This is a genomic window from Paenibacillus sp. MMS20-IR301, assembly GCF_032302195.1.
Lineage (GTDB): Bacteria > Bacillota > Bacilli > Paenibacillales > Paenibacillaceae > Paenibacillus_AQ.
On record NZ_CP135275.1, the window covers coordinates 4,439,754 to 4,497,424 of the forward strand.

The window sequence follows — 57,671 nt, forward strand, 5'->3', positions numbered from 1 at the left end:
TTCATATTGGCATGCAGCAGCTTGTTCAGTGACTGCAGCAGCCTGGCTATTCCCTCCGATTGCTGCAGGACAGCCAGCATACGGATGGAATTAATTGTGTTATACAGGAAGTGGGGAGCAATTCTCGCCCGCAGCGCATACAGCTCCGCCTCCCGTTTCTGCCGTTCCTTCTCTTCGATGGATTGAACCAGGGCATCGAGCCGCCGCACCATCGTGACATAGCTGAGATGCAGCTGCCCGATTTCGCCCTGGACCGGCGGGGCAGCCGGGGTAATGAACAGCCCGCGCTCCACGTCACGCATGGACGAGATCAGGCTGCGGATCGGCTTCGACAATCCCCGGGCCAGCAGCAGCGACAGGATCGAAGCCGCACCTGTGAAAATAAGCACCAGCACGATGGTAAAATCGCGGATTACATTGGCATCGCCCAGCAGCTCTTCCCGGTCAATCATCAGATAGCTGGTCCAGCCAAGATATTCACTGTGCGCATAGACACCGGTCGCTGCACGGTTCCCGCCGCCAAGATCAGGCAGATTGATCAGCCCCCGGCTTGCCCCGCTGCGTGCCGACTGCTCCGCCGCTGCACTAAGGAAACGCTGGCTGTCTCCAGCCTGTGTCGAGTAGATCAGCTCCCCTTTCTCGTCGGCCACTATCACATGCATGCCCTCCAGCTGGAAGGAGCGGACGATTTTATCCATGAAATCAGGACGGATATCGACAGCAACAACCCCCGCAGGTGTGAAATCATCATTCAGCAGCACTCTGGAGGCTGTTATCGTTTTAAACGGAGGACTGTTGAACTGCCGCTCCAGCCGCAACCCGGAGATGAACACCCCGCCGCTGCGGTTGAGGGTCTCTTTATACCATTCTTCATCTGACGGGCTGACGGCCTCATTAATCGAGGAGCGGTCACTGACCCGGTAGCCGTAAATATTACCTTTGGTGCTGTAGAATACAAGGCTTTGAATAGTGGAAAAAATCGAGGGGTAGGTCACAAGCAGCTTGGCGAACTGTTGCTGGGTTTCAATCTCGCGGTATCCCCATTGGTCACGGGGCACATAGGGCTGATTCAATATTTGAAAAATCTCCGGTGTGAAATACGGAAATGTGCTGAACCGGTCCACATCCTCCACCTGACGCTGGATGGCCGCATTCAATTGCCCAGCAATCACACCGAGATCCGCGTTCACACGCGACTCCAGCGTACTGACCGATTTGAAATAAGCCATTGTGCCAATCACAATCGAGGGGATAATCCCCAGCATAAAGAAGGCGAGCATCAGCTTGCTCTGGTATGATAAATTGTTCCACCGGCGCTTCAATCAGCCTCTCCCCCTGCTCCCTAAATTTCATTCAGTATAATGGATTCGGCAAGCTGCTGCATGAAAAAAACGGCAGTGAATATTTTACATCCCGCAATAAAAAGTTAATGAAAACAGCGATTCCCTTGATTTGACGGCCTTTATATCTAACATGTATATATCACAAAAGAATTATTGCAAATTTTAATTTGTAAACTTTCCTCACACAAGTATAATGTTAATCATGAGGAAATGAACAGGTACAAAATTTAACGTATTGAATTGGAACGGGGGAATCAGATTGAGCATGGCGACAGAAATTATAATGCTGTCAGAGTTAACCGCGGAAATGATACAGGAGTTAAGCACGCTGCTGATTGAGGTAGTGGCGGATGGGGCATCGATCGGCTTTCTGCCGCCGCTGGCACGGGATGAAGCCGCAGCCTATTGGGAAGGCGTTCCCGGCCCGGACGTCAGGCTCTGGGTAGCGCTGGAAGACGGCGTTGTTACAGGCACGGTGCAGCTCCATCCAGTAATGAAACCCAATGCCCCGCACCGGGCGGAGGTTGCCAAGCTGATGGTCCATCCGGCTCACCGCCGCAAAGGGCTCGCTGCACAGCTGCTTGAGACAGCAGAGCAGGCTGCTGCCGCTGAAGGCCGGACGCTGCTGGTGCTCGACACCCGCGAGGGCGATCCGTCGAATCTGCTCTATCAGTCACGGGGTTATATCCGGGTGGGCCGGATTCCGGACTATGTCATCTCCGCTGACGGAGACAAGTCTGCGACAGTGATTTATTATAAGCAGCAATGATGGTGCTAGGCTTACTGTAACGATGCAATGATGGCAACGGGCTCACATAATACGGCGCTGAAGCTGAAATAAGTGGAAAAATGCTATCTAATTCAGCAAGAATCCTTATATATAAGGAATTAGTTGGAAAAACTACATCTAATTTCGTCCATACGGGCCCATTTCAGGAGAAGCGGCGGAATTAAGTAACATAAATCCATTTAAATTCCTTTCAGCGGCAAATAAACGGATATTAAGTGTCATAAATCCATCTATTTCACTGCTATCTCTTCCGGGCAGCACAAACAGAGCATTCCCCGGCTAAAGGGGAATGCTCTGTTTTGCTTCACCGCCGGCACCGAAGGCAGTTATATATACGGCCTGCTTGTACGCCGCCGGTACGGCTGCCGGCATCTGCCATCTGCGGGCCGCGTTACACGCCGACTTTACCGCGGATCGGCTCCAGCGCCCCGGAATGACCATACACCGGAACGGCACGCTCCACCGGAGCACACCAGTTCACGCCGTTGATAATAACCTGCTGGATTTCCTTGTTGTAGTAAGTAGGATAGGATTCATGGCCGGGCTGGAAGTAGAAAATCTTCCCGCTGCCCCGGCGGTACGTCGAGCCGCTCGGGAATACATTCCCGCCCTCGAACCAGCCGACGAAGATCAGGCTCTCCGGTGCCGGCACATCAAAATGCGCCCCGTACATCTCTTCCTGCTCCAAATCAATATATTCACCGATGCCTGCGGCAATCGGATGGCTTGGCTCCATAACCCAGAGGCGTTCCTTCTCCTCGGCTTCACGCCATTTCAGATCGCAGCTAGTGCCCATGAGCTTGATGAAGATTTTGGACATATGGCCTGAGTGCAGGACCACCAGCCCCATCCCCTGCAGCACACGCTTATGAATGCGGTTCACGACCTCGTCGCTGACTTCGTGATGGGCAATATGCCCCCACCATACCAGTACATCGGTGTTATTCAGTACCTCTTCCGTCAGCCCGTGCTCCGGCTCATCCAGTGTCGCTGTTCCTGTAGCAAGTCCGGCTTCGCTCAGGAAGGAGGCCAGCTGTGCATGTATGCCATTCGGATAGACCTGGCGGATTCTTTCTTCCTGCCGCTCATGGCGGTATTCATTCCATACGGTTACTCTCGTCACTATGGGCACACTCCTGTTTCGAATATAGGTAGGGCTGTCATGCTTACGGAACGCTCTATCATAGGCTGCTCTACTTACCGCCAGTCCATTCTTCAGCTCCGCTCTCAGCCTTCTCTATCATACAAATCTGCCCCCGGGCTTTCTTCCTGCATTCTTGCTGAATTATTCCCGGATATTGTCTTATGATATTTAAGCGGCGAAATGCCCGTCGCTTCCTTGAACACATGGTGAAAAGTCTTCACGCTGCCGAACCCGGCCGCCTCCGCCACTGCCGACATGGGCAAATCCTCGTTCAGCAAAATCCATTTCGCTTTGTTTAACCGGTATTCGGTGAGAAATTGGTTGAAGGTCATACCGGTATTCTTCTTGAACAGCTTGGTAAAATAATACGGGCTGAAGCCCATATAGCCGGCGACCTCGCCAAGCGTAACCGCTTCCTGATAATGCTGCTCCACATAGCTGAAGATGCGCTCCAGCCGCTCCAGTGTCTCCCGGGACTGGGTCGTTGTCTCCTCCGAGAATTTGGGCAGTCTCCGTAGTCTGCTCTTCGGCACTTCCCGCATAATGACGGTCAGCAGCTCATACATTCTCGCCCTGATTATATACGCATAGCCCTCCCGGCGCTGCGTATCCTCCTCATAGATGCTCTCAATCAGCGGCTTCACCCGGGCGGCGGTTGCCTCGGGCCAGCCGGGGCTGGAGAATTCCATCTCCGAGAACAGGTCGCGCAGCGAATAGTCATTGCCGCCCAAGGCGGCAACCTCCTGAAACAGGTTGAGGTCAAATTGGATAACAACCCGTTCACTGTCAGGTGAAGCGAGGAAATAATGTACATCTCCCCCGTTGATAAACTGCATCTCTCCCTGCTCCAGACGGATCGGTACATCATTGATTCCCAGATTTAGCTTTCCTCTGGTCACATAAATAATTTCAATCTCTTTATGCCAGTGCGGATAAGTCAGATCATCCCCGCCGCAGACCAGGCTGCGAAACGGAAAATGCTTATCCACATCCGGTATCTCCAGATATATATTCATCAGCGCGGCTCCTTGTCCGGAAATGTGATCGGCGAACAACCTTTAACTCCATTCTGAAATTCTGGAGAGACATATCAGCCTAGACCAAAGACCAGTATAATTCCCGACTTCAGGTGCGTGTATAAATTGGTTTCCCCCTCTATACTGAAGAAGGAAAAAATTGGAGATGAGTTAACCTGATGCTCCTGCCTAAAGGAATAATAACATTTGTGATTGCAGTTACAGGCCTATGTGTCAGTTTGCCTTTGATGATCCTATGGGTCGGGCTGCCTCTGCTGGCCCTGACCTTAGCCTGCTGCCGGAGTATGATGTCCAGTGAATGGCAGTTTGCCCAAGCCTGGTCCCACGGTAGTAACGGAGGATCGCAGCAAATGACAGATCCATTTCCCGCTTTTCGCTGGGAAGGGCTACGGACACTCGGACTCCAGCTTCGCCAGGAACAGTCGTACCGGGGAATTCTGTACAGCCTGCTGCAGCTGCCAGCCGGAATTCTGGCTTTTACACTTGCCGTCGTGTTCCCGTCTGTAGCCATTGCCGGGCTGCTGTCACCTGCCGTCCAGAAGATCAGCACCGAGGTTTTCTTGTATGATCCGAACATGCTTGATCCCGAATTTTTCTTCTTTCTGGCTAACACATCGTCGGATCAGCGTTCCTGGATTGTATGCGCCTTCGGATTTGTTCTGCTGCTGTTTCTGCCGCTGATCCTTAATGGATTTGGCCGTCAATACTCTGCATGGATCAGGTTGATTTCAGGATCAGGCCGGATTGAACAAACACAACCTGAATTAGTACATAGCCATTAGGCATTTCTCCCGGATAATAAACAACAACAGTACACGTTTGCTTGTATCGTAGCCGCAGCCTTTTTCTTTGTCAATCGCTGGTCCATTTGTAATAGTCGCGATTTTTCAGGGTATATTGGCCAGTCTGTTATTTTTGGTATTTACCCGTTGACAAAAGAGCGTGCGGCTATTATATTTTTGGTAAGCGGTTACGTAAACGTTTAAGTAAAACTGAAACAGTAAAGCTAAGGGAAGTGTTGTTAGCATGAATCCCACGATCAAGGATGTCGCTCTGAAAGCGAATGTATCGATTGCCACAGTATCCCGCGTGCTCAATAATCTAACCGGTTACTCGGATCAGACGCGGCTTAAGGTCAATCGGGCCATTCAGGAGCTTGGCTATCAGCCCAATGCCATAGCACGCGGATTGATTAACAAACGCACCCAGACGATCGGAGTCATGTTCCCGGATGTATCCAGCGCTTTCTCCTACGATCTGCTCCAGGGAATTGACAAGTTCGCCCACGACCACAATTACAGCGTAATGGTCTGCAATACGGACCAGAATGGTATACGGACGCTGAAATACCTGCAGCTGCTGCGTGAGAAACAGGTGGACGGAATCATTTTTTCCAGCGGAGTGCTTAAGAAGGAGTATTATGATGTGCTGGACAGCATGAACATCCCCGTAGTGCTCGTCTCCACCCAAACCGACTTCGCCAATGTGCCGTATGTGAAGGTTGACGATTATCAGGCTGTGTATGATTCAGTGTCTTACCTGATCAGCAAAGGCCACAGCAAGATTGCCATGATCAGCGGAACAGAAGGCGACCCCATTGCCGGAACTCCCAGGGTTGAAGGCTATCTCAAGGCACTGGAAGACCATGGCCTGCCCTTTGAAAGCCGTTATCTGGTATATGGTGACTTTTCGTTTCAGGACGGCTGTACCGGAATGGAGACTTTACTGGAGCAGGCGCCGGAGGTTACAGCAGTCTTCGCTGCCAGTGACGAGGCCGCCATTGGTGCCTTGTCCACGGTTACCCGGCTCGGCATGAACGTTCCCGGAGATTTCTCCATCATGGGCTATGATGATATCCGGATGGCGCAAATGGTCTCACCGCCGCTAACCACGGTACGCCAGCCGCTATTCGACATCGGAAGGATCGCTTCAGAGAAGCTGATTACGATGATTGAAACGGGAGAAGTCGTCCAGAGCGCAATCATTGCTCACTCAATAGTGGAAAGACAAACGGTAAGAAACCTTACCTGAGTCTTTTTATCAATATAACGTAAACGTTTAATGGCCCCTGTCATACGCACATAGATGCCCCTGATTACCTCGTTCCGCCCATTTCCGGCGGAATTAGGGGCACAAGTGCCCCTAATGGTCAAAGCTTAATCTTCATGACGACCTTCCGCACAGCTTCAGGTCCGCCGCCTGCCTCAATCCCGGTCATATGGCCGTCCTGCGGATAGCAGACGACCAGTGTTCCCGGTCCTGCGGTTATTGCAGATTTCAGTTCACCCGTGAAGAAGATGGCATCCTTCTCGGCACTGTACGCATCCCGCACTTTAAGCTCCCCGGTAGTGGTGTATCCGATCCGCTCGGTGCCTTCCAGGATGTAATGCAGGTCCAGATAGATCCGGTGCGCTTCCCAGAAACATTCCCCTGCCGGCTTAGTAGTATATTCGTTAATGATATAGAACATTTCCCCGTTAATCTCATGATGCCCGGCGGCTTGTCCGGTGAAATCGGTATCGCGCAGAAACTGCAGCCCCTTCTGAATCTTGTCTCCGTATGCGGCTTCATTCTCCAGTAAATGTTCCAGTGTATCTACAATCATGCCCGGAATCCTCCTGCCTTCTCTGATATTGTGTTCCTTGCTGCAGCTACAGAAATATTATATGAGCTTCTGGCCCTGGGTCTATGTATTTGTTCACGCACTTCCTGCATATCTATTAATAGCAGAGGCTCACAAAACTTGTAGCGTATGCTTTCTAAGCGAGTTTTGTCCGATGCGGATTCACTGAAGCAATATGCTGCAAAAACTTTTAGGAGGCGGTTCTGTGCTTATGTTCCTGGTGTACATGTTTGCTGTACTCGGCATGGTGCTTTTGCTGTCCGCTGCCGTGCTTCAGTTCAAATTATCGCATCCCCCGGCGTCCGGCCAGCATAAGATTACCCATGCTCTGTCAGCCTTCAATCTGAAATTCCCCCAGCGGTTCGTCACTCCCGACGAGGCTCATCTGATCGCACTGGATGATGATGGACAAACTATGGCGATCGGGCTGCTGCATCCGGGGAAACCGGAGCCGGTAACTGCTACCCTGTACAAGTTCGAGGCCATTCTGGGCGCAGAGATTGTCGAGAACGCGTTAACCCTCAGCAAAGTCAGCAAAACCAGCCGGATTACTACCAGCGCACCGAGAATACGCGGAGGAGCAGCGGGTGACAGCCAGAGCGCCGCGGAGGCTGATTCCGCAGCCGGCAGCGCCGAAGAAATCCGGGAGCTGACGCTGAAGATCTATCTCAGCAGCACAGATACGCCGGTGCTGTCCATCCCCTTCCTGCCCGGGCTCCACCCGGCCCGGAAAGACGATCTGGTATACTCCGCTGCCTTCCTGGAAGCACAGCAGGTACATGAGCGGATCCGCGATATCGTCTCGGCTTGAATCCGTGCTTAGCGGGCAGCCGCTGTGAAGCTCTCCAGTGTCCGGCCTTGCCGCAGCTTGCTGATGATGGTCAGCAGGAAGCTCTCGGCAAGGCTGCCTTTTAGAATCGCCGCCGCAGCTTCATCCAGTGTGAACCAGGCTGCATGATCCAGCTCATCGCTCATTTGGCTGAGATCCTCCGTATCTGCCACACTGATGAAATTGAGCATCAGCGTATTGGAAGGCGCGAAGTACTGGCTGCGCATATATTCATAAGCGATAATCTCAAGCCCTGCTTCCTCCCGTACTTCGCGGACAAGCGCAGCTTCGGCATTCTCCCCTTTATTCACATACCCGGCCAGCAAAATATAATCCTTGCGGTTATACTGCTGGATGAGCAGGATTTTGTCCAAATCCCTGTTCAGCACCGCTGTACTCATCGCCGTACTGAACACCGGGAACCGGAAAGCGGCGCAGGACTCACAGTAAGGCACCTCCCCCTCCCCGTTACATTCCTTAAGCACCAGCCGGCTTCCGCACTCGAGACAAAACTTCATATCTACCGCTTCCTTCTGTAATTAATATAGACTGAGATTAATTTTAAGCGATTACTCCGGAACGTACCAGCAAAGTAAATAAATCCGCTCGGCAAGCCGCTCAAGATTTCTGTCAGCTGAATGTTAAATTTTCAAGAATCAGCGCTCTTCTTATTCAGACGCACAGGGTTTCTAGCCGCAATGTGGAATACACTAGAAGGGGCTTGTCCTGCACGGGCACCCCCACATCAATGAGACGGAGGGAATTACAGTACATGAACATCATTAATTTCGCGCATCGCGGCGCATCCGCAGTCGCCCCGGAGAATACAATGGCGGCATTCCGCAAAGGCCTGGAGCTCGGCGCAACCGGCATCGAAACCGATGTACAGATGACGAGTGACGGAGGACTTGTGCTGATCCATGATGAAGAACTCAGCCGCACCACTACAGGCAGCGGATATGTGAAGGATAAGACACTGCGTGAAGTACTCGAAGTTGACGCTGGCTCCTGGTTCAGCCCGGAGTTCACGGGAGAACGGATTCCAACGCTGGAAGAGCTGCTGGATTTGGTTCAGGGCCGCGGGACTGTGCTTAATATCGAGCTGAAGAACGGTACATTCTTCTATCCCGGCATGGAGGAGAAAGTAATTGCAGCCGTACGGGAGCAGAATCTGAGTGAACAGGTTGTCCTCTCCAGCTTCAACCATTACTCGCTGGCTTACTGCAAATCGCTGGCACCGGAGATCCGCACGGGTATTCTTTACGGAGAAGGCCTGTACCGCCCTTGGGATTATGCCGCTACGCTGCAGGCGGATGCGCTGCATGCCCACCATCAAGCCGTGCTGCCTGAGTTCGTCACGGATGCGGCGCAGAATGGGATTGTGTATCATCCGTGGACAGTCAATGATCCTGAGCGGATGACTTATCTGATTGAGGCCGGAGTAGCCGGCATTATTACCGATTACCCGGATGTACTGGCCGGACTGCTGGCTGCACGGGGAGTGTGATGGTGTGAAAAAGATCTGGCTGCTCGGCTTCGGCTTTTTCAGCATCAGCATTACGTGGAGTCTTTACAACGCGTTTGTTCCTTTTTTTCTGGAAAAGTATGTGCACAGTGTAGCCCTGATCAGTTTCATGATGACCATCGATAACTATTTCGCCCTGTTCCTCCAGCCGTGGATCGGCAACCGCAGTGACCGGACGTCCACCCGCTACGGGCGGCGGATGCCCTATCTGCTGGCCGGCATGCCGCTGGCTGCCATCCTGACGATGCTGATTCCTTACCATAGCGGCCTGTTCACCCTGCTGCTGTTCATGATGCTGATGAACCTGGCCATGAGTTTGTACCGCTCGCCGACAGTTGCGCTGATGCCGGATATTACACCGGATGCCCAGCGCACCAAAGCGAACGGGCTGATTAACTTCATGGGCGGAGCCGGCTCCATCCTGGCCTTCGGCGTCGGCTCCATCCTCTATAATACCAGCCCGGCACTGCCGTTTATTGCCGCCGGTGTAATTACGCTGCTCTGCCTGCTTATCGTCTCCCGGTTCATCAAGGAAAGCCGTGACGGCGTCAACCAGCCGGCGGCTGCGGCAGAGGGCAGTATTCTTCCGCTTGGCAAGCCGGCCAGAATATCGGTAAAACGGCAGCTCGACCGGACAACGGTCTGGCTGCTTGCGGCCATCTTCTTCTGGTTCGTAGCGTATCAAGGGGTAGAAACGCTGTTCACACTGTATGGCAAACATCATCTGGGGCTGAGCGAACAAGCCGCGTCCTTCTCGCTGACCTTCTTTTCCCTGGCTTTTGTAATCTTCGCAATCCCAAGCGGCTGGCTGGGCAGCCGGTTCGGGAAGAAGACGATGATTATCACCGGGGTCTGCGGTCTGATGGCTGTCTTCGCTCTGGTCGGCTTCGCGGATAATCTGTTGGTGCTGCGCGGCCTTCTGCTGCTGGGAGGGATGTTCTGGGCCTGCATCAACATCAATTCCTATCCCTACGTAGTAGCTACAGGAAATGAAGAGAGCATCGGCACACGCACCGGAATGTATTATCTGGTCTCTTCACTGGCAGCGATTACCTCTCCGCCGCTGCTGGGGCTGATGATTGACTTGACGGACTACTCCATTCTGTTCTACGCCGCTGCAGCCAGCATGGCCTGTGCCCTGTTCTGTCTGCTCCGGATGAAAGCTGTGCCCCGGAACCCGGGGGTATAAATACAAAAATTCACCTTCAAAGCGAGGGAATTACCCGGATGATGACTCAGCAGCTTTGCGGAGACCCCGTCAATCAAAAGCGCAGGCATAACTCATGCCTGCGCTTTCTTTGTATTCGGCCTCCGCATACTGCCGGACAGCCGCCCTGCCTTCAGCTGCGGGCCGGTTTACTGGGCCCTCGTGCTGCCAACCAGCTTCACAGGGGGCGGAGCACTTTCCTGCTTATACAATGCATAACGTCCGCTTCCCAGCTGCTTCGCGTTGTACATAGCGGAATCGGCTTCCTTGAGCAGCCGCTTGCGGTCAATCCGCCCTTGGCTTGTGGTGATGCCGACACTTGCCGAGACAAATAATTCGTGAGCCTCCAGCTTATAGGTGCGGGTTATATTCTCCAGAACCTTAAGCGCCAGCTGCTCGGCATCCTTGCGGCCGCAGCGTTTGGCGATCACAACGAATTCATCCCCGCCCACCCGGAAAATATGCCGTTTGCCTTTGCGGGAGAACTGCTGCAGAGTGCCGCCAACCGCCTCCAGCAGCAAATCTCCTGCATGATGGCCCAGCGTATCGTTGATTGATTTGAACCGGTTCAAATCGAGGTACAGGACTGCAAGCTGCTCGCTTGACTTGCAGTGGTCCCAGAAGTGATCCATTCCGTTCTTGTTCAGCAAGCCCGTTAATGTATCACGGTAGGCCAGCTCCTTGAGCTGCTCGCGTTCTGTGAGCAGCTGCCGTACCCGCAGGAACAGGTAGAGTATTCCGGCGAGTGACAGCGCGTAAAGCGCCAGCGTGATGAACAGGCCGCCGTTATCCGGGGCAAATCCGGATAGCGACAGCTTGCCCAGAATATGCATTCCGCCGATTCCGGCGCTGAAGATCAGAATAACAAGGCTTGAGATAACCGCCCGGGTTCTTTGATGTTGTTTGGAGTAATTACGGGTCAGCCGCAATATGCTGTACACCGTTAAGATTCCGATTCCAAAAATGAATATAGCCAGCATATAATTTCGGGCTTCTTCCATAGTTCATCCGCCGTCCTTTTGCTCATCTTATAATCGATCATCACTAGTAAGTCTATTATATAAGACCAATCTGAACAGTTCATGAACAGCTATGGCAGGATTGCCGTTCCTGATTCCGGTCTTATTATAAGTTACTAACTTTATTATCGGCAGAAGCGGCATGATTTGAGATGGAATGTTCTGGGACAGGTGGGAATGGCTTCCCGCAGCTGCTATTCTGAGATGAATCCGCCCGCTCCATCAGCCTATTTCCGGCACAATCAAGGTATTTCCCCTCTTTCCCCCTCAACCAAAAATTTCAGCATAACTAAAAAGTGCCCCGGTTGCCGTCATGCGGCTACCGGGGCACCTTGACAGAAGTAAACGTTATTCCTGCAAATGCTCGGCCGCATTATACAATTCACAGGTCCATCCGCCATGCTCCTTGAGGATACAGGTAACAGAGGTATTCTTCAGCATTATGCTGACATCAAGCGCCGGGATCAGGCCCATAAGTGTACTGCGCAGAATTGCACCATGGCTGACCACAAGCACATTGCTGCCGGGATGGCGGCCAGCCAGCTCCTCGATGGCCTTGACACCCCGCTCCTGCGCCAGCTCCCGGCTCTCCAGCTGCATATCCATCGTCTTCCATCCGCTGCCGAAACGCGCAATCCGTTCGTCCTCTGTAGTCCCTTCTATTAAACCGCCGTTCATTTCCCGTATGCCCGGAATCAGCCCGGCCAGCGTCAGGCCCAGCCTTGCTGCAATGACCTCTGCCGTCTGTCTGGCCCGCAGCATATCACTTGAATAGATATAATCCCACGTTTCTTTACTAAGGCGCTCCGCAAGCACGGCTGCCTGCCGGAGCCCCTCTTCATCCAGCGGATTATCCGTGTGGCCCTGTACCCGGCCTTCCTTGTTCCAGAGTGTGCTGCCATGCCGGATCAAGCCTATCCTTGTTCTCATCGCTACCCGCCTTTGTCAAATTCATATGTGGTTCTATTATAAACTAACCTCATCTAGGACGCATGCCCCATTGACGGTCAGCAATGCCCATTATTATGATAGTACTTCAAGTGCTTCCACATCTTACTAAGGAGATTCTCTGACTATGAAAAAAATTCCCGCCCTCTTCACCGCTTTCTGCCTGCTCTTCGCCCTGCTCCCATCACTCCATGCCGGTGCTGCAGCAGCACCACCCAAGCTTGCCGTCTATGTGGACAAGGAGAATCATTCCTTCATTCCGCTCCGGTTTCTGAACGGTTTCGCCGGTATCCAGGCTGTTATAACGGCAGCCGGGGGTCCGATCGAGGTTACCCGTGACGGCTCTTCTGTTACATTCACTCCAGGCAAGGCCGGAGCATCTGTCAACGGCCAGCCTGTCAGTTCGGGCGAACCGCCCCTGAGCGAGAATGGCATGACTTATCTTCCGCTGTCCCTGATCAGCCAGACGCTCGGCATTCAGCTCCAGTGGAACAAAGATGGCGGCTCTCTTACGCTCACAAGCGGCGGGGAAACAGCTACCTTACCCGTACAGAACGGCACCTTGATTAAGAGTACAGCGCCAGCTGTTGTCAGCGGGAGTCATACCTATAAGGTTGGCGGACGCTCCTTCAGCGTACAGACAGTTACCGTATCCCTGCTTCACCCTTCAGTGAAGCTGGACGCCGTCCTGGCCGGTAATACCGTCGGCAAGACAGAGGCACTCGCCAGCATTGCGAAGCGCAGCAACGCGAAGGCTGCAATTAACGGCACCTTCTTCGATGCTTATACCAAAGGCAGCTATTACGCTCCTTACGGCTACATAATCAGCGGCGGTAAGATGCTGAAGAACAGCCCCGGGGACAAGCGGACTGTATTTGCCTTTGACAGCAATTCTTTGGCTGAACTGATTCCGGGAAGCGACTTCAAGGCACGCTTCGATGCAGGTACTGTTCAGGGGGCGATTCAGGCCGGCCCGCGGCTGCTGGTGAATGGCAAGGTCTCCCTGAATGTGGCGGCTGAAGGCTTCAGGGATCCCAAAATCCTGACCGGCGGCGGCTCCCGCAGCGCACTGGGCCTGACCCGCGATCATAAGCTGATCCTGCTGACCTCCGGCGGGGCGACCATTCCCCAGCTGGCGGAAATTATGAAGCAGGCCGGGGCCTACCAGGCTATGAATCTGGATGGCGGCGCTTCAAGCGGCCTGTATTATAACGGCAAGTATCTGACCACACCAGGCCGCCTGATCAGCAATGCGTTGGTGGTCCAGACCCAATAAAACCACCCGGCTGCTCTGAAGCCGCCTGAAGGCATTTCTCCCGTCCGTCCGGATGGGGAAATGCCTTTTTGTGATATGCCCATCCTGTTCACAGCTCAGGCAGAATAAGGAATCCTTACACGGGGGATAATACCGGAAAGTAATCCAGAATTCAGCAGAAAGGGGCCTCTAGCATGCCTCAGCATCAGCAGAAAGGGCAGAAGAAGACCCGGGACCCTGTAGAGACATCCGTCCCTGCACCGCTGCCCCTGCAGCTATCCCTGGAGAATAATCTGCAGGAGATAAAGCGGCGGACCGGGAACAGCTCGGACATCGTAATCCGTACCTTCACCAATGAACCGCTAAACCCGCTCTCTCTGGCGTTTATATATGTTGACGGTCTTGTAAATGCGGATTCCGTCAACCAGACCGTACTGCAGCCTCTGATGGAGAGTGTCCCCCTGAAGAGCCAGGAACTCCCCCCTGCAGCTGCCTATGCCCTGATCAAGGACCAGATGCTGCCGGTTGGTGGCGTCAGCGAAGGAAAGACGCTCGAAGCCCTGCTGCCGCTGCTCTTCGAAGGCTACACGCTGATTCTGTTCGACGGCATTCAGACCGCGCTGGCTGCAGATACCTCCGGCTGGGAGAAGCGCAGCATCAATGAACCCACCTCACAGGGAGTCATCCGCGGACCCAAAGAAGGCTTCACGGAAAGCCTGCGCACAGGCACCTCCATGCTGCGCCGCCGGCTGAAGACGACGGATCTGCGGATTGAGGAGTACAAGATCGGCCAGCGGACGCAGACCGGGATTGCGCTTGTCTATCTGGCAGGGATCGCCAGCGAGCAGGTGCTGGCCGAAATCCGCCGCCGGCTGGACGCTATTAATACAGACAGTATTCTGGAGAGTAATTATATTGAAGAATTCATCCAGGACGGCGGGCTGACCCCGTTCCCTACGATCCAGAATACGGAGCGCCCCGATGCGATGGCCGGCGGTATTCTGGAGGGCCAGGTCGGAATTATTATTGACGGCACCCCTTTCGCCCTGCTGGCGCCGTCTACCTTCTTTAACTTTTTCCAGTCCAGTGAGGATTACTATCAGCGGTATGATATCTCCTCCTTTCTGCGGCTGATCCGTTACGGCGCTTTCTTCGTATCTATGCTGCTGCCTGCGCTCTATATTGCCGTGACGACCTTCCACCAGGAAATGCTGCCGACTACGCTGCTGATCAGCCTGGCTGCCCAGCGCGAAGGGGTGCCGCTGCCGGCACTTGCAGAGGCGCTGCTCATGGAGCTTACCTTCGATGTGCTGCGCGAGGCCGGGGTGCGCATGCCGCGCACCATCGGTCCGGCAATTTCCATTGTCGGAGCACTGGTGCTGGGGCAGGCCGCTGTACAGGCAGGCCTGGTCTCGGCTGCGATGGTTATTGTCGTTTCTTTTACCGCGATCTCGAACTTCGTGATTCCGTCACTGGCTATCGCCAACTCGATCCGGCTGATCCGCTTCGTCATGATGTTCATCGCTTCCACACTCGGCTTGTTCGGTATCATGTCCTTCCTGATGGTGCTGCTGATTCATGTAGCGGGCCTTCGCTCGTTCGGAGTGCCTTACCTGTCTCCCGTAGCGCCGATGATTCCGCGTTATCTGAAGGATGTCTTCATCCGCGTTCCCCTATGGACTATGAATATGCGGCCCAAGACCGATCTCGGCAAAGAAACACGCAGACAAGGAGCGAACCAGAAGCCACAGCCGGTTGAAACAGCATCCCAGCAGCAGGCAGACCAGCCACAGCCGCGGAAGGAGGATCCCCTTTGAACGGAAAAATCGGCACCACCCAGGCATCCCTGCTGATTGTCAATACGATTCTGCCTACGGCTACCATCGTCCTGCCCGTCATCATCACCAATTACTCGGAGCAGGATGCACCGCTGGCGATCTTTATGTCAACAGCAGCCGGGCTGCTTGTCGCCGCGATTGTCGGAACTGTAATCCGGAACAGTAACGGTGCTCCTTTTCTGGACTGGGTCCGGGAGAAGACCTCTCCGGTAGTAGCCGTTATTCTCGGCCTGTTCATGCTGCAGTTCTATCTGGATACAACGGCAACGATTCTGCGAGAATTCGTTAACTTCATCAAAGATAATGTGTTAATTGACACACCGGTAACTGTATTGGTGGTGCTGATTCTGCTGATTACGATCTACATGGTCAGGCAAGGCCTGGAGTCTATTGCCAGAGTGAACACCCTGGTCATTCTGCTGTATTTCGTCTTTCTTCCACTGTATCTGTTCGGCTTGTTCAGTGATCTCAATGTGCATTATTTACTGCCGATGTTCGATCACACCCTGGCTGAAATCACCCTGGCCAGCCTGACACCGGCCACCTGGATGAGCGAGGTGGCCGTGCTGCTGTTCCTCGCCCCTTATCTGCAGTATCCGCAGCGGGCACGGATTATCGGCTGGGCCGGTCTTATTTTCGTTTCGGTACTGATGATGTTCTCCCTGATCATAGCCTTAATGGTTTTTGGCCCGGATTTCATCAAGCTGAGCGCTTATCCGGGCTTCTCTACCGTCAGCATTATCCGCATTGGACGATTTATAGAAAAGCTGGACAGCCTCTTCATTGCTTACTGGGTACTGTCGATTTATCTCAAAGTCTCCATCTTCCTGTTCGTCACAGTCGAGTGCTTCAAGCAGACCTTCCGGGTCAGCAGCAGCCGGCCCTTCATCGGGGCGCTGGGTCTGCTGATTGCACTGGAATGCCTCTTCTCCTGGCAGAGCTCGGTCAAGCTCAATCTGTACAACAAGGAAGGCCGTTATCTGGTATTCCTTCTGTTCAATGTGCTTGTTCCGCTGGGAGCGGTTCTGCTGAACCGGGTCCGGAAAGCCAAGCGGAAAGGAGCGGGAACATGAATACAAGAATACATCTGCGGCAAGTGTTCTGCCTTGCACTTTGCCTTCCGCTGCTGTCCGCGCTGCTCTCCGGCTGCTGGGATGACCGTGAGCTGAATGAGCTCGGAATCACCTCCGGTTCAGCGTATGACTGGGAGAATAACCAATGGAAGGCTACCTATCAGGTCATAAACCCTTCATCCGGGGCAAGCGGAATGGGCGGCAGCGGGGGCGGCAGTACCAGTTCTCCGCCATTCCTCACTTTTACGGTAAAAGGGAATACCATTATGGAAGCAATAGAACGGACCAATCTGACCAGTACCCGCGAAATGTTCTTCTCCCACTCCCGGATTACCGTTATCGGAGAAAGCTTAGCTAAGCATGGCATTAACCAGCTGCTTGATATGTTCCTGCGCAAGCAGGACGCCCGGGAGACGGTCTATGTATTTATCGCAAAGGGTGATGCCGGAGATATTCTGGATCAGCTGATGCAAATGACCAAGAATCAAGGCGCCGGGATTCAGCTGATGATCGAGCAGGAGTCTAGGCTGCTCTCCTACTATCCCGGAACACGCCTGTTTGAGCTGGCTATGGCTCTGTCCTCTGAATCCGGTGCAGCTACCCTGCCGGAGATTCTGCTGACCGGACCTGAGATTATGGATGAGACCAGCGAGACCGGCATTACCGATCTCCCTTCCCGGCTGGCTCTGGGCAGGCTGGGCGTAATCAAGGGAGAGAAGTTTGCCGGCTGGCTGAACCAGAGGCAGGCGTTCGGGTTATCTTTTCTGACAGACAACATCAAGACGGCTACAATCGCCTTCGCTTCCCGGCCGCAGACCAGCGATAAGCTGGATGCTTCATTTGTTCTCCAGAACTCAACCACGACCGTACGCCCGGTCTGGACCAAGGATCATTACATTATGGATGTGGATATCAAGGGCAGCGGGATTCTGTCAGAGCTCGGCAGTGTCATGGATCTCAATGACCGCGCTGCCATTACCGAAATGGAGGACTCACTTGAGCAGCAGGTGCTGGAGCTGGTAAATGCCTCATGGTCAGAGGTCAAAAAGCTGGGGGCTGACGTTACGGGCTTTGCCGTGAGAATTCACCGCAGTGACCGCAAGCGCTGGAAGCAGATAGAGAAGGAGAAGAGCTGGGAGAGTGTCTTCCAGGAGATAGAAATCCGGCCGCATGTCTCGTTCCAGATTGAGCGGACCGGCCTCAGCAACAAATCATTCAAGTCCGTCCAGCAGGAGTAAAGGAGCTTGCCCATGAAGATCGCTGTCACTCTTGCGCTCTACGTTCTTGCTTACTTATGGGGCTGGACGAAGCTGCGCGGCCAAGGCCGCCAGCTGCACCGGCTGTGGTACGGGTGTATTCTGGCCTACTGCGCATATATCAACATTTGCGGGATTACAAGAACGCCGCATATTTCCCTTAGCATCTTGTACACGGCATATTTCCAGCCTGCAGGCAGAGCTATCATCAATTGGTTAGGAGGCTGATTACAGATCATGCCCAACAAAGAACAGGTGTCGTCTCTGCAAATCGCATTCATGATAATGCTGTTTGAAATCGGCAGCACCCCGCTGTTCCTGCTCGGCGGCAAAGCGAAGCAGGATTCCTGGCTGGCGATGTGTACAGGCTCAGCTGCGGGCTTCCTCCTGCTCCTTCTTCTGATGTGGATTCAGCACCGCTGCCCGGACAAGGACCTGATGGGGATGCTGATCTTCCATTTCGGCAAAATCGCCGGCACCTCCATAGGAGGAGTCTATGTTATTTATTTCGCTTATCAGTCTATGCGCAATGTCCGGGACCTCGGCGAGCTTACAGCCATGACGCTGCTTCCCAAAACCCCGATGTTCGTCACGATGCTGGTCTTCATTCTGCTGGCCCTTTATGCGATCTGGAAGGGAGCCGAGGTCGTCTTCCGCCTGCCGGAGGTATTACTGCCGGTGATGCTCTTCTTCTATTTCGTGCTTGTTCTGCTGCTTGGAATTATGGGCTCGATTGATTTCCGGCACCTTGCGCCGGTGATGGGGGACGGGCTGATGCCTGTTATCAAGGCAGCGCTGCCGGATATCGTCTCTTTTCCCTTCGGCCAGATGATTGTTTTTCTGATGCTGTGGTCCTTATGGGAGAAGCCCGGTGTGCCTGTAAAATATACAGTGAACGCCTATCTGCTGATCAGCCTGTTCCTGATCTTCATGAATGCCCTTAATGTGGCGGTGCTCGGCCCGACGATTGCCGGCATCAGCCAGCTGCCTTTTCTCAAAACTGTCCGGACGCTGTCGAACCTTAAATTCGTGGAACGGCTCGATATTCTGGTGACGGTCCAGCTCTTTCTGGGGCTGCTGGTCAAAATGATGCTCTTCTTCTTCTGTTCGGTAAAAGCAGTAAGTGAGCTGACCGGCAAACCGGCCAGATGGTGGGTCTTTCCGGTAGGCGCAGTCATCTTCAGCGCTTCGTTTCTGGAGCGGGATTATACACAGCATATTGCCGTCGGCCTGGGGCCGAGCCTTAAGCTTGATCCGCTGTTCCAGGTCGCAATTCCGCTGCTGCTGACGCTCTCCATTCTGATACGCAGCCGGTTCAAACGCCCTTCCTCCTGATCTGGAATCAAATGTTTCTTAAGGGAAACTTTTTTGTTGCAGGGACAAATTGATTTACGTATACTAATATTGTGGTAAGGAGCAATATTCTGAGCCCAGTGCACATTTGACCCGAAAGAAGGAGATCCTATGGCCGGAGGCATTATTCCATTATCCGAAGCTGTGAACGGCAGCACGCTGCGCATCTGCAGCATTGAAGTTCAGGGTGTACTGCGGAGAAGATTACTCGATCTCGGATTTGTAGCCGGAAATGCGGTGGAAGTGCTGCGGCGCAGTCCGCTTGGAGATCCGGCAGCATTTCGGGTAAGCAATACAACAATCGCCCTGCGCCGGGAAGAGAGTTCATTAATCTATGGAGAATTAATCGGAGGCGATGAAGGATGAGCCAATATACTGTCGCCTTCGCAGGCAACCCCAACACTGGAAAAAGCACGCTGTTCAACCTGCTCACCGGCATGCGCCAGCATACCGGCAACTGGGCAGGCAAAACTGTAGTCACCGCTGAAGGCAAATTCACCCACAAGGATCACACTTACCTGGCCGTCGATCTGCCCGGTACCTACTCACTCTATTCCAATTCTGCCGATGAAGAGGCTGCGCGGGATTATATTATTTTTGAGCAGCCGGATGTTACGCTTGTAGTTCTGGATGCCACTTCACTGGAACGTAATCTCAATCTTGCCCTGCAGGTGCTGGAGATTACCGGGCGGGCTGTAGTCTGCATTAATCTGATTGATGAAGCCCGGCGGCTTGGAATTGATATTAATCTAAAGAAGATATCTAAGCGTCTCGGTGTACCGGTTACAGCGATCTCCGCCCGTAATCACATCGGCATTACAGAACTGCTGGATCAGGTGGAGCGTGTGGCTACCCGCGGATTCACGGCAGCACCGCTGAAGATTACTTATAACGAATCGATTGAGCAAGGTATAGCAGAGCTGCTCCCTGCGGTTGAGCAGACCGTCGGATCAATGTATCCCGCACGCTGGATCGCCCTGCGCCTGCTGGACGGTGATCACAGCCTGCTCAGCTCCATTAAAGCCCATATGGCCCGCAAGGATATTCCCGTAAATAAGGAGGTTGCCCATCATGGAATCACCGCATGCCATTAAGGGCCATGATGCTATGGATTCTCTGCTTACAGCCGCGAAGAATCTGGCCGACAAAGGCTCCATCCGCGATGAGATTGTCAGCGGAATTTATGGTGTATCCGCGAGCATCTGCAGCGATGCCGTTACTTATCAAGATAAGAAAAAGCTGGACAGCACTTTTAAGCTGGATAATATCGTTACCTCTAAGCTTTGGGGTTTTCCCATCATGCTCGCCGGTCTTGGCCTCGTCTTCTGGATAACGATTGCCGGAGCCAATTACCCTTCAAGCTGGCTGGCCTCGCTGTTCGGCTGGATTGAAGGCTATCTGACCGCCGGCTTCGAAGCCGTTCACGCTCCGGCCTGGCTGCATGGCGTGCTGGTGCTTGGCCTGTACCGCGGAACCTCATGGGTCATTAGTGTCATGCTGCCGCCGATGATGATTTTCTTCCCGGTGTTCGCGCTGCTGGAGAATTTCGGATATCTGCCCCGGGTGGCTTTTAATATGGACCGCTTGTTCAAGAAATCCGGCGGACACGGCAAACAAGCCCTGACGATGTCGATGGGCTTCGGCTGCAACGCTGCAGCCATTCTCTCTACCCGCATTATCGAATCGCCCCGCGAACGGATGCTGGCGATTCTGACCAATAACTTCGTTCCTTGCAACGGCCGCTGGCCGACTCTTATTCTGCTCTCATCCATGTTTATGGTCGGTGCTGCCACTACCGGAATGCTCCGCACCTTCTCCACCGCCCTGGTGCTGATGGGCATCGTGCTTGTCGGTATTACGGTTACACTGACTGTATCCTGGGTGATGTCGAAGACAGCGCTGCGCGGTGTGCCCACCCACTATACACTGGAGCTTCCGCCTTACCGCCGTCCGCAAATCTGGAAGACTATCGTCCGGTCCTCCAAAGAGAAGTCCCTGAATGTGCTGACGCGTGCCATCATCGTCGCTGCACCAGCCGGCATCCTTACCTGGATTCTCGGCAATGTCATGGTCGGCGGAGAGAGTGTACTGAATCATATGGCCGCCTTCTTCGATCCCTTCGCCCAGCTGCTCGGCATGGACGGCTTCATTATTATGGCCTTCATCCTCGGGCTGCCGGCCAATGAAATCGTGCTGCCGATTCTGCTCATGGGCTATATGTCCTCAGGGGCCATGGTGGATATTGAAGGCCTCGGGAGCATCAAGGACATCTTCCTGAGCCACGGCTGGACCTGGCTGACTGCGCTGAATATGATGCTGTTCTCCCTGCTTCACTATCCTTGCGGCACCACACTGGTGAATATCTACAAGGAGACCAAAAGCATGAAGTGGGCAGTGCTCTCGGCCGTCATTCCGCTCGGCATCGCCATCGCCGTCACCTTCGCAGTGGCCTCGGCCGCCCGGCTGTTCGGCTGGGTGTGACGGGAATATTTCACCCGGCTGCCCGGCCGGGTGATGGCTATGCCACGAGATAGGCAAAGTTTATAATCGTGAGTTCAGTTTCATTGCAGCATAAGAGCAAGGTCCCACTCCGGATTCTGCTCGCCAAGCAAAGAAGCCAGCACTAGAGCAACACCTGAGGCCCCGGTTAGAAATCCGGCTTCATCTACTCTAGTAAGAGTACCTTCACGCAAGCTATCATCATAGTACCCGAATAGTGATTCGGGTTCATATAAATACAATAATTCTTCAAGATGCTTGTCACGGAGAGTGAGCAGGCTATTGTCGCCAGTCTCTGAATACATTCTTTGAAGCAGATGTATCAAACCGCTGGATCCGTGACATAAGATTCCCAAGTTGGATTTCACACTTACTGGTTCGCGATTTGCAATCGTAGAGTAGGCCCGCTTACCTGTCTCTAACCATTTATCATTATTAAGCGCTTTGCCGGCCAGCCATAAGGACCTGGCAATACCCGGGGCACCATAACACCATGAATCCCGGTTATCAATTCCGACGGACGGCAAATCCTCCTTGACCCATTCTTCAAAGGAAACACGGCCCGGAAACACTATTCCGTTCTCATCCTGAATAGCACACTTACACAGAAACTCTGCTAACTTATAGATGTCAGCTGTGACAGCATCATTCATTATGCCCTTTGAATACGAAATACTGAGAAAAGCCAGAGGACCGCTTACCCCATGGGATAGTCCTAAATTAAAATTCCCATTCGGATAACGGCTTGACTCTTCTGCAAGAAACTGGTTCTCAGATGATACATGCCAAGCAGGAACGGTATATCCGTTAATATGTTTTTCCCCACAGTATAAATGAAATAACTCAACAATACTTTCCAGGGCACTTCTCATTAGAGGGCGTTCACTGAATAATAAGGCGACACGGCCTATACCGGACAGCCCCTGAATCACATCATAATCACCCATTCTTACCACCCCGGCTTTCCAGTGGACCCGTATCTCCGACAAAACATAGGGAATTCTTTCCTCAAACAAATCAGCAAGATTATTAATCATGCCAGAGTACCGTGTACGTCCCCGTGACAAAGCCTGCACAGCCAGCAGCACACCAGCTAATCCATTAAACAGAGACAGATTATATACCCCTTCCGCCTCAATTGTCTGCCGGACCAGCCCGAGATATTGATGACCCACAAGATCCCAGCCTCCATCCGGATACAGCTGATCAAGCTGCCCCATCAATAAGCATATGCCTGGAAAGCCACTTGCCAAGCTGAGGTCTCTCCAGCGTTCGTAGCTTATTCCATCCAGTTCTTCTGCAGGAACTTGTTGCATGAGTGCCCGTACCTTCTCCGGCTCTTTATACCGCTCGGCAATTTCCAGAAGAACCTGCAACGCTCGTTCGCGCAGAGGCCCCGTAATCGGCCGCCATATTGTTTTATCGAGTTCCTTATCCATTATGGACCCCAACCCCTTCCAAGGCTTCTTCGGCAGTTTTGAACGAGTCCGCCTGAACACGATACATTTCTTCGTAAACTCCGCCTAGTGCCATCAGTTCAGCATGCGTCCCTTCTTCAATAATGCAGCCATTATCCATAACTAGAATCAGATCTGCTAATTGTGCAGAACCAAACCTGTGAGTTACAAAGATGCCGATACGTTCTTTCATCAGATCACGGAACAGCAAGAACAAATCCCGCTCCGATAACGGATCCAGGGAAGAGCTGGGCTCATCCAGAATATAAACATCAGCACTACGTACGACTGCACGGGCAATTGCTACACGTTGCCATTGTCCTCCGGATAGCTGGAAACCGTCATCAAACCATCTCCCTAACTGTGTATCCAAGCCCTCAGGCAGTTGCTCTATAATCTGATCTATCGCTGCATATTTTGCTGCACGCATGATTTCTGCATCATTCTCCAATAAATCAAGCGAACCAAATCCAATATTATGTCTTGCCGTCATCTCATATTGAACAAAATCCTGGAAAACCACACTTATTTGTTCTTGAAATCTCTTAATGTTTAACTCGGAGATATCCTGTCCGTTGACCTTTATAGAACCGCTATACCCTCCATATAATTGCATGAGCAGTTTTATCAAGGTTGATTTCCCGGATCCGTTTTTCCCTACCAGTGCAACTGTCTTTCCTCTTTGCAAGGTCAGCGATACATTCTTCACTGCATCATACAATTTGCCGGGGTAGCGAAAAGTAACGTCATCAAAGATGATTTCTTGAATATTCAATTCGTTTAAGGACGAGTCCGTTTGTTGTAGTTGCAGCTCGGCAGGATCAGAAGTATCTCTTGCCAGAAAAAGAAATAACTGCTCCAGATAAAGGTTGTTCTGAGCAAATTGAACTCCGCCCTGTACAATCATCTTCATCTGGCTTTGCGCAAGAATAACCGCTTGAATATAACCAAATAAGCTGCCTATAAGAATCTGTCTGGAATATGCCTCCTGTAAGGCAACACCAATTAAGCACATAAGGACCACAAGCTCCAAGAAGTCATAAACAAGCGTAACCCAGGTTCGTTTTTTTAACATACGCCGGTCGGTATTAAAGAAGCCCTGCATCAAGACACGGTATTTTTCTAGCAAAAAGGAACCAAGCCGATAAATTTTAATTTCTTTAAACGTACTTTCGTTAGTTAGCAGATATGTAATATACCAAGATTGCCGTATTAGCGGCGTACGCCCCATATCAATCTGAAATTGCTCACGATTTATTTTCACTATAGAATATATTGAAATAAATGAAGTAACTATGAGGACAAGAAGAATCCACCATTTCCAGACCATCAGCAGCACCGCTGAAGAGGTAACTGTAATAAGACTTGAAGCCAGGCTCATGATCAGGGATAACATCTGATAAGGACGGGTTCCGGCTTCTTGTTGAGCGCGCTTAAGTTGATCAGAAACAGCCGGATTTTCATAATCCTGAAGTCCAAGAGTAGTTGACTTGTCACAAATCATTATATTTAGAGATTGAGATACAAAATGCTGAAAGTTGCCTTCAACATATTGCTGAACAGAATCTATAATGTTCTTCATTGCAAATACGAAAAAAAATATTAAAAACTGCCACAGCATCCATGTCTTATCAGATTGCCAAGCTAAAGAAACACTATTCAGCAGGTTTTGCGTTGACAGCAAGACAATTACCGGCATAAAGCCTTGTACCATATATAGAGTCATACTCATTATGGTGTACCGTTTACTGACCCTAAACATAAGTTTAATTAATTCAATTCCCTGAGTTACGGAATGAACCACTTCATAAGTATTCCCCCCGTTTCCCCTTTCGTGCTGTGTCATCCTTTTTTCCTCCGGTATTGAACCAGACTATTTACGGCATGCCGGGTCATAATCATTATCTTTCTTTCCTGATTACGATCAATTCCTAACAGCCGGTTTAAATGCATATGAATGATGCTTAACAGCACATCCTCTTTGGAGTTGAACAATGTGCCCCCGGTTTCCTGTTTCATGAATTCAGCAGCATAATCTCTTAGAGCAGCTGTCCGCAATTCCAAAATGTTATACACGGTTGCTCCATCAGGACAGTCGGGCAAGGATACTGAGGAGTCTGCGCCTAGCAGCTGCATAAGCAGCGTCCGTGCCTGACGGAACTCGTTCAGATACTCCTTCACATCAAAGTGACGATTAAACAAAGCCAGTATTTCTGCATGGCTATAGCCGAATTGCCGCAGGATCTCGACGACACTTATTACCGCAACAACCTCCTGGCTGAGTTCAATCTGATTAAAGCGCATTAACCGGATAAGCTCTGCAGAAACCTCACTATCTGCTGAGAAGACTACTTCTGCCAGTGGCATTAACTGCGGTCCGCCGTAACGCTCCAATTCAGGCTCATAAGTATCCACTACAACTTTAGATATCATTCCATCCTGGAGTAAAGCAGCTGTCCACTCGTAGAAAAGCGGCATGAATTTCCCCGTTTTTTCTGTAGATCCGGTAAAAAACCTGGCCCTGATATGTTGTTCCGGATCTGAATACCTTATAAAATAGGCATGCTCCACAGCGCCTATTTCATTACAGCCTTGAGAAAATGCCTGCCAGTGTCTGGCAAGAAATTCATCCTGCCGGCTATCAATACCGTAAAGCTTGGCATAAAACCATGTATCTCCAGGCAGGAAAATCCGCTGCGATTTCTCTGTAATTGGCAACAGGACATTCTCTCTTGAACCAGTAGTCATTAGAGCTGATTCTTTATTCGCGTCATGATCTGAATACCGCTTTACAAGAGGGAAGACAAATTCTGCAATTAACCGGCCGTCTTCACGATGAACCGGGTGTCCGTTAAATTCACCAAAGTGTTCAATAAACGTTACTTCATGGTTAGTAATCAAGTCCTTGCAGACCTCTTCAATATGTAAGGGGTTATGTAGATCAAGCATTATTCTATTGTCAAAATGAATCATATAGGCATAACGGGGAACTTTCCATTCTGCAAGAAAATCTTCTACCAGCGGCTTACAATCGGCTTTGTTGCCTAGATCAATTATTTCTTGTGGTAATCTCAGGTTCCACGTTGCGTGAGATAAAATAATATTCTTGTATCGGATACGCGGAGTAAATGGAGAAACGTCCAGTATTCCCCAGTCCAGCCTTCTCCATCTCCTGTATCCCTGCTGATTCACTTCCCGCAGGAAGCGATATACATTGGGCGACTCATTTATATTAAGCATGTGGTTAGCTGTCGCCATTATTTCTTGGTTATACTTAAGAGATTTCACATAAAAATATCCGTCCCTTACACCCACGACCAAATCATTAGGTTTAACCTGCTTTTCCTCAGGAATAATCTGATTGGTTCCCATTGCCATCTCGTAGTTTCTGAAATTCTCAGTAAGTACAACGTTAGTCACCCGGCCGGCACTCGGGAGATAAGAAATCTCCGTAATTAATTTATCCGGAACAATCTGTTCCTCCTTTTGATTGATTACTTTGAATAAATCCTTAAATGGATCTCCAAGAATATCAATAAACCTTCCGAAAGTCATTCCTGCACCATGTGAGCCTGCATAGGGACCCAGAACAAGCGTGTAATCCCCATTATCAACAGCCTTTTCATCTTCGGCCAGAATGGAGAAGAACAGTTCCATAGAAGGCAGAAATGGGCGCGTATCTTTACTTTCACTTCCAATTAATTCTTGAATCATTACTTCATCCAGGACAATTTCCTGTTCTTCTTTATGGAGACTGGAAAGAAGCCATTTAACCATGCATTGCTCCCGTCTGGAGGTAAGGGGCGCAGCCGGGCTTTTAATGTTTCTTCTGCTTTGGGGGTAGCGGTATGTCGCCGGCGCACCCAATCCGAGCTCCTCATCCAGCAGCTCCAGCAATGGAATCTCACGGTGAGGACCATATTTTTCCAGAAAATCATCGCAGTATTCTCTCAGATGCGGACTTTCCTGCGGTTCCGCTGAGAAGCTCATAAGAAGTTCAGCAGCCAGTTCTATGTCTTTACGGACTGTATGATTAATCCGAATAGCCTGGTCTCCAAAAGACATATCGATCTGTAGCAGAGAGGGAACATCCACAATAGCCTTCATTTCCTCATACAAATTCAAGAGCTTTGCTTCTCCTGAGCCTACTGGCGTTTCTTCATAATCTCTAATCTGTTCACGTATGTACAACAAATCAGCAGTTAACTTCTCAACCCCTGATACTTCCTGCAAAGCCGTAATAAGGTATTCTAACGGCTTTGCATTCGTAGTAGGAGGCCGTAGTGCGGAAATTAAGAATTCCTGATTGAATAATTGCCATATGTATTGGCTGATTGTATCTATACCGGCTTCCGGGAACTCCTTATGAACTGTTTGTACCAGCTTGGAGTATTGAACCGGCCGCTCGCAGGCTCTCATAACAGTCTCAAAGGCCATAGTAGCACGTACAGACACGCTGTTATTTTCCCCCAGATCAAGCGTGCCGTATTTTGCGGTATATGGAATCTTCGCTCTCTCACCCTGGCGATAAATAAGCGAGTTTTGCTGTACTTGAAGCTGAGACACGATCTCTTCCTGGCTTTCTATGTTCTCAATAATTTTAAGAAACCATTCCATATCCGGCCGGGCACGTTTTCTGTAAGCAGGCGTATCATTCATTGTCATAGCAGACCGCTGATCAAACATTCCGTATGTTACACCCGAAAATAACCCAAAGGGAGTGGGTCTACTTAGCATCCGAAGCAAATATCTCATGAAGCCTTTGATCACTTGCCTTTGTTTTCGCGGATTGCTGCTGTTATCAAGATGAGCCAAGGAATCCAGCAGACTCGGGCTGGAGGCTGCTATTGCTTCCCGTATTACTGGTGATTTAGACAAGCTTATAAGATACGCCAGCGAGGTCTCACGCAGTTTCTCCTGGTCCTCACATTCCCGGGGGAAGTACTCTTTGAAGCGGTCTATTGATAGCAATGGCGCACGCAGCATGAAAAAATCTAGGGTTTCATAGTGATACGATTTCTGTGACATGATGCCCTCCTGAATGAGTTCTCAAATGCTCTTTCTATTCCATTGAACGAAACTTACAAGAGTAAAGACAAGCAAGCTGCCCCCCAGATAGAACCAGAAGACGCTGTGTCCTGTATCGCTCAGGACATCAAGAACTACTGAGAATGGATTATTTAAGATAAGAAATTCTGAATTCATCAAATAAATCACGAATGGAAGGAACAGAATCAAGATAAAAGCTATAACGGATATAGGAACAAAAAAACAAATAACACTACTCATCATTAGCATTAAAGTGCAGGTAAGAAAGTGTATTCCAAACAGCTTAAAGCTATAGATATTGGCTTGTATAGAGCTAACCTGTGTCGTGGAATGATACAAAACTGCAGATGAGCTATGCGGTAAAAATACCCACGCCAGAATTGTTGATAAGACATATGTAGCCGCAATAAAAATGAAGATCACTTCTAATTGTGCATAGAGTTTGACAAGTAAATGTTGAAAACGCCCAAACGGGCGAAGCATGTAGAACCGGTAGGCACCTGAGGTAATTTCATCGCATAATGAGCCTATAGCAAAGATAGGAACAATAATGGCCTGAACAATAAATGACATATCCTGCAGCACAAACCATGATAGATTTAAATTAGTAAGCACGGCCCTACCTTCGCCGTAATCATACACGCCTTCCCCCTTCTGTATAAGACGGAAGGCATAGATGGCGACAATACATAAATAAGCTATTATTAGAAAGAGTACACGCTTTCTTTTCCAAACCCGTTCCCTTTCACTAACTAATAACCCTAACATTTCATCACCCCTTAATGTGCATAATCTTCATAAATAAACCGGCGATAGGCAATCCATGTCCCTATAGAAACATGAATGATTAATATAATGGAGATGAACAGCAGCACCAAATTATTGCCTAGCAACACATGATCTATCCCGTTCTTTTGCATTAGCGGAATGAAGATCAGGGCTATAGCATTATTCACGAGTGGCGGCATCGAGGCTCCAATATCATAAATCAGCCGCTCAAAAATTAATGGAATTATAATATAAGATAAGCCAATGCCTATAGAGTATGTTACGTTCTTGCTAAACATAGCTATACTCGACAGCAGACTGGATAATCCGATTAAGGTTGCGAAAGCCAGCGCATACTGTTGTAAAGTATCGCTTGCGATCAGCGCAGAATGTTGAGATGGAAGCTTAATAATTCCCATAATCATCAAACAAATCCCGAAAGAAAGAAGCAGCAATAATATGGTCAAATACAGCACTATAATTTTCCCTGCAAAAATCTGCCCTTTAGAATATTGACGTATAAACAGGAGACGCATTCTTCCGCTATAATAGTCCTCAGTAAATATGGTCGCCACAAACGGCAAAAGTACAAAGTTACAAATGATAGGAAGCAGTTCTCTCAGACCGACAAACATAAGTTTGTTTGAGAATGTATAATTCATGCTGTTAGGCGAAACAGAATGATTAATCCAAGCAAAATAGTTAGCCAAACAATAAGCTATCACCGGAATCCCCAGAAAAACAAGCCATACCCATTTTCTAGTCCACAGTCTTTCAAATTCACTGTAAATTAGCGATTTCATGATTGCATCAACTCAATAAAAGATTCTTCAAGTCTTCTTCCGTCAGATACCATTTCTCCGATTTTACCATTCCAGATAATCGTACCTTCCCGTAAAATAATTAACTGATCACACATCTGCTGCAGCTCATCGAGCAAATGACTGGATACTAAAAAGGTCAGCCCTTTCTCATCACGCAAATTAAATATAATTTTTCTTAATTCATGCATTCCCATTGGATCTAGGCCATTGGAAGGTTCATCCAGCAACAGTAATTGCGGGTTGCCAAGAAGAGCCTGCGCTATACCCAGACGTTGTTTCATACCAAGGGAGTACGTCTTTACCCGGTCATTGCATCGTTCCAGCAGTCCTACAGATTTAAGTATTTTATTAATATGGGCATCTCTGTCCGATGAGGATATTTCAGGATGAAGCCGGGATAGATTCCTGAGGACTTGCTTTCCGGTCATATAGTCGAAGAATACGGGGGATTCGATAATAGCGCCAATTCGTGCCAAGGCCTGTGACCGTTCCTTCTTCAGATCAAAAGAGTCTATCTGAATCTGCCCGCCGCTAGGCTCTATTAAACCTGTTATCATACGCATCAGAGTTGTCTTTCCAGCTCCGTTAGGTCCGATAAAACCGTAGATTTTCCCCTTTTCTAAGACAAAAGAGGTTTCATTAATAATCATTTTACGCCCCATCTTCTTACTAACCTTGTCAACCTTAACAATGGAATCAGACATTTGAGTGACCTCCTCTGATGTTTAAATTATGTGACTCACTCCAAATGTACTGGAGCGAGTCACATAGAACATTACAATTTCAAGGTATAATTTCTACTAACAAAGATTGAAACACGTATTGGTGAAACAGCCGCTGTTTTTAGTAACACAAGTATCTGTGCAGGTAGTGGTGAATTTTACAGTGCAACCAGAAAGACTTGTGAATTGGGGCTGAACTTTGCCACCCGATTTTGTTACCTGTACATCCAAATCAAATTGATTATTAGCCATTATGCCTTCTCCTTTGGGTCAATTAATAAATTAACCATAGTTATTTTTGAAGAAGCTTATGAACATACCGCTGAGCTGGTACCCGCACAGAATACGATACAAGTTCTTCTACCATTTATAATATATATTTTTATATATTTAACCAGTGGGATATTTTTATCCCACTTTAGGGTATTTTTGCATTTTCCTTGAATAAGCCTCTTCGTTCGGCTAATTTCACCGCTTCTTTACAATTGCCAACCTGCAGTTTTGAAAGAATATGTTTGACATGCGTTTTTGTAGTTTCAAATCCAACATTCATGATTTTGCTGATTTGAGGCTTTGAATTGCCTTGATACAAGTATGTAATAACCTGGCGTTCAACAGGAGTAAGTAATTGGTCAAACATTTGCGTTCTCAATCTGCGAAATTCTCCACAAATTATTGGTGTAGCATCCGGATGAATGGAGACCCGTTTCAAATGCACATCACGGATAGCAATTGCAATGTCTTCGAAATTATGCTTCATCAAGAAATTGACCGCTCCGGCACAAAAGATGTCTGTGATGATTTCCAGATCATTGACCGAGGACAAGACGATGATATCAACCTGTTGTATTTCTGATAATTTAGTGATGATGTCAAAGCCATTGTTAGGAGAATCATTCAGCAGTACTTCCATTACAATCACATCCACCTTGGACTGCTGCATATGGATAATAGCTTCCTGCTCTGACGACACGCTTGCGGTAAGAGTAATGTTGGATTGCCCTCTTATGTATTGTTTGATCTTGTCACGCCATAGAATATCTTCATCAATATGTAAAACAGAGATATTGTCCACTATTTCACCTTCCAATGTAAGTTCTAAAGAGCGGCCTTGACTGCCTTGATGTAGAAGAAACGGACGATTAAGAAGTACATTGCCTGAATCAACAGATATATGCCCAGTACTGTAACTGATTCCTTAAGCAAGGAATATTGAAACATGACCGAAAGTGTAATCATTGCAATCATTCCATGGGTCAAAGTGATAATAGTAGGTACGAGAAATACCAGAAAAATTTGCCTGGTCAACATGCCGGTTAGCTCTTTCCGGGTGATCCCTATCCGCGAAACAGATTTGAATTTTGCCTTGTCGGCATCCAAATCACAGAATAAGCGGAAGTAAAGGAAACTGCCTGCTGATAGAAAGAGAACCACACCTACAAATAATCCAACGAAGAGAATTGATCCAATACTTTGCCTGGAATACAGTATTTCATAATCACGTGCGTAGAATTCAAATTCTGAACCGGTGCCCTCCAGTTCCTTTGACAACTGTTCACCGGCACCAGACAATTCCGGATATGGAGTCCCCGTATACCAAACATAGTAGTTGACTATTTTGATTGGCTTTGGCAACCGGGCATAATCTTCATCTGCCATAACAATATAATTGTGATGACTGCGTATTACGGAGCTTGATATTTCCCGAGTTACTTTTACCGTGCTTCCTGTTACCGAAATTAAGTTGTTAGTCAAAAAAGAAGACTCTTGGCTTGAATTAAACTTCCTGGAGTGAACTACAATGGCGGAACCGGCTGAAATGTCGGTACCAGGTTCATCAAGGATACGCGCAAAATGGTTATACTGTGAGCTGCTCACAATTAAAGCGGCAGCTGCTCCACCGGGAACGGTATAATAGTGCAAAGCTTCACTTACTTCAGAAGTTTTGGTATGGGCTTGCGCAAGTTTATTATTTATTTGCAAGATATGTTCCCGTTCTGCCGGGTTTCCCGGATAAGATAAGTAATACAATGAAAATGGATTCTCCGTTGATAAAGTATCATCGACCATATTCTGCAGACTGTAGAATGAACCAATAGAACAGCAGGAAACCGTAGAGATCATAGCCACCAGAAAAAAGGTGCGGGTATTATCCTTCATCCGGTACGCGAGATCTGATATGAGCACCATATTGCTTTTACGCCAGAGTATTGCCTCGTTCCGTCTTAAGAAGTGAATAAGGAACACACTGAACTGTGAAATCAACAAGTAAGTTCCAAGCATAACCATAATTATTGTGGGAACCATGGTCCGGGATAAGTTCTCCAGATTCGTATGCAGCGCAGAATAATAACCTGCTAATAGTCCCGCTGCTCCGAGCAGAGACAGCAGACCTGAGGCTTCTGGCTCTTTAGAGGTCAGATCTCCGGATTTCAGCAGATTAATCACGGTTCCGCCACGAACAACCTTAGTAATAAAGAACGAAATGCAAATGAACAATACCGAGAAACAGAGTATGGTAAGTGCAATCGCCTTAAACGGGAAATAAAAGGATAGCCGGATCTTGAATTCCAGGATATTTTCACCGATCATCAAAATCGCTTTGGCAAAGATTAAGCCTAAAAATATTCCCCCGGTTATGGAGACGATACCAATCAGTACATTTTCCCAAAATACCAAAAACCGCAATTGTTTTCCCGAAATGCCAAGGATCATTAACTGCCCGAATTCCTTCTTACGTGACTTTAGAAAAACATTCATGGAATAGAGAATATAGAAGATTGAAAATACATATATGATCCATTTAGATGTCGAAAGCGAGAAAGCTGCGGCAATGGTAAGGTCCAAATTCAAAATTACGGGATGATAAGAAAAAATGGAAAATGTGAAAAAAATCATTACTGTAAAAATGCTGCTAAGCACATACGCTAAATATAGCCTTTTACTGCGGGTAACATTACGGAACACGAATTGACGGAAATTCACTGTTGTACCCTCCCAACAATGCAAGGGTATCTGTAATTTTTTGAAAAAAGGATTGTCTCTGTTCACCACAATGAATCTCTGCATAAAACAGACCGTCTTTAATAAAAATCACTCTGTTACAAAAGCTGGCGGAAAAGGCGTCATGGGTGACAAGCACCATTGTGGTCCCCTTACTCCGGTTAAGCTCTCTCAATAATTCCATCACATTGCGGGCGGACTTAGAATCCAGATTTCCTGTAGGCTCATCGGCCAGCAGGAGCTTGGGATCGTTAATCATCGCTCTGGCAATGGCAGTTCGTTGTGCTTGCCCGCCTGAAATTTCGTAAATACGTTTTTTCAGAATGCCTGTGAGTTCAAGCCGCTCTGCAATCTCCTCTTTCCTTCTTCTGATGTAATTTATTTCTTGTCCGTCCAGAGTTAAGGGAAGTACAATGTTCTCCTCAACAGTTAATGAATGCATAAGATTGAAATCCTGAAACACAAATCCCAGTTCTTTTCTGCGGAATACAGCCATCTCATCTTTGGTCAATTCAGTAAGAATCCTGCCGTTTATTACAATTTCGCCAGTGGTGGGTGTATCAATTGTAGCAATGATATTTAGAAGGGTTGTTTTTCCGCTGCCGGAAGGGCCCATAATACCAACAAACTCCCCCTTTTCAACAGACAGGCTAATATTGGATAAAGCCCGGTAAGCTATTTTCCCCTCATAGATCTTGCTAACCTGCTTAAGACTAAGCATCTATTGATATCCTCCTTCAGCAAGCCCGCTTGCCTTGGTATTAGTATATCTCTTCTCCTAAAAACTGAGCTATCGTTCTCTCTTTCAATTTCCTTACATCAGTGTAAGGTTTGGTACGATGTAAAAATAAGCCTGACGGTTGTCCCTTTCCCAACTGCAGACTCCAACTCCATCAGGTGCCCCAGATGATCTGCCGCCTCTTTGCTGAGATATAAGCCCATCCCCGTGGCCTCCCGGAGCTTCCTTCCGTTGTCTCCGGTAAAAAAGGGATCAAATACACGTTTTATATCTGTTACAGGGATGCCTATCCCGTTGTCCCGGACCTCAAGTACAGCCTGCTGCTCCCGGAGATAGGATGAAATAATTAACTTCTCGTTAGTCTTCCCCTTCACCGCCGAATATTTGATGCCGTTATTAATAAGCTGAAGCAGAATGAAGAAGAGCCATTTCTCATCGGATTCCACACTCAACCCTGTAGTATGGTCGTGAAACTCGGGATAAATCTGATTGCGGATAAAAAGACGCTTGTTCTCATGGAGAACCTCCCTTACCACATTCGATAAGCGCACCGGCTTGATATGAAAGTCTTGTTCGAAGGAACGCAGCCGCGCCATATACAATATCGTTGTTAAACCGCCGCTCATGCGCTCTATCTCTTCACGGATACTTGACAATTCAGGTTCGTCAATACTTTGAATAGTTAACTCAATAATGGATAGAGGGGTTTTCATATGATGCACCCACTGGTTCATGAAGGCCAGATGCTGCTCCTGCTGATGCTGTAAAGAATCCAGCTTATGCTGATATAGGCGGAATTGCATCTGCAGAAGCTGTTCAAGGGCTTCGGCAACGGGAGCATCACCAATCTTCTGAAAAGAGGAATCCCAGGTATCAAGCGGCTTATTAAGAAATTCATAATATTTTTTGCGGCTATAATAATGATAGAGTAAGTAACATGCCAGCAGAAAGAGTCCGATAAATACGGAATATAGCGCAGGCCACAGGCTGCGGTAACCATCAAGCCAAAAGATCGCCAGAATCATTCCAAACTGCAGAAGCTGAACAGCAATCAGTAAGGCGTGCTCACGGAAAAACAACTTCATACTTCCTCCTGCTGGGCCCAAACAGATGTATTAAGCAAATAGCCCATTCCCCTTACCGTCAGAATTCCCTGATCAATGCCGATTTCGTGCAGTTTTTTTCTTAACCGGTTGATATTTACATTAAGGGTATTCTCATCTATGTATACCTGGTCATCCCACAACTTCTCGAGCAGCATCTCTCTGCTGGATATACGGGGATAACGTTCAAGCAGGAGCTCCATTAAGTCGCATTCCTTTTTGGTCAGAATGGTCATTTGCTCTCCTAAATGCAATTCCAGCCGTTCCGGATATAGTACCAGCCCCTGAGATTCAACCACTCTCTCCTCATATCTAAAAGCATACTCCCCGTAAGCCCTGCGCAGATGGCTTTGTATCTTGGCCATCACAACCCCATAGTGAAAAGGCTTGACGATATAATCATCCCCGCCATTTTCAAGTGCCATGATCTGATCCATCTCACCGGACCGGGCCGAGATAAACAGAACAGGACAAGTTGAGATTTTACGGATTTGCCGGCACCAGTAATACCCATCGTAGCTTGGCAGATTAATATCAAGTAACACAAGAACCGGGCTGAAGGCTGTAAAATCCTCCATTACATGAAGCAAATCTTGAACTAAATGCACTTGATACCCATAACGCTCAATATACGTCTGTAGAAGCCCGGCAATTTTAGGATCATCTTCTACAAGCATAATTTTCTGCATCATACTTAAGTCTCCTTTTTTATTCATTCAACACCTTGGATAAAAAGACCTCAAAAGGATTATTATACCACCATACCTATTTCTCTCAAAGATTTCTGTTATAGATTTGCTATAGATATAAGATCATCCAATATATGTATACACTTATTCCGGAAAAACGTTCTGCCCTGCTGCGGCGGACTCCGCCAACCGGGATGCCGGCAAGCCGATATTCATCCCCTTTTATTCCGCCGCCCCCTGCGCTGCTGCCTCCTATTCCCGCCATTTGACTCCCTTTCTCCTAAATGTTAGGGTGAATTGGAAGCTATTATTTTCCGGGAGGGAATGTTCATGACGGTAGTGAAGCTCAGTATCGGTTACGATGAATTCGAAGAGGGCAAGCGGATTGTTGAGGAGATTGAACGCTTAAGCAGCAGCCCGGAGGCGGGTGAATTAACCAGCCTGACAATCGGCGATTGGGGTCAAGCCTATGAGACCAGTTCAGAGGAGGTTGTCCAGGCGCTGGTGAAGCACAGTGCCAGCTTCCCTGCGCTGCGCAGCCTGTTCATCGGGGAAATGAGCTATGAGGAATGTGAAATTTCATGGATTAACCAGACCGATCTCTCACCGCTGCTCCCTGCTTATCCGGAGCTGCAATCATTGACGATACAAGGCGGGACGGATCTCCGGCTGAGCGGCCTGCAGCATGACAAGCTCGAAGAATTGATTATTATTACGGGCGGACTCAGCCGGAATGTGCTGGCAGACATCGCCGCCGCCGCGCTGCCGAATCTGCAGAAGCTGGAGCTGTATCTTGGGGTAGACGAATACGGCTTTGACGGCGGGCTGGAGGATTTGCTCCCGCTGATTGAACCGGGGAAATTTCCTAAGCTCACCTATCTGGGACTGAAAAACAGTGAAATTCAAGATGAAATCGCCGCTGCCTTAGCAGATGCCCCGATTCTGGACCAGCTGGAGACGCTCGATCTGTCGCTGGGCACTCTTAGCGACACCGGAGCCGAAGCGCTGCTCGCAAGCGGACGGATCCAGGGACTGAAGCTGCTCAACCTGAGCCGCCACTATATGTCTGATGAAATGATGCTGCGCCTCAAGAACAGCGGCCTGCCGGCCGATGTCAGCGACCAGCAGACAAGCGATGATGAAGACGACTGGCGTTATCCGTCCATTACCGAGTGAGGCCCGCTGCTGAGCCGCTGATCGTGTTCTGCAATCCCGGCGACAGGCGCGCGGACGGCATCCGGCAGGCGCGGAGCCGGCTCGGAATGCCGCCGGCGGTCCTGATCCCTTACGCCGGGCTGCTGCAGGGCCGGCCGCTGGCTGAGCTGCTGGAGCAGGCGGGACAGCAGCAGAATGAGCTACCGCCGCTGCTCCGGCTGGAATCGCCGGGCGGCAGCTTCGCGCTCGAGCGCGCCCTGATTGCGCTCGGTGCGCCGGATGCGCCGGACGGAGATGATTCGCTGCATCCCTTCGGGCAGCAGCCGGACCTCCGTCCGTTAAGCTTCCGAACCGCCGGGGCGCTCAAGGAGCTGCCCGGCGTGCTGCATCACCCGTCCCAGTGGTTCCGCGGCTACTGCCGGCTGCTGGGACGGATTCAGCGGGAAGCGGAGCAGCTTCTGCCCGCCTCCCGCTGGACCAATCATCCCGGGGAGATCGCCGCGATGACCGATAAACGCCGGACACAGCAGATTCTGGCTGCGTCCGGCGTTCCGGTTCCACGGCCCCTGCGCAGCAGCAGCGGACAAGCGCCGGTGGACTACGCTTCCCTCCGCGAGCTGATGGTCTCGCAGCGGATGCACCGCGTCTTCATCAAGCTGGCCTGCGGCTCTGCCGCCTCCGGCGTGATCGCCTATCAGCTTAACCCCGCAACGGGAGCTGAGATTGCAATAACTACCATCGGGGTCGAGAACTACATCACCCGTCCCCCGGTGTACTATAATTCCGGCAAGCTGCAGCGCTACACCGGTTCTGCCATACTCGCCGGCATCATCAACTGGCTCTACCGCCACGGCGCCTATGCCGAGCAGTGGATCCCGAAGCCCGGCGGAAGCGGAGAATCCTTCGATATCCGCCAGCTGGTCGTGGCAGGCCGGGCCTGCCATGCCGTTGCCCGGGTGAGCACCACGCCGATCACCAATCTGCATCTGCGCAGCCGCCGGATGACCCCGGCCGGGGCCGGACTAACGGAGGAGCTGCAGGCACAGGTTCGGCTGACCGCCGAGCAGGCGCTGGCCGCTTTTCCGCGTTCATCCATCGCGGGAATTGATGTACTGGTGGGCAGCTCCGGCCGGACGTATACGGCGGATGTGAACCCTTTTGGCGACTTGTTATACGATGTGGAATACGAGGGCTGCAGCACCTACGAATGGGAAATGAAGCAGCTGACCGGGAGGAATCTGTCCCTATGACTGATATGAATGCCGTTGTCGGCACCCATGATATCTTGATGATCACACTCGACACGCTGCGCTATGATGCCGCTGTGCTGGAGGAGGCGAATTGCCCCAATCTGTGCGGCAACGGCTCCTGGGAACTGCGGCACACGCCCGGCAGCTTTACTTATGCGGCCCATCATGCCTTCTTCGGCGGATTCCTGCCCACGCCGGCCACGACGGACAAAGCCGGGCATATACGGCTGTTCCATTCCCGGAATACCGGCCTTGCAACGCATCCCCATACCTGGTTGTTTGATACGCCGGATATGGTGTCAGGGCTGGCGGCGGCGGGATATCAGACCGTATGTATCGGGGGCGTTATTTTTTTCAGCAAAAAAGTGCCGCTGGCCCGTGTCCTCCCCGGCTACTTCCAGCACAGCTACTGGCGGATGACGTTCGGGGTGACGAATCCGCGCTCAACGGAGCATCAGGTAAATCATGCGCTGAAACTACTGGATAATACCGCACTGGATCAGCGTCTGTTCATGTTCATTAATGTCTCGGCGATTCACGGCCCGAGCCATATCTTCCTGCCGGGGGCGAAGCGTGATTCCGTGGACAGCCAGCGTGCTGCCCTGCGCTATGCCGACGGTGAACTGGGGCGTCTGCTGGCTGCCTTCCGCGAGCGCGGCAATCCGGTCTTCTGCATGGTGTTCTCCGACCACGGTGAGGCATTCGGGGAAGACGGCTATCACGGCCACCGGCTGGCGCATGACACGGTATGGAATGTCCCTTACCGCGAGTTCATCCTCTGACAGCACACCTGCACCTATAATTATTTCTAGGAAGGAGAACGTATGACGTCAATCCGAGAATCCATAGACCATCACAAGAATACAGGCGGACAACCACCCTTCTCTCCAAGGGAGCTGCAGCAGTGGACAGAGCTGATTACAGCTAACCCGTACCGCAATTATCTCTACTCCTACCCGCACAAAACCGCTTACCGCGGGTTCGCCTCCCCCCTTTCCCTTGAGGAGCTGTGGCGGGATGAGCCTGCGGAGAGCTTCTTCTTATATATGCACATTCCCTTCTGCGGGGCGCGCTGCGGCTTCTGCAACCTGTTCACCCTGCCCGATAAAAGAGCGGATGTCCACGCCGAGTACGTGGATGCGCTGGAGCGGCAGGCGCGGCAGTGGGCTGCTTTTACCGGACATAAGCCTTATGCGCGCTTCGCCATCGGCGGCGGAACGCCAAGCCTGCTCGCGCCTGCGCAGCTGAACCGGCTGTTCGCCATTGCAGCGGATATTATGGGTGTTGACCTCAGCACCACGTCCATCTCTGTTGAAACCTCGCCCGAGACCCTGACCGGGGAGAAGCTGTCGATTCTAAAAGAGCATACCGTGGACCGGGTCAGCATGGGAATTCAAAGCTTCGTGGCTGCCGAATCGGCTGCCATCTACCGGCCGCAGGACCCGGATGTGGTGTACCGGGCGCTTGAGCTGCTGGGGAAATATGATTTCCCCATCCTCAATCTGGATCTGATCTACGGGCTTCCGGGGCAGACTGTGGACTCCTGGCTCTATTCGCTGAATCAGGCACTGCGCTATGCTCCGGAGGAGATTTTCATCTACCCGCTCTACACCCGTGAGCATACGATCGTGAAGCCGGGGGATCTGCTGCAGCAGCAGGATATCCGCCACGAATGCTATCAGGCTGCCTGCCTGCTGCTTGCAGAGCACGGTTACCGCCAGTACTCGATGCGCAGATTCGCCAAGGAGGAAGCAGGGACCAGCAAGGCAATTCTCGATTACAGCTGCCAGGAGGAGGGAATGGTCGGTCTCGGGTGCGGTGCCCGGTCCTATACCCGGCATGTGCATTATGCTTCCCGCTACGGCGTCAGCCGCAAAGCTACGCAGAGCATCATAGCAGAATATGTGGGAGCAGAGCGGTATGATACGGCAGATTACGGAATCGTGCTGAGCCTGGCTGAACAGAAACGGCGGTTCATTCTAAAAGCGGTCCTGCACAGTGAAGGTCTTCCTCTTGCAGATTACAGCCGGCGGTTCGGCTCTTCGGTATGGGGGGATCACCCCGAGCTGGCCCTGCTGGTGCAGAGCGGATTCGCCAGGGATGAAGAGGGCATCCTGCGGCTGACTCCTGAAGGACTCGGCTATTCCGATTCCATCGGGGACTGGTTCATCTCCGGCGACATCCGGGAGCAGATGAAGGAGTTCGTCCTGCCATGAAGGCGGTCCTCTACTACCGGGGTTCCCTTTCCTCCTGCAATTATGACTGCCCTTATTGCCCCTTCGGTAAAACCAGAGACAGCGCCGCCACTCTCGCCAAAGACCGCGAAGGTCTCGAGGTCTTCGTCCGCTGGGTAGCGGAGCAAGGGGCAGCCGGCCACCGGCTGTCTGTCTTCTTCAATCCCTACGGGGAAGGACTGACCCACCGCTGGTACCGGGATGCACTGGTGACACTGTCGCACCTGGAGCATGTCGACAAGGTCGCCATCCAGACCAACCTGTCGGCCCGGCTTGATTTCATTAAGGAGCTGAATCCGGCAAAATCCGCCTTCTGGGCGACCTATCACCCGGGTCAGGTGAGCGGGGAAAGGTTCCTCGCGCAGTGCATGACTGTATATGAGCAGGGGATTCCATTCAGCGTGGGCAGCGTGGGGGTGCATAGCGCCTTTCCGGCCATCGCTTCGCTGCGCGCCGTCCTGCCGCAGGATGTCTACCTGTGGGTGAACGCCTACAAGGATAAACCGGATTATTATACCGAGGAGGACCTGCGCTTCCTTAGCGGGATCGATCCGCATTTCCGGATCAATGCTATGGACTACGACAGCCTCGGCTCTAGCTGCAATGCCGGCAGCAACGTGTTCTATGTACAGGGTGCAGGACTCGTGAAACGCTGCTACAAGGACCGGGGCGTAATCGGCAACCTGTACCGCGACGGCCTGGAGGGCCTGTCCGCACAGCGGAGCTGCCGGATGAAGGTCTGCGACTGTTATATCGGCTATATCCACATGCCGGAGCTGCAGCTGGAGCAGATATACGGCCCTGGCCTGCTGGAGCGGATTCCTTACAATGCCGCAGAGCAGAGCTTCCGGCGGGATATGCGGAATGCGGCTTCAACAGGGAGCCGGTAAGGTGAGTGAAAGATCCGCCGTTCGGCGGCAGACGGTTTGCTGGCTGGCGGCGGACGGCTCGCTGATTGGGGATGGATGAAAGGAATTCAGCCAAGCCGCCGGCAGCTGATAATTGTATTTCGTACAGTTAAAAGAAGGATATCGACCGGATTTGTGCTGATAACTGTATTCTGTACAGCTAAAAATAGTGAAAATTGATTTTTCGAGGATAGACAGCCTATTTAATTGCAGAGAGTGCAGTTATAAGACAAAACTTGCATTAGCTGATGATTATAGTTGCAGAAAATACAGTTATAGCCGGCTAAGGATCATCGATTCAAGCAGAAAGTTACAGGAGGACAGGGCAATGACAGCTCAGGTACATTCACAGATACAGATACCGACAGGAAAAACGGTCTGGCTTACGGGGCTGTCGGGAGCGGGGAAATCCACACTTGCTTCCCGGCTCACGGACCGGCTGCGCGGGCAGGGACAGCCGGCAGAGTGGCTGGACGGCGATGAGCTGCGGCGCAACTTGGGCCGGGGGCTCGGCTTCAGCCGTGAGGACCGGTTCGAGAATATCCGCCGGGCTGTCTATCTTGCCGGTATGCTGAACCGGCATGGCGTAACCGCCGTAGTCTCGCTGATCAGCCCGTATGCAGACATGCGGGATTACGCCCGCCGGGAGCTGCCGGGTTTTGTGGAGGTCTATGTGGACTGCCCGCTGCCTGTGTGCGAGCAGCGGGACGTTAAAGGGCTGTACGCCAAGGCGCGGCGCGGTGAAATTCCGGAATTCACAGGGATTTCCGATCCCTATGAAATTCCGGCGAACCCGGAGCTGACACTGCGCACGGCCGAGCGTACGCCGGAAGAGTGCGTGGAAGAGCTGGCCGCCTGGCTTACAGGCAACCGCCTTGACCCGCTGCGGGCATAGCAAACAGGATAAACCTGCGGGCAGCACATGGTTTATCCTGCTCCATACGCCCGGAACAATGCTCCTGCTTATCTTATTTCCGCATCTTGCCGGTCCGGTGCAGATACAGCAGGGCAGCAATGAAAATAGCTATTGCCGCAGCAATCCCCGCATAGACAAGCTGTACCGTAGCTGACTGGTCGCCGGCTTCCGTGGTTCCGGCATCTGCTCCGGCTTCACCGCCGGTTCCGCTATTCCCGTTACTTCCGTCCAAATCCGGCGGAGCCGTTGGTGATCCGCCGGCAGTTCCCGCACCTAGCTCATCCAGATCCTTCTGTGCATTAGAGTATAGCTTAGTCCGGCTACAGATGCTGGTAGTCAGGTTAGCTAGTGCCTTATCGCCCTCGGTCTGCGTGCCGATGCCTGCCTTCAGTTCCCCCTCTGTGTATTCTCTTGCATATACGAGATAACGTCCGCCCTCAGTAAACTCAAAACCGCAGCTTTCCTCCGACCGCGCCGTACTTAGGGTTAGCTTCTCCCCCATTTCCCCCTTCCAGCGGACGCCTACCTGAAAGGTTACCTGCACGGGATCAGCGCTGGAAATGATGTTGCCCCCAGGTTTTTTAATCGAAATAACCGTGCCTTCGAACACTGCAGCACTATTCTCCATCGCCGCAAGCGGCGGATCCGGCACTACGCAAGAACAGGCATAGGTAACCTGCGGACGCACAGTCAGCAAGGTCATGAAGACAAGCAGGGTACACAGGCATATGAAGCAGGCACTCCGGAATCTCCGTATCGCAGCTATCACAATCACGCTCCTTTACCTCCAGACGAGTAGTGGAAAAGAAAGGTTACAGCATAAACCATAATATCCTTATTCTCCAAATTCCTCTCCTGTTCCTGCCGTCCTTGCTGTCCCCGCTGTTCCTTCTCTCTGCTTAATACATTTAATTCCTCCGCATCTGCCCCGTCTTAATCTCCTGCGCAATCGCAATGAGCTGCCGCATACCTTCGCGCAGAGCACCTTCACTGGCGAAGGAATAGCTTAGGCGCAGCCAGCATTTCATCTCCCCCAGCGGATCACAGATTTCCCCGGGCACGAAGGAAATGGACTGCTCCAGGCAGCGCGCGAACAGCTGATCCACCGGAACGGTATCCGGCAGCTTCACCCAGAGGTTCAGCCCGCCTTGCGGCGCTGTCCATTCCCAGCCGGCCGCAGCCAGCTCCTCCTCCATAATCTCCTTATGCACCTGCAGCGCAATACGCAGCTTGCCGAGATGCTGCTGCAGGCGCGGTGAGGTGTAATAGTGCAGGAAGATTTTCTGATTGAGCAGCGGTGTCCCGTTGTCTGCCATCGACTTGGCGCTGATCAGCCGCTCCATGAACGGGTACCGGCAAGCCACTGCGCAGATCCGCAGACCCGGGGCTACATATTTGCTGAAGCTGCTGATATAGATGACCCAGCCCTCCGTATCATAGGCGAAGAACGGGGCCGGCGGCTCCTCTTCAAAATACATGTCACGGAACGGATCGTCCTCCACCAGCAGGCAGCGGTAACGCTCGGCCAGCTCGACCAGCTGTTTCCGCTGTTTCGCCGGCACCGTGTAGCCTGTAGGGTTATGGTGCGTCGGGTTCAGATAGAACATCCGCGGCTTAGCCTTGCGCATCAGCTCCTCTACCGCCTCCAGATCATACCCCTGCGGCGTTATCTCTACCGGGATCAGCCGTGCGCCGGCCCGGCGGAAAATATCCAGCGCCACGCTGTAAGTAGGCCGCTCCACCAGTACCGCGTCCATTGGTCCCAGCATAATTCCGGCGATCAGATTGATCGCCTGCTGGGCGCCTGAGGTAATCAGCAGCTCTGCCGCCGACAGCTGCAGCCGGTACCGCGAGCGGAAATGGCTGCTCAGCGTAGCCCGCAGCTCCTCGTCGCCCTGCACGGTAGAATAGGTGCCCATCACCTTCGGGTAGAGATCGAACACTTTTTTGACATATTCGGACAGAAACAGGTTGGGCAGCAGTCCCGGATCAATCAGCGCCTGCGAGAACTGATACGTTACCGGCTTCCGTTGAATATCTGACATGGGGCTGGTGACCGTATACCCCAGAACCGTTGCGCCCTCTTCTACAGAAGAAGCCAGACTGCTGCCCGGCGAGACATAATAACCGGATTTATCCTTGACGTACAGCATCCCGTTCTCCGTAAGCTCCCTGTATGCTTTGAATACCGTCAGCCGGTGGACACCCAGCTCGCCCGCCAGCAGCCGGATCGACGGCAGCTTGTCATGCGCCTGCCACTCCCCCCGCGCTATCCGGTTCTGCATGAACTCACAGACCTGGCGGAATAAAGGATTCGCTTGCTCCGCTCCCACAGCTTTCTTCATAATCGGACTCCGCCTTTCCGTAATTCTTCCTCAAATCTCTTATTGCTTTATTGTACAGCATTTCTCCCGGCAACTGTTCTGTTTCTCTTCATCTGTTCTGTGCACAAGGATATATGATTAACAGAATACTTTAAGCGACTGCCACATTACCACCACAAAGGGGAACTTTACAATGATTATGCTAGCCTATTCGCTCGTCTGTCTGATCTTCGGCACTACCTTCCTCGCAATCAAAATCGGAGTAGACGCCGGTGCACCGCCGTTCTTCTCTGCGGGACTGCGTTTTTTCCTGGCGGGTGCGGTAATCTTCCTGTTCATGGTCTTCAAGGGTACAACCAGCTTCAAGCTGCTGCTGCGCAAAGAACTGCTCTTCACCGGGGCGGCGCTGACCTTCGGCACCTTCTCTGCACTCTACTGGGCTGAGCAATATGTATCCTCCGGACTTGCCGCTGTGCTGTCAGCTACCGGTCCGATGATGATTCTGCTGATGCAGACAGCTTTTCTCCGGCAAAAAGCGCCTGTCTACTCCCTGATCGGCTGCATCATCGGCTTCACCGGCGTTCTCCTGCTAGTGCTGCCCAGCCTTGCGGCTGATGTCACTCCGCTCTGGCTGATCGGCTGTATTGTTGTTCTGATCGGGGAGCTCTGCTATGCGGCAGGCGCGATCTATTCCAAAAAAGTGACCACTGTCTTCTCGGGCGTATCCCCCGTAGCGCTGAATGCGGTCCAGATGATGTACGGCGGGGCTTTGCTGTTCCTGCTCTCGCTGTTTACCGAGCCGCTGCATCCTTCCTATCTGCTGTCGTTCGAAGCTGCAGGCTCGCTGCTCTATTTGACTGTTGCCGGTTCCATGGTTGGTCATACGCTGTTCTACTGGCTGGTCGCGAAGACCAATCCCGTGTTCCCTTCCACCTGGCTGTATATCTCCCCGCCAATTGCCGTCGGTGTAGGATTCTTCTTTTATAACGAGGAGGTCACCTGGGTGACGCTGCTTGGGGTATTCACGATCATTGCCGGTACCATTCTGGTGAATGCGGGGGCGCTGAAGGCGCTTTTGTTCAAGAATAAACCGGGCTTGCCTGTGCTGCAAAAAGCAAACATAGAAGTCGTGCCGCAGGATTAATTACAAAAGAACAGCCTGACCCTTAACACGGGTTTCAGGCTGTTCTGTTATCTTTTCATTTGCTATGCACAGAAGGGGGTTAAGGCTGCGCCTCAGAGCTGAAATACAAATTCAGCGGCAATTCCTCATCATTCTCAAAACTGTTCGCTATCCTGTAGGTGATGAACAGATTGTTCTCCCCCTCACCGCAGGTCCATAATTCTTCGATTGATCCTGTCAGCGGCAGTAGCGGAAGTGCCATCCGGTCAATTGACTGGACTGATTTCTTGACTTTCTCAGCCTCTTTTGCATCCGCAGGTTTATAATGATCTAAAAAAGCATGTACCAGCTCTCTCGCATGCTCATAGCCGCTTTCCGATCTGGGAAAGACCGTCCCGATCCGGTATCCAACGATAACCCCGTTAGCCACATCTGCTGTAATCTGCTGAATGAACTCCATTTCATTCACGGTCAGGATATCATCCTGCATTATAGTCCCTAAAGTTGTATCATATTCCCCCACGGCATCCGCAATTCCAAGAGCAGCAAGCCCATCTTCCAGCGGCTGTGTGAACACAGCCCGGTGCTTCTCCACCTGTGTGAATAGCTCAGCATATTGGGATCTATCTTGGCTGCATGCCGTAAATAACACGGAAAGAATGACTATTCCGCAGATTAAATTGAAGTATGATTTCCGCAAATAAATCCCCCCTAGTAGATTTTACCATACGGGAAAGTTTAAACCACTCACTTAAACCAATTTTCTAGTAAATGAAGGTTTTCATTCTACTTCACTGCAATATACAGCCTATATTTCCACTAAAATATTATATATGACGTATTATATATTGCATTGTTGATTATTATTGCGTATTATATAAGCAAGTTAGGGAATTAAATGCCAAATAGGACGTCTGAATGAAAGGGGGAATCGGCAAACGGTGCTCCTTTTCCATAAAGGAATACCAGGTAATCGCCCGTAAACCGGAAAGTGGAGGAACAATGTGATCGAACTGACAACGCGTCAATTACAAATTATTGAGATTGTGAAAAAAAGAGCGCCGATTACCGGCGAGCAAATCGCCGAAAGTCTCGGACTCAGCCGGCCGACGATCCGCGGGGACCTGTCCATCCTGGTCATGCTCGAATACATCGATGCCAAGCCCAAGGTCGGCTATTTCCCCGGCAGCAAGGCCGCAGCGCGCCATAACAGCCGCAGTCTGCTGCAGGATACCAGGGTCAGCGAGATTCAGATCATCCCGGTCATTATCCGCGAGAATACGACCATCCAGGATGCTGTCGTTACGCTGTTCCTGCAGGATGTCGGTACACTTATTATTTGCGGCAGTGACGGCAGGCTGACCGGTGTCGCCTCACGCAAGGATTTCCTTAAGGTCACGCTGGGCAATCCCGGGGCGGTGTCCATGCCTGTAAGCATGGTGATGACGCGCCAGCCGAAGATTGTGACCGTTTCACCGGATGATACAGTACTCGACGCCGCACAGCGGATGATTTATCACGAGGTAGACAGTCTGCCGGTGGTTGTCCCCGGAAGCGGGGAAGGCTCCGGCGGAGGCCTGGAGGTTGTAGGACGACTTACGAAGACTTCCATCGTCAAACTTCTCCTCGAACTTGAAGCCAAAGCATAACGGAGGAATCGATAGAGCATGGAGCCATCCACCCATTTCATAACGATATGCTCGGATTCAATTGGAGATACGGCGGAAGCAGTCGTGCAGGCCGTCATCCACCAGTTTCAGAACCAGCGTGTCACGATTAGAAGATACGGTAATGTCAGAAGCGAAGACGAGCTGCGCAAGCTCATGGAAGAGACAGCCCGGCTTCAGGGCTTCGTTGCATATACCCTGGTTCAGCCGGAGCTGCGTGAGGTCATCCGCGAGGAGGCGGTCCGTCTTGATCTGCGGATTGTGGATATTATGGGCCCGATGATGCAGGCCTTCATTGATATTTTTGATGATGCCCCGCAAGCCCGGCCCGGGCTGCTGCATCAGCTGGACGAGGATTATTTCCGGCGGATGGAAGCCATCGAGTTCACCGTTGCCTGTGATGACGGGCGTGACCTCGGGGCAATGCTGAAGGCAGATATTGTACTGCTCGGCATGTCCCGGACCTCGAAGACACCTCTTAGCATCTTCCTGGCCCACCGGGGCAACAAGGTTGTCAATTATCCGGTTGTCCCGGAGGTTGGCCCGCCGCAGCAGCTGCTGAGCCTGCCTCCCGGACGGATTATCGGGCTGACAATGAAGCCGGAATCTATGCTGAAGATCCGCTCCGAACGGCTGAAGATGCTGGGCCTGCCCGCAGGCTCGCAATATGCCAGCATAGAACGCATTACTGAAGAGATGGAATACGCAGCCGCATTATTTGCCAAGCTGGGCTGCCCTGTTATTGATATTACGGATAAGGCAATTGAAGAAACTGCCGGCATGATCATGGGTTATATCTGATTGTATTATCTGCAATCCAAATCTGACTTTACCTGGAGGGAAATCATATGGAACGCGAATTGGCACTGGAAATTGTACGGGTCACAGAACTGGGAGCATTATCTGCAGCACGCTGGATCGGCCGGGGCGACAAGAATGCAGCAGATGACGCCGCCACAACAGCCATCCGGTCCATGTTTGATTCCGTCTCCATTGACGGGACCGTGGTGATCGGCGAAGGCGAAATGGACGAGGCGCCGATGCTCTACATCGGGGAACGCGTCGGCAACCGGAACGGCCCGTCCGTCGATGTTGCCGTAGACCCGCTGGAGGGAACCGAGGTCGTCGCCTGCGGGCTGCATAACGCCCAGGCCGTAATCGCCATCGCCGACCGGGGCAGCCTGCTCCATGCACCGGACATCTACATGGAGAAGCTCGCCTGCGGACCGGAGCTGGCCGGCCGGCTCAGCCTGGATGAGCCGGCGGAGGTGACGCTGCGCAAGGCCAGCATGATCACCGGCAAGGCGCTCTCCGAGCTGACGGTGATGGTGCTGGACCGCAAGCGGCATGAGGGGCTGATCCGCATCCTGCGCGGAGCGGGCGTGCGCATCAAGCTGCTGGGCCACGGCGATGTGGCCGGAGCGATTGCCGCAGCACTGCCTGACAGCGATGTGGATCTGTACATGGGCAGCGGCGGCGCCCCGGAAGGCGTACTCGCCGCCGCTGCCCTGCGCTGCCTGGGCGGTGAGCTGCAGGGCCGCCTGCTGCCGGAAGGCCCGTTCGAGCTGCAGCGCTGCCTGCAGATGGGCCTTAATGATCCATCGCGCATCCTGACAATGGAGGATATGGTCGGCAGCGGCGACGTCATCTTCGCCGCAACCGGCGTGACCTCCGGCGAGTTCCTCAGCGGCGTCCGCTTCATCGGCAAGGAGCGCGCCGAGACCCATTCGGTAATCATGCGGGCGCAGAGCCGCACAATCCGCTACATCCGCAGCATTCATTTCCTCCCCGGCAAGGAGATCCCGGAGGTTGTCCCGGCCCGGCCGAATGCGGCCTGGATGTAGGGGCTTCCGGCGGACGGGCTTTCGCCGGGGGGCATGATAAGAGCCTCCCCAAAGTCCGGCGGACTTCAGGGAGGCTCTTACTGTTGCAGCGTTTACGCCGATCCGGCGAAAACTGCTTTTCACTTAGATTGGCTGTGAGCAGCAGCGGTATTCCAACTGTCACTCGCAGCTGGATAATCATTAAGTGGATTTATGACACTTAAATCTCTACTTCATCTGCCGGAACCGGAATTAATTGGATTTACGGCACTTAATTCTGCCCGGAACGTCATTATTGATGTGCAAGGGCCAAATTAAGTGCAACCTCGCACTTATTTCTCCAGAACAGAAGATTTTGCAGGTAACAGATGCCTTTTTTCCACTTAATTCACTTTTGAGCCACTGATACTCGAATGCGCTGCAGGTACTCAAGCTCACTCGATGTCCGGGCTCCCGGTACGCTGATTCCCGAACTCTGGTTCCCGGTTTCCTGTTACTTCGGCAAGTCCGGTCCCCAGTTACCCATTAACTCAGTACTCATGTTCCCTCACCCACCCGCATCCGAGGAATCCACACTAATCAGCCTGTCCCGCCGTCCGGTCTGTGCCCGTCGCTCCCGAGTACACATCACCCGTCATACCCGGCCGGCGGATATCCTCCTGCGCCCGAGTCTCAGGAAGCTCATGGACCGGAGCCGAATTCATCGTATCCAGCCCCGTATCATCGCGGCCCTCCAGACCCGTGCCGTTGAATGCGGCGTCGGTGGTATCTTTTACCGAATCACGCGCTTCAAGTCCTGTATCCTCAGCACCTGCGGCGGTTACATCCTCCGCTATATAACGGTCGGCATTGGCAGAGTTATGGCTGCGGAACACTGCGTATACATCGTTCGCCCGCGTATCCTCGGCATCGACCATGACCAGAATCCGGCCCTCGTCCACGTAATCATCGTACAGCTCGGCTTCATCCGCCGGAATGCCCAGCCCGATCAGACCGCCTACCAGTCCGCCCGTTCCGGCACCTACCGCGATGCCTGTCAATGTAGCAGCAATCGGCCCGGCGGCAATAATCGGCCCGATTCCCGGAATGGCCAGTGCGCCGATGCCTGCCAGCAGCCCGGTAACCCCGCCGAGAATCCCGCCCGTGGCAGCTCCTGAAGCCATGCCTTCCGGTGCTTTGCTGCCCGTTTCCTCACTGAGTGCCTCGGCATCCCGTCTATTTCTGGCAATCACTGAGATATCGTCCGTCAGGAACCCGCGTGCCTTCAAGTCTTCAATCGCCCATGAAGCTTCATGCTCGGTTTGGAACACACCTACAATTTTTTTATTCATGATGATTCCCTCCTGGTTGCTAATTGGATGTATTGATTGTTACTTAACCAAACAGGCTCCGGTTAAACTGGTTTGCGGACACATTTTGCTCAAATCCTCCGGTTTGAAGTCAGCTTAAATCACATTAATTTCCCGGTTTCATGGCATTTATTAAGCCTTTGGGAACAATGGCCCGAACCCCATTACAGCCCCGCCAAAAGAGACTATACTCCTCATAAGCAACGTAAGTTATTCATATGGAAATTAGGGGGAAGCGCGATGAATATGCGTCTTAAGGTGCTGAAGAAGCATCTGCTCTTTTGCTGCAGCGAGCACTGCAATAACCAGGATGTGGAAGATGTCATGCAGGAATTCAAGGAACAGATGGTCCAGCACGGCATCAACAAAACCGTCAAAATCAACAAAACCAGCTGTCTCGGGCTATGCGGCAACGGACCTTTTGTAATCGTCTATCCCGACGGCATCTGGTATTACAATGTGACCACGGATGATGTGGCGCGTATCGTAGAGGAGCATCTGGTGAACGGTGAGCCTGTAGAAGAGCTTGTTATGCTCAAAATGGAAGCCTGAACCGCCCGCAGCATCAGCAGGCATGTATGGACAAGCGGCAAAAAGTTCCCCGCCCTTCTCAGGGCGCCGGGACTTTTTGCCGTTGATCGGCCTTGGCCGAACTGTTGTATAATGGGGAATATACATGTTATATGCTGCAGGTTCACATGAATATCAACCTTATACAGGAAAGAGGCTGAAGGATGGCCGTATTCAAATATAATTCCCACCGCCCGCACCGTACCAGCCCCGATCTGCATCTGCATTACTGGGGCCAGGAACACTGCGCACCCGGACATACCGTCGGTCCCGGCGTCCGCGATCTGTACAAAATCCACTTCATCCACGAAGGAACCGGCAAGATGACGGTCGGTGAAGTGAGCCATACGCTGGAGGCCGGACAAGCCTTCCTCATCTATCCGCATATCGTGACTCATTATGCTGCAGACCAGGAGAATCCGTGGACCTATTCCTGGATTGCTTTTACCGGAGAAGAAGCCGGATATCTGCTCGCGAGAACCTCCCTCTCCCCGGAGCAGCCTGTATTTCCGATGGACCATGAGCTGATGCCTGCCCTGTTCGACAGACTTACTGCCGCCGCCGGCACCGGGGATGTCCTGGATCTGCCGCTAAAGGGGATTCTTTATGAATTCTTCACCCTGCTGCTGCGCACCGTTCCGGCAACCGCCAGCGCGGTAATCCCGCGGCAAAAAAGTGTCTATGTCGAGCAATGCCTGCACTACCTGCATGCCCATTACTGTGAAAATGTCACGGTGGAGAGTATGTCCGCTTCCCTGAAGCTGGACCGCAAGTATCTGTCGACGCTGTTCAAGCGGACTATCGGGCTGCCGCCGCAGCAGTATCTGCTTAATTTCCGGATCTCAAAGGCCTGTGAGCTGCTAACTGAGACCAGCTGCACGATCGGCGAAATCGCCCATTCCGTCGGCTACCAGGACCCGCTGCTGTTCTCCCGCATGTTCAAGAAGGTCAAGGGCTGCTCACCCAAGGATTACCGCATCCGCCATGCCGATAATGACATTGTTCTATAAAAATCATCCATGCTGACATACGAATTGCCGCCTATCTCCGCTACAATAAGAGCATGGCCTGGCCGGAAATGCAAACGCTTTTCTCCGCTCGAGCGGACGAGCTGTTTCGGATAAGTTCCATGCTTCCGGTGCCAGTTTTGCGAAGTAATTCAGGGAAGACTATGCTATCAAAACTTAAGTCCATGCTTCCGATGCCAGTTTTGCGAAGTGAATTCAGGGAAGACTATGCTATCAAAACTTTTAGGAGGTCAACAATGTATATCGCAAGTCCTGAACGCTATGACACAATGAAATATAACCGCACCGGCCGGAGCGGCCTGCTGCTCCCGGCGATCTCGCTTGGGCTATGGCATAACTTCGGCGGCAATGATGTCTTTGAGAACGGCCGGGCCATGGTCCGCCGCGCCTTTGATCTGGGAATTACCCACTTCGATCTTGCCAACAACTACGGCCCGCCTGCAGGCTCTGCGGAAGAAAGCTTCGGCCAGATTCTGAAGAAGGATCTCGCTCCTTACCGTGACGAGCTGATTATCTCCAGCAAAGCCGGATACTATATGTGGCCGGGGCCATATGGCGAATGGGGCTCTAAGAAGAACCTCGTCTCCAGTCTCGACCAGAGCCTGAAGCGGCTGGGGCTGGATTATGTCGATATCTATTACCATCACCGCCCGGACCCGAATACTCCGCTGGAGGAAACGATGTCCGCACTGGATCTGCTTGTGCGCCAGGGTAAAGCGCTGTATGTCGGTATCTCCAACTATAAACCTGAGCAGGCCCGTGAAGCTGCGCAGATTCTCCGCCGCCTCGGAACACCTTGCCTGATTCACCAGCCGAACTACTCGATGCTGTCCCGCTGGATTGAAGACGGCCTGCAGGATGTGCTCGAAGAAGAAGGAATCGGCACCATCGCCTTTTCTCCGCTGCAAAAGGGCATCCTGACTGACCGTTACCTGAACGGCATTACCGCAGATTCCCGCGCAGCCGGACCAAGCGTGTTCCTCTCCGAGAAGGAGATCACGGCTGAGGTGCTTGCCAAGGTCAGCAAGCTGAACGATATCGCGGCGGCCCGCGGCCAGAAAATGTCGCAGCTCGCCCTCTCCTGGGTACTCCGCGGCGGCAAGGTTACCTCTGCGCTGATCGGCGCGAGCAAGGTGAGCCAGATCGAGGATGCGGTAGCCTCCCTGAACGCACCGGAGCTGAGTGCGGCTGAGCTGGAGCAGATTGAGAATATTTTGCGCGGCTAAACCCTGTAACGGCAATTCTGCCCGCCTGCTGAGAGCAGCGGCGGCGCAGGATTGCCGTTTTTGCATGCCCAAATGCTATAATGGTCACAAAAACAGTAAGGAAAGGACGACCAATGAACACTAACCGTCTGGGACAATCCGATCTATATGTGAGCGCCATGGGCCTCGGCTGCATGACTCTGGGCACCGATGCCGCACAAGCCACGGCCATTATTCATGAAGCCATCGAGCAAGGCATTAATTTCCTGGATACCGCAGATCTTTATGATGAAGGCCGTAATGAGGAGCTAGTCGGCCAGGCGGTCCGCCGCCGCCGTGCGGATGTGATACTGGCCACCAAGGTGGGCAACCGCCGGATTCCCGGTAAAGAGGGCTGGAGCTGGGATGCTTCCAAAGCCTATATCCGCTCTGCGGTGAAAGAAAGCCTGCGCAGGCTGCAGACGGACTATATCGATCTGTATCAGCTGCATGGGGGAACACTGGAGGATAATATTGACGAGACGATTGAGGCGTTTGAGCAGCTGAAGCAGGAAGGGGTTATCCGTTACTACGGCCTCTCCTCCATCCGGCCGAATGTCATCCGCGAATATGTGCAGCGCTCGGGAATAGTCAGCGTCATGAGCCAGTACAGCATTCTTGACAGACGCCCGGAGGAAAGCGTGCTCCCGCTGCTGGCCCGGGAGGGCATCAGCCTGATTGCCCGGGGGCCGCTCGCCAGCGGCATTCTGACCGGAAACGGCCGCAGCAAGGCAGAGCGGACATACCTGGACTACACTGCTGCAGAGCTTACAGAGCTGCACGGGCAGCTGATGGCGCTGACTTCCGGCTCCCGTACCCTGACGCAGACCGCACTGCAATATCCGCTGGCGGATCCGGCCGTTGCCGCAGTTATTCCGGGTGCAAGCAGTCTAGCCCAGCTGCGGGAGAATATTGCCGCCGCCGCTGCAAGGCCGCTTTCCCCGGAGGAGCTTGAAGCAGTCCGGGCAGCCAGCAAGGCCGGCCGTTATACGCTGCATGTATAGCTCCTGGTTATCCCGGAGTCTAACCGCTTAACCTCAGAACAAAAGAAGCTGTCCGGAAACTGTAGGTGCTACAGTCTTTGGACAGCTTCTTTTTCATACATCCGGACGGATGGTTTACCGCTTCCACAGCCATTGCCGTTGGCATTATAGGCAGGCTAGGCGCGTTTTCTTTTTTTCAGCAGCCAAACAATGAACGAAGCGGCAAAGACCACCGCTGTAATGAGCCAAGTCAGCATGAAGGCCATTCCGAGTCCGATATTCGCGTCGGTGGCGGTTCTCCTGCTTTCCACAATCAGCATCGCCGCCAGTGGAGCACCGCTTGCCACCAGCAGTACGGTCATACTGTACCGGGCAAAGGTTGTCCGTCTATGAATCGCCGCATATAAGCATAAATATGAAGCCGCCAGCAGTACGAAAGATAATAAAGCTTCCCACTCCAAGTCTAGTCTAGCCATCGTGTCATCACTCCTTATCATTAGGAACCGGGATTTGCGTTAAAGTATAGCGGTTGCGGCAAACAGATGCAAATATAGGCACCAGGCCGTCAGTTTATCCAAAGAACTGGGTAATGTACACCATCGCCAGCAGCCCGAATATAAACGAATACGTGGAGGGCCGTTCATATCCGTGCCCGTGGCTCTCCGGAATCAGCTCCTTGTAGACAATGAAGAGCATGGCCCCGGCTGCAAAAGCCAGTCCATAGCCTACCGCATTCTGCAGATAGCTCGCCGTGAAGTACCCGATGACCGCTGATACCATCTCCATCAGGCCGGTCAGGGCGGCGACAATCAGCGCTTTTCGCCTAGTGGCATGGGCATTCATCAGGAAGACGGCGAGAATCAGGCCTTCGGGCATATTTTGCGCGCCGATTGCAATCGCCACCATCGGACCCAGACTTGCCTGCTCACTCGCATAGCTGAAGCCGGTGCTCAGCCCCTCGGGAATATTATGAATGAACAACGCGATCATCACGAGCAGCGCCTTGGAATCCAGATTGCTGAAGCCGGGCTTGTTCTCCACATCGATATGCGGGATATGGCTCTCGATCAAATCAAGCAGAAGCACACCGGTAAGCAGCCCAAGCGTCATGGCGATAATCCCCGATTCTTTAATTGCCTGCGGCATCAGGCCGAAGGTGGTTGCGGATACCATGATTCCGGCGGTAAAGGCCACCAGCACGTCCTTCCACAGCTCTGACAGCCGTTTCACGAACAGGATGGGAATCACGCCAAGCACGGTAGCCATTGCAGATAAAAAGCTGCCTAGAAGCGCACTTGCCAAGTCTTCAACCCCTTTGGTGGACAGGATCTATAGACCAGCATATGCCTGCGGCAGCCTTTTTTATAACCAGGACTTGAATATTTGGCACTATCCCGCGATCCATACGCCATTGCGTGAACACGAAAAATAATTAAAACAATTCTCCTATTTATATACAAAATACTACTATTTACACCAAAATAGATAATATTACATAGACTCTCTTAATTAATCATAGTAGTATTTTACATTCAGAAGAGGAATTTTTACATATTTATTGCCTTTTCATATTTTCAATGAAAGCTGGTGTCAGGAATTGACGAGAAAGAACAGGTTACGCCGAAACACATTTATCGTATTTCTATGTATTTGTATGAATCTCATGGCTTTGGGCCAAGCATTCGCAGCCACCGGTGCTTCCAGCACTTCCGGGACAGCCGCCGCGGCTAAGGATGCCTCCGGCCATTGGGCAGAGAATGTGCTTGCAGAATGGCAGCAGAAGGGCTTGCTCACCGGCTATCAGGACGGTTCGCTTAAGCCGGATCAGCAAATTACACGCGCAGAATTCACAGCTCTAGTCAACAAATCGTTTGGTTACACACAGACGGCAGCAATCTCCTATAAGGATGTTACACCATCCAATTGGTTCTATACAGATATTGCAAAAGCTGCTGCCGCCGGATACATCAACGGTTACCCTGATCAGATGTTTAGACCTAATCAGCCGCTTACCCGTGAAGAAATGGCGGTTATTGCGAGCACCATCCTCAAGCTGAACGCAGCGGATCCGGCTGCTTCATTCACCGACACCACTTCGGGTCATGAATGGAGCAAGCAGCAGATTAACGCTGTTGCCCAGGCGGGTCTTATGAACGGATATGCCCGCCAATTCAGACCGCTTGATACCGCCACAAGAGCAGAAGCAATCAGCGTGCTGGACCGTTCCCTGAAGCTCCGGACGGCCCCTTCCGCTAATGCAGCTGTTTACGATAAAGCCGGAAATTATGGACCTGAGACAGGTGTTGCCACAGTAGGCGGTTCTGTATATATCGAAGCATCCGGTGTAGTGCTGCGCAACACCATCATCACAGGCGACCTGGTAATCAGTGAAGCTGTGGGTAAGGGCGATGTGACCCTGAAGAATGTTACTGTTAAGGGCACCACTACTATTGCCGGAGGCGGAAAGAACAGTATCCATGTAGTAGATTCCGTGCTTGTAACCGTTATTGTTAATAAAAAAGACGGCAGCATCCGGATTGTTACGGAGGGGAGCAGCTCGGTTGAACAGATTACACTGCAGTCAGGTGCATTGCTTGAAGAAGGCAGCGGAACCGGCAGCGGCTTCGGCAATGTGGATCTTTCTTCAGCCATTCCGGCAAATGCCGAAGTAGCTCTGGCCGGAACCTTCGAGACGGTGGACGTATTCGCCGCTGCTATCAAAGTCAACCTGACTTCAGGCTCAATCGGCCAGCTTATGGTTGCTCCCGGTGCCGCGAATGCAGGCATTGATATCGCAGGCGGGGCCAGCATTAATAACCTGATCCTTAATGCTGTAGCTGCCGTAACCGGAAAAGGCTCCATTGCCAATGCCTTGATCAATGCCAGCGGCTCGACTATCGCCCAGACTCCGGGACATGTAAGCTACGGCAACAACGCTTCGGCCGTGATCGGAACTCCGCTTCCCGGCGCAAGCACAGGTGCAGGTGCAGGCGGCAACGATTCA

At 51.6% G+C, this 57,671-nt stretch carries 54 protein-coding genes (2 of these 54 cut by a window edge); 31 read left to right on the forward strand and 23 right to left on the reverse strand.

Translation table 11 applies throughout. The annotated features are described in order from the left end of the window. On the reverse strand, window positions 1–1,322 hold the 5' portion of the coding sequence (locus LOS79_RS19120; RefSeq protein WP_315411641.1) for a cache domain-containing sensor histidine kinase. It extends 526 nt beyond the left edge of the window; the window shows 1,322 of its 1,848 coding nt (coding positions 1–1,322); the start codon lies at window positions 1,320–1,322; its stop codon lies off the left edge, out of view. Between the two features lie 304 nt (window positions 1,323–1,626). Here LOS79_RS19120 and LOS79_RS19125 point away from each other — a divergent pair, with 304 nt between their 5' ends. After that, window positions 1,627–2,112, forward strand: coding sequence for a GNAT family N-acetyltransferase (locus LOS79_RS19125; protein ID WP_315411642.1), 486 nt, complete (start codon window positions 1,627–1,629; stop codon window positions 2,110–2,112). 412 nt (window positions 2,113–2,524) lie between these two features. Here LOS79_RS19125 and LOS79_RS19130 read toward each other — a convergent pair whose 3' ends face one another. Together LOS79_RS19130 and LOS79_RS19135 are read right to left on the reverse strand one after the other, a co-directional pair. Continuing rightward, a complete protein-coding gene (locus LOS79_RS19130; RefSeq protein WP_315411643.1) occupies window positions 2,525–3,256 on the reverse strand; it encodes a ThuA domain-containing protein in 732 nt (243 codons plus the stop codon). 104 nt (window positions 3,257–3,360) lie between these two features. Further along, a complete protein-coding gene (locus LOS79_RS19135) occupies window positions 3,361–4,293 on the reverse strand; it encodes an AraC family transcriptional regulator (RefSeq protein WP_315411644.1) in 933 nt (310 codons plus the stop codon). A 179-nt stretch (window positions 4,294–4,472) separates the two neighbouring features. On the opposite strand from LOS79_RS19135, the gene LOS79_RS19140 reads away from it, so the two are divergent. Both LOS79_RS19140 and LOS79_RS19145 read left to right on the forward strand, forming a co-directional pair. Next, the gene (locus tag LOS79_RS19140) at window positions 4,473–5,096 is read left to right on the forward strand and encodes a sensor domain-containing protein (RefSeq protein ID WP_315411645.1); all 624 of its coding nucleotides are present in this window, start codon (window positions 4,473–4,475) and stop codon (window positions 5,094–5,096) included. 244 nt (window positions 5,097–5,340) lie between these two features. Then, window positions 5,341–6,345 (forward strand): LacI family DNA-binding transcriptional regulator, encoded by a 1,005-nt coding sequence (locus LOS79_RS19145; protein WP_315411646.1) that lies wholly within the window; start codon window positions 5,341–5,343, stop codon window positions 6,343–6,345. A 118-nt stretch (window positions 6,346–6,463) separates the two neighbouring features. Here the strand turns inward: LOS79_RS19145 and LOS79_RS19150 are convergent, their stop codons facing one another. After that, window positions 6,464–6,919, reverse strand: a complete 456-nt coding sequence (locus LOS79_RS19150) for a NanQ anomerase/TabA/YiaL family protein (protein WP_315411647.1) — start codon at window positions 6,917–6,919, stop codon at window positions 6,464–6,466. A gap of 223 nt (window positions 6,920–7,142) precedes the next feature. On the opposite strand from LOS79_RS19150, the gene LOS79_RS19155 reads away from it, so the two are divergent. After that, window positions 7,143–7,748 carry a hypothetical protein gene (locus tag LOS79_RS19155; protein ID WP_315411648.1) on the forward strand — a complete coding sequence of 202 codons (606 nt, stop codon included), beginning with the start codon at window positions 7,143–7,145 and terminating at the stop codon, window positions 7,746–7,748. 8 nt (window positions 7,749–7,756) lie between these two features. Here LOS79_RS19155 and LOS79_RS19160 read toward each other — a convergent pair whose 3' ends face one another. Further along, complete coding sequence (locus tag LOS79_RS19160) at window positions 7,757–8,284, reverse strand: NAD(+) diphosphatase (RefSeq protein WP_315411649.1); 528 nt, start codon at window positions 8,282–8,284, stop codon at window positions 7,757–7,759. 254 nt (window positions 8,285–8,538) lie between these two features. Between LOS79_RS19160 and LOS79_RS19165 the strand changes: the two genes are divergently transcribed. Both LOS79_RS19165 and LOS79_RS19170 read left to right on the forward strand, forming a co-directional pair. Continuing rightward, complete coding sequence (locus LOS79_RS19165; RefSeq protein WP_315411650.1) at window positions 8,539–9,273, forward strand: glycerophosphodiester phosphodiesterase; 735 nt, start codon at window positions 8,539–8,541, stop codon at window positions 9,271–9,273. Between the two features lie 4 nt (window positions 9,274–9,277). After that, a complete protein-coding gene (locus LOS79_RS19170; RefSeq protein WP_315411651.1) occupies window positions 9,278–10,480 on the forward strand; it encodes an SLC45 family MFS transporter in 1,203 nt (400 codons plus the stop codon). 167 nt (window positions 10,481–10,647) lie between these two features. Here the strand turns inward: LOS79_RS19170 and LOS79_RS19175 are convergent, their stop codons facing one another. Both LOS79_RS19175 and LOS79_RS19180 read right to left on the reverse strand, forming a co-directional pair. Beyond that, window positions 10,648–11,499: a GGDEF domain-containing protein gene (locus LOS79_RS19175; protein ID WP_315411652.1), complete on the reverse strand. Its 852-nt coding sequence runs from the start codon at window positions 11,497–11,499 to the stop codon at window positions 10,648–10,650. Window positions 11,500–11,865: 366 nt separating this feature from the next. Continuing rightward, a complete protein-coding gene (locus tag LOS79_RS19180) occupies window positions 11,866–12,447 on the reverse strand; it encodes a histidine phosphatase family protein (protein ID WP_315411653.1) in 582 nt (193 codons plus the stop codon). Between the two features lie 145 nt (window positions 12,448–12,592). Here LOS79_RS19180 and LOS79_RS19185 point away from each other — a divergent pair, with 145 nt between their 5' ends. From LOS79_RS19185 to LOS79_RS19225, 9 genes are all read left to right on the forward strand, one after another. Next, window positions 12,593–13,741, forward strand: coding sequence for a phosphodiester glycosidase family protein (locus LOS79_RS19185; RefSeq protein WP_315411654.1), 1,149 nt, complete (start codon window positions 12,593–12,595; stop codon window positions 13,739–13,741). Window positions 13,742–13,914: 173 nt separating this feature from the next. Continuing rightward, window positions 13,915–15,537: a spore germination protein gene (locus tag LOS79_RS19190; RefSeq protein ID WP_315411655.1), complete on the forward strand. Its 1,623-nt coding sequence runs from the start codon at window positions 13,915–13,917 to the stop codon at window positions 15,535–15,537. Beyond that, window positions 15,534–16,631: a GerAB/ArcD/ProY family transporter gene (locus LOS79_RS19195; protein WP_315411656.1), complete on the forward strand. Its 1,098-nt coding sequence runs from the start codon at window positions 15,534–15,536 to the stop codon at window positions 16,629–16,631. Before LOS79_RS19190 ends, LOS79_RS19195 begins: the two co-directional genes overlap by 4 nt. Further along, on the forward strand, window positions 16,628–17,869 hold the full coding sequence (locus LOS79_RS19200) for a Ger(x)C family spore germination protein (RefSeq protein WP_315411657.1): 1,242 nt from the start codon (window positions 16,628–16,630) through the stop codon (window positions 17,867–17,869). Before LOS79_RS19195 ends, LOS79_RS19200 begins: the two co-directional genes overlap by 4 nt. Before the next feature lie 12 nt (window positions 17,870–17,881). After that, window positions 17,882–18,115: a hypothetical protein gene (locus LOS79_RS19205; RefSeq protein ID WP_315411658.1), complete on the forward strand. Its 234-nt coding sequence runs from the start codon at window positions 17,882–17,884 to the stop codon at window positions 18,113–18,115. Window positions 18,116–18,124: 9 nt separating this feature from the next. Beyond that, window positions 18,125–19,222, forward strand: coding sequence for a GerAB/ArcD/ProY family transporter (locus tag LOS79_RS19210; protein WP_315411659.1), 1,098 nt, complete (start codon window positions 18,125–18,127; stop codon window positions 19,220–19,222). A gap of 129 nt (window positions 19,223–19,351) precedes the next feature. Then, on the forward strand, window positions 19,352–19,606 hold the full coding sequence (locus tag LOS79_RS19215) for a FeoA family protein (protein ID WP_315411660.1): 255 nt from the start codon (window positions 19,352–19,354) through the stop codon (window positions 19,604–19,606). After that, on the forward strand, window positions 19,603–20,334 hold the full coding sequence (locus LOS79_RS19220) for a FeoB small GTPase domain-containing protein (RefSeq protein WP_315411661.1): 732 nt from the start codon (window positions 19,603–19,605) through the stop codon (window positions 20,332–20,334). Before LOS79_RS19215 ends, LOS79_RS19220 begins: the two co-directional genes overlap by 4 nt. Then, entirely contained in the window at window positions 20,312–21,721 is a 1,410-nt protein-coding gene (locus LOS79_RS19225) for a nucleoside recognition domain-containing protein (RefSeq protein WP_315411662.1), read from the forward strand. The genes LOS79_RS19220 and LOS79_RS19225 overlap by 23 nt, the downstream gene beginning before the upstream one ends. 80 nt (window positions 21,722–21,801) lie before the next feature. Here the strand turns inward: LOS79_RS19225 and LOS79_RS19230 are convergent, their stop codons facing one another. The 11 genes from LOS79_RS19230 to LOS79_RS19280 form a co-directional block, all read right to left on the reverse strand. Next, the gene (locus LOS79_RS19230) at window positions 21,802–23,178 is read right to left on the reverse strand and encodes a lanthionine synthetase C family protein (protein ID WP_315411663.1); all 1,377 of its coding nucleotides are present in this window, start codon (window positions 23,176–23,178) and stop codon (window positions 21,802–21,804) included. After that, complete coding sequence (locus LOS79_RS19235; protein ID WP_315411664.1) at window positions 23,171–25,042, reverse strand: ABC transporter ATP-binding protein; 1,872 nt, start codon at window positions 25,040–25,042, stop codon at window positions 23,171–23,173. Before LOS79_RS19235 ends, LOS79_RS19230 begins: the two co-directional genes overlap by 8 nt. After that, on the reverse strand, window positions 25,039–28,224 hold the full coding sequence (locus LOS79_RS19240; protein ID WP_315411665.1) for a lantibiotic dehydratase: 3,186 nt from the start codon (window positions 28,222–28,224) through the stop codon (window positions 25,039–25,041). The genes LOS79_RS19235 and LOS79_RS19240 overlap by 4 nt, the downstream gene beginning before the upstream one ends. Before the next feature lie 21 nt (window positions 28,225–28,245). Then, window positions 28,246–29,013 (reverse strand): hypothetical protein, encoded by a 768-nt coding sequence (locus LOS79_RS19245; protein WP_315411666.1) that lies wholly within the window; start codon window positions 29,011–29,013, stop codon window positions 28,246–28,248. An 11-nt stretch (window positions 29,014–29,024) separates the two neighbouring features. Further along, complete coding sequence (locus LOS79_RS19250) at window positions 29,025–29,816, reverse strand: DUF2705 family protein (RefSeq protein ID WP_315411667.1); 792 nt, start codon at window positions 29,814–29,816, stop codon at window positions 29,025–29,027. Continuing rightward, window positions 29,813–30,541 carry an ABC transporter ATP-binding protein gene (locus LOS79_RS19255; RefSeq protein WP_315411668.1) on the reverse strand — a complete coding sequence of 243 codons (729 nt, stop codon included), beginning with the start codon at window positions 30,539–30,541 and terminating at the stop codon, window positions 29,813–29,815. The genes LOS79_RS19250 and LOS79_RS19255 overlap by 4 nt, the downstream gene beginning before the upstream one ends. 436 nt (window positions 30,542–30,977) lie before the next feature. Next, complete coding sequence (locus LOS79_RS19260) at window positions 30,978–31,634, reverse strand: response regulator (RefSeq protein ID WP_315411669.1); 657 nt, start codon at window positions 31,632–31,634, stop codon at window positions 30,978–30,980. A gap of 23 nt (window positions 31,635–31,657) precedes the next feature. After that, window positions 31,658–33,544 carry an ABC transporter permease gene (locus LOS79_RS19265; RefSeq protein WP_315411670.1) on the reverse strand — a complete coding sequence of 629 codons (1,887 nt, stop codon included), beginning with the start codon at window positions 33,542–33,544 and terminating at the stop codon, window positions 31,658–31,660. After that, window positions 33,516–34,283 carry an ABC transporter ATP-binding protein gene (locus LOS79_RS19270; protein ID WP_315411671.1) on the reverse strand — a complete coding sequence of 256 codons (768 nt, stop codon included), beginning with the start codon at window positions 34,281–34,283 and terminating at the stop codon, window positions 33,516–33,518. The genes LOS79_RS19265 and LOS79_RS19270 overlap by 29 nt, the downstream gene beginning before the upstream one ends. A 98-nt stretch (window positions 34,284–34,381) precedes the next feature. Beyond that, a complete protein-coding gene (locus tag LOS79_RS19275; protein ID WP_315411672.1) occupies window positions 34,382–35,386 on the reverse strand; it encodes a sensor histidine kinase in 1,005 nt (334 codons plus the stop codon). Next, window positions 35,383–36,093 carry a response regulator gene (locus LOS79_RS19280; protein WP_315422329.1) on the reverse strand — a complete coding sequence of 237 codons (711 nt, stop codon included), beginning with the start codon at window positions 36,091–36,093 and terminating at the stop codon, window positions 35,383–35,385. The genes LOS79_RS19275 and LOS79_RS19280 overlap by 4 nt, the downstream gene beginning before the upstream one ends. Before the next feature lie 330 nt (window positions 36,094–36,423). Here LOS79_RS19280 and LOS79_RS19285 point away from each other — a divergent pair, with 330 nt between their 5' ends. The 7 genes from LOS79_RS19285 to LOS79_RS33085 all read left to right on the forward strand — a co-directional run bounded on the left by LOS79_RS19285 (window position 36,424) and on the right by LOS79_RS33085 (window position 43,355). Further along, entirely contained in the window at window positions 36,424–37,269 is an 846-nt protein-coding gene (locus tag LOS79_RS19285; RefSeq protein ID WP_315411673.1) for an STM4015 family protein, read from the forward strand. Beyond that, window positions 37,266–38,498, forward strand: coding sequence for an STM4014 family protein (locus LOS79_RS19290; RefSeq protein ID WP_315411674.1), 1,233 nt, complete (start codon window positions 37,266–37,268; stop codon window positions 38,496–38,498). The genes LOS79_RS19285 and LOS79_RS19290 overlap by 4 nt, the downstream gene beginning before the upstream one ends. Continuing rightward, window positions 38,495–39,280 (forward strand): STM4013/SEN3800 family hydrolase, encoded by a 786-nt coding sequence (locus LOS79_RS19295; RefSeq protein ID WP_315411675.1) that lies wholly within the window; start codon window positions 38,495–38,497, stop codon window positions 39,278–39,280. The genes LOS79_RS19290 and LOS79_RS19295 overlap by 4 nt, the downstream gene beginning before the upstream one ends. 42 nt (window positions 39,281–39,322) lie before the next feature. Beyond that, entirely contained in the window at window positions 39,323–40,714 is a 1,392-nt protein-coding gene (locus LOS79_RS19300) for an STM4012 family radical SAM protein (RefSeq protein ID WP_315411676.1), read from the forward strand. Continuing rightward, entirely contained in the window at window positions 40,711–41,622 is a 912-nt protein-coding gene (locus LOS79_RS19305; protein ID WP_315411677.1) for an STM4011 family radical SAM protein, read from the forward strand. Before LOS79_RS19300 ends, LOS79_RS19305 begins: the two co-directional genes overlap by 4 nt. 346 nt (window positions 41,623–41,968) lie before the next feature. Further along, on the forward strand, window positions 41,969–42,535 hold the full coding sequence (gene cysC, locus LOS79_RS19310; protein ID WP_315411678.1) for an adenylyl-sulfate kinase: 567 nt from the start codon (window positions 41,969–41,971) through the stop codon (window positions 42,533–42,535). A 559-nt stretch (window positions 42,536–43,094) separates the two neighbouring features. Beyond that, the gene (locus LOS79_RS33085) at window positions 43,095–43,355 is read left to right on the forward strand and encodes a hypothetical protein (RefSeq protein ID WP_397386801.1); all 261 of its coding nucleotides are present in this window, start codon (window positions 43,095–43,097) and stop codon (window positions 43,353–43,355) included. A 109-nt stretch (window positions 43,356–43,464) separates the two neighbouring features. Here LOS79_RS33085 and LOS79_RS19320 read toward each other — a convergent pair whose 3' ends face one another. Beyond that, the gene (locus LOS79_RS19320) at window positions 43,465–44,901 is read right to left on the reverse strand and encodes an aminotransferase-like domain-containing protein (protein ID WP_315411680.1); all 1,437 of its coding nucleotides are present in this window, start codon (window positions 44,899–44,901) and stop codon (window positions 43,465–43,467) included. Between the two features lie 172 nt (window positions 44,902–45,073). On the opposite strand from LOS79_RS19320, the gene LOS79_RS19325 reads away from it, so the two are divergent. Beyond that, entirely contained in the window at window positions 45,074–46,024 is a 951-nt protein-coding gene (locus LOS79_RS19325; protein ID WP_315411681.1) for a DMT family transporter, read from the forward strand. 79 nt (window positions 46,025–46,103) lie between these two features. Here the strand turns inward: LOS79_RS19325 and LOS79_RS19330 are convergent, their stop codons facing one another. Continuing rightward, on the reverse strand, window positions 46,104–46,703 hold the full coding sequence (locus LOS79_RS19330; protein ID WP_315411682.1) for a hypothetical protein: 600 nt from the start codon (window positions 46,701–46,703) through the stop codon (window positions 46,104–46,106). Window positions 46,704–47,007: 304 nt separating this feature from the next. Here LOS79_RS19330 and LOS79_RS19335 point away from each other — a divergent pair, with 304 nt between their 5' ends. Genes LOS79_RS19335 through glpX form a run of 3 tightly spaced genes read left to right on the forward strand, consistent with a single transcriptional unit; the run spans window position 47,008 to window position 49,514 of the window. Then, window positions 47,008–47,652, forward strand: coding sequence for a helix-turn-helix transcriptional regulator (locus LOS79_RS19335; RefSeq protein ID WP_315411683.1), 645 nt, complete (start codon window positions 47,008–47,010; stop codon window positions 47,650–47,652). A gap of 18 nt (window positions 47,653–47,670) precedes the next feature. Then, a complete protein-coding gene (locus LOS79_RS19340) occupies window positions 47,671–48,471 on the forward strand; it encodes a pyruvate, water dikinase regulatory protein (RefSeq protein ID WP_315411684.1) in 801 nt (266 codons plus the stop codon). A gap of 47 nt (window positions 48,472–48,518) precedes the next feature. After that, the gene (glpX, locus tag LOS79_RS19345; RefSeq protein ID WP_315411685.1) at window positions 48,519–49,514 is read left to right on the forward strand and encodes a class II fructose-bisphosphatase; all 996 of its coding nucleotides are present in this window, start codon (window positions 48,519–48,521) and stop codon (window positions 49,512–49,514) included. Window positions 49,515–50,068: 554 nt separating this feature from the next. Here glpX and LOS79_RS19350 read toward each other — a convergent pair. After that, complete coding sequence (locus LOS79_RS19350; protein WP_315411686.1) at window positions 50,069–50,824, reverse strand: general stress protein; 756 nt, start codon at window positions 50,822–50,824, stop codon at window positions 50,069–50,071. Window positions 50,825–51,082: 258 nt separating this feature from the next. Here LOS79_RS19350 and LOS79_RS19355 point away from each other — a divergent pair, with 258 nt between their 5' ends. The 4 genes from LOS79_RS19355 to LOS79_RS19370 all read left to right on the forward strand — a co-directional run bounded on the left by LOS79_RS19355 (window position 51,083) and on the right by LOS79_RS19370 (window position 54,688). Continuing rightward, a complete protein-coding gene (locus LOS79_RS19355; protein WP_315411687.1) occupies window positions 51,083–51,394 on the forward strand; it encodes a (2Fe-2S) ferredoxin domain-containing protein in 312 nt (103 codons plus the stop codon). Between the two features lie 182 nt (window positions 51,395–51,576). Beyond that, window positions 51,577–52,422, forward strand: coding sequence for an AraC family transcriptional regulator (locus LOS79_RS19360; RefSeq protein ID WP_315411688.1), 846 nt, complete (start codon window positions 51,577–51,579; stop codon window positions 52,420–52,422). A 254-nt stretch (window positions 52,423–52,676) separates the two neighbouring features. Next, window positions 52,677–53,666: an aldo/keto reductase gene (locus LOS79_RS19365; protein WP_315411689.1), complete on the forward strand. Its 990-nt coding sequence runs from the start codon at window positions 52,677–52,679 to the stop codon at window positions 53,664–53,666. Between the two features lie 113 nt (window positions 53,667–53,779). Then, entirely contained in the window at window positions 53,780–54,688 is a 909-nt protein-coding gene (locus LOS79_RS19370) for an aldo/keto reductase (RefSeq protein ID WP_315411690.1), read from the forward strand. Window positions 54,689–54,843: 155 nt separating this feature from the next. Here LOS79_RS19370 and LOS79_RS19375 read toward each other — a convergent pair whose 3' ends face one another. Beyond that, window positions 54,844–55,143 (reverse strand): hypothetical protein, encoded by a 300-nt coding sequence (locus LOS79_RS19375; RefSeq protein ID WP_315411691.1) that lies wholly within the window; start codon window positions 55,141–55,143, stop codon window positions 54,844–54,846. Between the two features lie 94 nt (window positions 55,144–55,237). Next, window positions 55,238–55,969 carry a ZIP family metal transporter gene (locus tag LOS79_RS19380; protein WP_315411692.1) on the reverse strand — a complete coding sequence of 244 codons (732 nt, stop codon included), beginning with the start codon at window positions 55,967–55,969 and terminating at the stop codon, window positions 55,238–55,240. A 361-nt stretch (window positions 55,970–56,330) separates the two neighbouring features. On the opposite strand from LOS79_RS19380, the gene LOS79_RS19385 reads away from it, so the two are divergent. Beyond that, window positions 56,331–57,671, forward strand: partial view of an S-layer homology domain-containing protein gene (locus LOS79_RS19385; protein ID WP_315411693.1) — the 5' end (the start) only. 1,527 nt of this gene lie beyond the right edge of the window; only the first 1,341 of its 2,868 coding nucleotides appear in the window; its start codon is at window positions 56,331–56,333; its stop codon lies beyond the right edge, outside the window.

Coding starts and splice junctions, on each gene's coding strand:
- LOS79_RS19270 (WP_315411671.1), bottom strand. CDS start 34,283: ATGCTTAGTCTTAAGCAGGTTAGCAAGATCTATGAGGGGAAAATAGCT.
- LOS79_RS19340 (WP_315411684.1), top strand. CDS start 47,671: ATGGAGCCATCCACCCATTTCATAACGATATGCTCGGATTCAATTGGA.
- LOS79_RS19295 (WP_315411675.1), top strand. CDS start 38,495: ATGACTGATATGAATGCCGTTGTCGGCACCCATGATATCTTGATGATC.
- LOS79_RS19325 (WP_315411681.1), top strand. CDS start 45,074: ATGATTATGCTAGCCTATTCGCTCGTCTGTCTGATCTTCGGCACTACC.
- LOS79_RS19285 (WP_315411673.1), top strand. CDS start 36,424: ATGACGGTAGTGAAGCTCAGTATCGGTTACGATGAATTCGAAGAGGGC.
- LOS79_RS19245 (WP_315411666.1), bottom strand. CDS start 29,013: ATGTTAGGGTTATTAGTTAGTGAAAGGGAACGGGTTTGGAAAAGAAAG.
- LOS79_RS19220 (WP_315411661.1), top strand. CDS start 19,603: ATGAGCCAATATACTGTCGCCTTCGCAGGCAACCCCAACACTGGAAAA.
- LOS79_RS19160 (WP_315411649.1), bottom strand. CDS start 8,284: ATGAAGTTTTGTCTCGAGTGCGGAAGCCGGCTGGTGCTTAAGGAATGT.
- LOS79_RS19215 (WP_315411660.1), top strand. CDS start 19,352: ATGGCCGGAGGCATTATTCCATTATCCGAAGCTGTGAACGGCAGCACG.
- LOS79_RS19200 (WP_315411657.1), top strand. CDS start 16,628: ATGAATACAAGAATACATCTGCGGCAAGTGTTCTGCCTTGCACTTTGC.
- LOS79_RS19205 (WP_315411658.1), top strand. CDS start 17,882: ATGAAGATCGCTGTCACTCTTGCGCTCTACGTTCTTGCTTACTTATGG.
- LOS79_RS19300 (WP_315411676.1), top strand. CDS start 39,323: ATGACGTCAATCCGAGAATCCATAGACCATCACAAGAATACAGGCGGA.
- LOS79_RS19280 (WP_315422329.1), bottom strand. CDS start 36,093: ATGCAGAAAATTATGCTTGTAGAAGATGATCCTAAAATTGCCGGGCTT.
- LOS79_RS19165 (WP_315411650.1), top strand. CDS start 8,539: ATGAACATCATTAATTTCGCGCATCGCGGCGCATCCGCAGTCGCCCCG.
- LOS79_RS19185 (WP_315411654.1), top strand. CDS start 12,593: ATGAAAAAAATTCCCGCCCTCTTCACCGCTTTCTGCCTGCTCTTCGCC.
- LOS79_RS19320 (WP_315411680.1), bottom strand. CDS start 44,901: ATGAAGAAAGCTGTGGGAGCGGAGCAAGCGAATCCTTTATTCCGCCAG.
- LOS79_RS19305 (WP_315411677.1), top strand. CDS start 40,711: ATGAAGGCGGTCCTCTACTACCGGGGTTCCCTTTCCTCCTGCAATTAT.
- LOS79_RS19190 (WP_315411655.1), top strand. CDS start 13,915: ATGCCTCAGCATCAGCAGAAAGGGCAGAAGAAGACCCGGGACCCTGTA.
- glpX (WP_315411685.1), top strand. CDS start 48,519: ATGGAACGCGAATTGGCACTGGAAATTGTACGGGTCACAGAACTGGGA.
- LOS79_RS19370 (WP_315411690.1), top strand. CDS start 53,780: ATGAACACTAACCGTCTGGGACAATCCGATCTATATGTGAGCGCCATG.
- LOS79_RS19350 (WP_315411686.1), bottom strand. CDS start 50,824: ATGAATAAAAAAATTGTAGGTGTGTTCCAAACCGAGCATGAAGCTTCA.
- LOS79_RS19175 (WP_315411652.1), bottom strand. CDS start 11,499: ATGGAAGAAGCCCGAAATTATATGCTGGCTATATTCATTTTTGGAATC.
- LOS79_RS19375 (WP_315411691.1), bottom strand. CDS start 55,143: ATGGCTAGACTAGACTTGGAGTGGGAAGCTTTATTATCTTTCGTACTG.
- cysC (WP_315411678.1), top strand. CDS start 41,969: ATGACAGCTCAGGTACATTCACAGATACAGATACCGACAGGAAAAACG.
- LOS79_RS19365 (WP_315411689.1), top strand. CDS start 52,677: ATGTATATCGCAAGTCCTGAACGCTATGACACAATGAAATATAACCGC.
- LOS79_RS19255 (WP_315411668.1), bottom strand. CDS start 30,541: ATGTCTGATTCCATTGTTAAGGTTGACAAGGTTAGTAAGAAGATGGGG.
- LOS79_RS19230 (WP_315411663.1), bottom strand. CDS start 23,178: ATGGATAAGGAACTCGATAAAACAATATGGCGGCCGATTACGGGGCCT.
- LOS79_RS19140 (WP_315411645.1), top strand. CDS start 4,473: ATGCTCCTGCCTAAAGGAATAATAACATTTGTGATTGCAGTTACAGGC.
- LOS79_RS19150 (WP_315411647.1), bottom strand. CDS start 6,919: ATGATTGTAGATACACTGGAACATTTACTGGAGAATGAAGCCGCATAC.
- LOS79_RS19180 (WP_315411653.1), bottom strand. CDS start 12,447: ATGAGAACAAGGATAGGCTTGATCCGGCATGGCAGCACACTCTGGAAC.
- LOS79_RS19360 (WP_315411688.1), top strand. CDS start 51,577: ATGGCCGTATTCAAATATAATTCCCACCGCCCGCACCGTACCAGCCCC.
- LOS79_RS19275 (WP_315411672.1), bottom strand. CDS start 35,386: ATGAAGTTGTTTTTCCGTGAGCACGCCTTACTGATTGCTGTTCAGCTT.
- LOS79_RS19135 (WP_315411644.1), bottom strand. CDS start 4,293: ATGAATATATATCTGGAGATACCGGATGTGGATAAGCATTTTCCGTTT.
- LOS79_RS19235 (WP_315411664.1), bottom strand. CDS start 25,042: ATGACACAGCACGAAAGGGGAAACGGGGGGAATACTTATGAAGTGGTT.
- LOS79_RS19225 (WP_315411662.1), top strand. CDS start 20,312: ATGGAATCACCGCATGCCATTAAGGGCCATGATGCTATGGATTCTCTG.
- LOS79_RS19240 (WP_315411665.1), bottom strand. CDS start 28,224: ATGTCACAGAAATCGTATCACTATGAAACCCTAGATTTTTTCATGCTG.
- LOS79_RS19250 (WP_315411667.1), bottom strand. CDS start 29,816: ATGAAATCGCTAATTTACAGTGAATTTGAAAGACTGTGGACTAGAAAA.
- LOS79_RS19145 (WP_315411646.1), top strand. CDS start 5,341: ATGAATCCCACGATCAAGGATGTCGCTCTGAAAGCGAATGTATCGATT.
- LOS79_RS19210 (WP_315411659.1), top strand. CDS start 18,125: ATGCCCAACAAAGAACAGGTGTCGTCTCTGCAAATCGCATTCATGATA.
- LOS79_RS19125 (WP_315411642.1), top strand. CDS start 1,627: ATGCTGTCAGAGTTAACCGCGGAAATGATACAGGAGTTAAGCACGCTG.
- LOS79_RS19355 (WP_315411687.1), top strand. CDS start 51,083: ATGAATATGCGTCTTAAGGTGCTGAAGAAGCATCTGCTCTTTTGCTGC.